This window comes from Pseudoxanthomonas sp. UTMC 1351, from assembly GCF_040948865.1.
Classification (GTDB): domain Bacteria; phylum Pseudomonadota; class Gammaproteobacteria; order Xanthomonadales; family Xanthomonadaceae; genus Pseudoxanthomonas_A.
The window spans coordinates 173,015-230,469 of the sequence record NZ_JAVGJT010000008.1; the positions used below are offsets into that span (position 1 = coordinate 173,015).

Annotated in this window: 49 protein-coding genes (2 of these 49 running past the window's edge); 24 read left to right on the forward strand and 25 right to left on the reverse strand. The window is 63.5% G+C overall.

Going from position 1 to position 57,455, the window contains the following annotated elements:
- The 6 genes from AB6O04_RS06655 to AB6O04_RS06680 all read left to right on the forward strand — a co-directional run.
- On the forward strand, positions 1-1,426 hold the 3' portion of the coding sequence (locus AB6O04_RS06655; RefSeq protein WP_368563167.1) for a phospholipase D family protein. 500 nt of this gene lie to the left of the window's left edge; 1,426 of the gene's 1,926 nt are visible here — the last part of the coding sequence; its start codon lies off the left edge, out of view; it ends in the stop codon at positions 1,424-1,426.
- A 246-nt stretch (positions 1,427-1,672) separates the two neighbouring features.
- Positions 1,673-2,122 carry a hotdog fold thioesterase gene (locus tag AB6O04_RS06660; RefSeq protein ID WP_368563051.1) on the forward strand — a complete coding sequence of 150 codons (450 nt, stop codon included), beginning with the start codon at positions 1,673-1,675 and terminating at the stop codon, positions 2,120-2,122.
- Between the two features lie 214 nt (positions 2,123-2,336).
- Positions 2,337-3,131: a lysophospholipid acyltransferase family protein gene (locus AB6O04_RS06665; RefSeq protein ID WP_368563052.1), complete on the forward strand. Its 795-nt coding sequence runs from the start codon at positions 2,337-2,339 to the stop codon at positions 3,129-3,131.
- Positions 3,132-3,254: 123 nt separating this feature from the next.
- On the forward strand, positions 3,255-4,244 hold the full coding sequence (locus tag AB6O04_RS06670) for a YheT family hydrolase (protein WP_368563168.1): 990 nt from the start codon (positions 3,255-3,257) through the stop codon (positions 4,242-4,244).
- Between the two features lie 176 nt (positions 4,245-4,420).
- Positions 4,421-6,490, forward strand: coding sequence for a tetratricopeptide repeat protein (locus AB6O04_RS06675; protein WP_368563053.1), 2,070 nt, complete (start codon positions 4,421-4,423; stop codon positions 6,488-6,490).
- Positions 6,491-6,941: 451 nt separating this feature from the next.
- Positions 6,942-7,556, forward strand: a complete 615-nt coding sequence (locus AB6O04_RS06680; protein WP_368563054.1) for a YbhB/YbcL family Raf kinase inhibitor-like protein — start codon at positions 6,942-6,944, stop codon at positions 7,554-7,556.
- A gap of 267 nt (positions 7,557-7,823) precedes the next feature.
- Here AB6O04_RS06680 and AB6O04_RS06685 read toward each other — a convergent pair whose 3' ends face one another.
- From AB6O04_RS06685 to AB6O04_RS06700, 4 genes are all read right to left on the reverse strand, one after another.
- Positions 7,824-8,654, reverse strand: a complete 831-nt coding sequence (locus tag AB6O04_RS06685; RefSeq protein WP_368563055.1) for an META domain-containing protein — start codon at positions 8,652-8,654, stop codon at positions 7,824-7,826.
- 370 nt (positions 8,655-9,024) lie between these two features.
- Positions 9,025-10,698, reverse strand: coding sequence for an MFS transporter (locus AB6O04_RS06690; RefSeq protein ID WP_368563056.1), 1,674 nt, complete (start codon positions 10,696-10,698; stop codon positions 9,025-9,027).
- A 12-nt stretch (positions 10,699-10,710) separates the two neighbouring features.
- Positions 10,711-12,096, reverse strand: a complete 1,386-nt coding sequence (locus AB6O04_RS06695) for a DcaP family trimeric outer membrane transporter (protein ID WP_368563057.1) — start codon at positions 12,094-12,096, stop codon at positions 10,711-10,713.
- Positions 12,097-12,279: 183 nt separating this feature from the next.
- On the reverse strand, positions 12,280-12,522 hold the full coding sequence (locus AB6O04_RS06700) for a hypothetical protein (protein WP_368563058.1): 243 nt from the start codon (positions 12,520-12,522) through the stop codon (positions 12,280-12,282).
- Between AB6O04_RS06700 and acs the strand changes: the two genes are divergently transcribed.
- The gene (gene acs, locus AB6O04_RS06705) at positions 12,521-14,464 is read left to right on the forward strand and encodes an acetate--CoA ligase (protein WP_368563059.1); all 1,944 of its coding nucleotides are present in this window, start codon (positions 12,521-12,523) and stop codon (positions 14,462-14,464) included. The genes AB6O04_RS06700 and acs overlap by 2 nt on opposite strands.
- Before the next feature lie 160 nt (positions 14,465-14,624).
- Positions 14,625-15,293 carry a response regulator gene (locus AB6O04_RS06710; protein ID WP_368563060.1) on the forward strand — a complete coding sequence of 223 codons (669 nt, stop codon included), beginning with the start codon at positions 14,625-14,627 and terminating at the stop codon, positions 15,291-15,293.
- Between the two features lie 21 nt (positions 15,294-15,314).
- Here the strand turns inward: AB6O04_RS06710 and AB6O04_RS06715 are convergent, their stop codons facing one another.
- Both AB6O04_RS06715 and AB6O04_RS06720 read right to left on the reverse strand, forming a co-directional pair.
- Positions 15,315-16,325: a PHB depolymerase family esterase gene (locus tag AB6O04_RS06715; RefSeq protein WP_368563061.1), complete on the reverse strand. Its 1,011-nt coding sequence runs from the start codon at positions 16,323-16,325 to the stop codon at positions 15,315-15,317.
- Positions 16,322-17,641 (reverse strand): tetratricopeptide repeat protein, encoded by a 1,320-nt coding sequence (locus AB6O04_RS06720; RefSeq protein ID WP_368563062.1) that lies wholly within the window; start codon positions 17,639-17,641, stop codon positions 16,322-16,324. Before AB6O04_RS06720 ends, AB6O04_RS06715 begins: the two co-directional genes overlap by 4 nt.
- A gap of 121 nt (positions 17,642-17,762) precedes the next feature.
- Here AB6O04_RS06720 and AB6O04_RS06725 point away from each other — a divergent pair, with 121 nt between their 5' ends.
- Positions 17,763-19,433 (forward strand): alpha/beta fold hydrolase, encoded by a 1,671-nt coding sequence (locus AB6O04_RS06725; protein ID WP_368563063.1) that lies wholly within the window; start codon positions 17,763-17,765, stop codon positions 19,431-19,433.
- 726 nt (positions 19,434-20,159) lie between these two features.
- Here AB6O04_RS06725 and AB6O04_RS06730 read toward each other — a convergent pair.
- Positions 20,160-23,615 carry a NahK/ErcS family hybrid sensor histidine kinase/response regulator gene (locus AB6O04_RS06730; protein WP_368563169.1) on the reverse strand — a complete coding sequence of 1,152 codons (3,456 nt, stop codon included), beginning with the start codon at positions 23,613-23,615 and terminating at the stop codon, positions 20,160-20,162.
- Positions 23,616-23,864: 249 nt separating this feature from the next.
- On the opposite strand from AB6O04_RS06730, the gene AB6O04_RS06735 reads away from it, so the two are divergent.
- From AB6O04_RS06735 to AB6O04_RS06745, 3 genes are read left to right on the forward strand one after another with little or no spacing between them, the layout of a single operon-like run.
- The gene (locus AB6O04_RS06735; protein ID WP_368563170.1) at positions 23,865-25,160 is read left to right on the forward strand and encodes an MFS transporter; all 1,296 of its coding nucleotides are present in this window, start codon (positions 23,865-23,867) and stop codon (positions 25,158-25,160) included.
- A complete protein-coding gene (locus tag AB6O04_RS06740) occupies positions 25,157-27,583 on the forward strand; it encodes an NdvB protein (RefSeq protein WP_368563064.1) in 2,427 nt (808 codons plus the stop codon). The genes AB6O04_RS06735 and AB6O04_RS06740 overlap by 4 nt, the downstream gene beginning before the upstream one ends.
- Positions 27,580-28,158 carry a gluconokinase gene (locus tag AB6O04_RS06745; RefSeq protein WP_368563065.1) on the forward strand — a complete coding sequence of 193 codons (579 nt, stop codon included), beginning with the start codon at positions 27,580-27,582 and terminating at the stop codon, positions 28,156-28,158. Before AB6O04_RS06740 ends, AB6O04_RS06745 begins: the two co-directional genes overlap by 4 nt.
- Here AB6O04_RS06745 and AB6O04_RS06750 read toward each other — a convergent pair.
- The 10 genes from AB6O04_RS06750 to AB6O04_RS06795 all read right to left on the reverse strand — a co-directional run bounded on the left by AB6O04_RS06750 (position 28,104) and on the right by AB6O04_RS06795 (position 37,935).
- On the reverse strand, positions 28,104-29,519 hold the full coding sequence (locus AB6O04_RS06750; RefSeq protein ID WP_368563066.1) for an FAD/NAD(P)-binding protein: 1,416 nt from the start codon (positions 29,517-29,519) through the stop codon (positions 28,104-28,106). The genes AB6O04_RS06745 and AB6O04_RS06750 overlap by 55 nt on opposite strands.
- A 532-nt stretch (positions 29,520-30,051) precedes the next feature.
- On the reverse strand, positions 30,052-30,216 hold the full coding sequence (gene rpmG / locus AB6O04_RS06755; RefSeq protein ID WP_027070918.1) for a 50S ribosomal protein L33: 165 nt from the start codon (positions 30,214-30,216) through the stop codon (positions 30,052-30,054).
- A gap of 13 nt (positions 30,217-30,229) precedes the next feature.
- Positions 30,230-30,466: a 50S ribosomal protein L28 gene (gene rpmB / locus AB6O04_RS06760; protein ID WP_145704052.1), complete on the reverse strand. Its 237-nt coding sequence runs from the start codon at positions 30,464-30,466 to the stop codon at positions 30,230-30,232.
- A 487-nt stretch (positions 30,467-30,953) separates the two neighbouring features.
- The gene (locus AB6O04_RS06765; RefSeq protein WP_368563171.1) at positions 30,954-32,705 is read right to left on the reverse strand and encodes a DUF885 family protein; all 1,752 of its coding nucleotides are present in this window, start codon (positions 32,703-32,705) and stop codon (positions 30,954-30,956) included.
- Between the two features lie 370 nt (positions 32,706-33,075).
- On the reverse strand, positions 33,076-33,417 hold the full coding sequence (locus AB6O04_RS06770; protein ID WP_368563067.1) for a lipid-A-disaccharide synthase N-terminal domain-containing protein: 342 nt from the start codon (positions 33,415-33,417) through the stop codon (positions 33,076-33,078).
- 1 nt (position 33,418) lies between these two features.
- Complete coding sequence (locus tag AB6O04_RS06775; RefSeq protein ID WP_368563068.1) at positions 33,419-34,144, reverse strand: glycosyltransferase family 2 protein; 726 nt, start codon at positions 34,142-34,144, stop codon at positions 33,419-33,421.
- 207 nt (positions 34,145-34,351) lie between these two features.
- Positions 34,352-35,251, reverse strand: coding sequence for a ParB/RepB/Spo0J family partition protein (locus tag AB6O04_RS06780; RefSeq protein WP_368563069.1), 900 nt, complete (start codon positions 35,249-35,251; stop codon positions 34,352-34,354).
- Entirely contained in the window at positions 35,251-36,048 is a 798-nt protein-coding gene (locus tag AB6O04_RS06785; RefSeq protein ID WP_368563070.1) for a ParA family protein, read from the reverse strand. Before AB6O04_RS06785 ends, AB6O04_RS06780 begins: the two co-directional genes overlap by 1 nt.
- Positions 36,049-36,242: 194 nt before the next feature.
- Entirely contained in the window at positions 36,243-36,890 is a 648-nt protein-coding gene (gene rsmG, locus AB6O04_RS06790) for a 16S rRNA (guanine(527)-N(7))-methyltransferase RsmG (protein WP_368563071.1), read from the reverse strand.
- Positions 36,891-37,338: 448 nt separating this feature from the next.
- The gene (locus AB6O04_RS06795) at positions 37,339-37,935 is read right to left on the reverse strand and encodes a 4'-phosphopantetheinyl transferase superfamily protein (RefSeq protein ID WP_368563072.1); all 597 of its coding nucleotides are present in this window, start codon (positions 37,933-37,935) and stop codon (positions 37,339-37,341) included.
- 201 nt (positions 37,936-38,136) lie between these two features.
- On the opposite strand from AB6O04_RS06795, the gene AB6O04_RS06800 reads away from it, so the two are divergent.
- The gene (locus tag AB6O04_RS06800; protein WP_368563073.1) at positions 38,137-38,394 is read left to right on the forward strand and encodes a GlsB/YeaQ/YmgE family stress response membrane protein; all 258 of its coding nucleotides are present in this window, start codon (positions 38,137-38,139) and stop codon (positions 38,392-38,394) included.
- A 291-nt stretch (positions 38,395-38,685) separates the two neighbouring features.
- Here the strand turns inward: AB6O04_RS06800 and xth are convergent, their stop codons facing one another.
- On the reverse strand, positions 38,686-39,453 hold the full coding sequence (gene xth / locus AB6O04_RS06805; RefSeq protein ID WP_368563074.1) for an exodeoxyribonuclease III: 768 nt from the start codon (positions 39,451-39,453) through the stop codon (positions 38,686-38,688).
- A 78-nt stretch (positions 39,454-39,531) separates the two neighbouring features.
- Positions 39,532-40,935 (reverse strand): coniferyl aldehyde dehydrogenase, encoded by a 1,404-nt coding sequence (locus tag AB6O04_RS06810; RefSeq protein ID WP_368563075.1) that lies wholly within the window; start codon positions 40,933-40,935, stop codon positions 39,532-39,534.
- A 56-nt stretch (positions 40,936-40,991) separates the two neighbouring features.
- Here AB6O04_RS06810 and AB6O04_RS06815 point away from each other — a divergent pair, with 56 nt between their 5' ends.
- A complete protein-coding gene (locus AB6O04_RS06815) occupies positions 40,992-41,531 on the forward strand; it encodes a gamma carbonic anhydrase family protein (protein WP_368563076.1) in 540 nt (179 codons plus the stop codon).
- A gap of 120 nt (positions 41,532-41,651) precedes the next feature.
- Here AB6O04_RS06815 and AB6O04_RS06820 read toward each other — a convergent pair whose 3' ends face one another.
- Positions 41,652-41,921, reverse strand: coding sequence for a YkgJ family cysteine cluster protein (locus tag AB6O04_RS06820; RefSeq protein WP_368563077.1), 270 nt, complete (start codon positions 41,919-41,921; stop codon positions 41,652-41,654).
- On the opposite strand from AB6O04_RS06820, the gene AB6O04_RS06825 reads away from it, so the two are divergent.
- From AB6O04_RS06825 to AB6O04_RS06860, 8 genes are all read left to right on the forward strand, one after another.
- On the forward strand, positions 41,839-42,192 hold the full coding sequence (locus AB6O04_RS06825) for a hypothetical protein (RefSeq protein ID WP_368563178.1): 354 nt from the start codon (positions 41,839-41,841) through the stop codon (positions 42,190-42,192). The genes AB6O04_RS06820 and AB6O04_RS06825 overlap by 83 nt on opposite strands.
- On the forward strand, positions 42,192-42,872 hold the full coding sequence (locus tag AB6O04_RS06830) for an RDD family protein (RefSeq protein ID WP_368563172.1): 681 nt from the start codon (positions 42,192-42,194) through the stop codon (positions 42,870-42,872). The genes AB6O04_RS06825 and AB6O04_RS06830 overlap by 1 nt, the downstream gene beginning before the upstream one ends.
- Complete coding sequence (locus tag AB6O04_RS06835) at positions 42,869-43,870, forward strand: stage II sporulation protein M (protein WP_368563078.1); 1,002 nt, start codon at positions 42,869-42,871, stop codon at positions 43,868-43,870. The genes AB6O04_RS06830 and AB6O04_RS06835 overlap by 4 nt, the downstream gene beginning before the upstream one ends.
- Positions 43,860-45,422 (forward strand): DUF4129 domain-containing protein, encoded by a 1,563-nt coding sequence (locus tag AB6O04_RS06840; RefSeq protein ID WP_368563079.1) that lies wholly within the window; start codon positions 43,860-43,862, stop codon positions 45,420-45,422. Before AB6O04_RS06835 ends, AB6O04_RS06840 begins: the two co-directional genes overlap by 11 nt.
- A complete protein-coding gene (locus tag AB6O04_RS06845) occupies positions 45,419-46,591 on the forward strand; it encodes a DUF4350 domain-containing protein (RefSeq protein WP_368563080.1) in 1,173 nt (390 codons plus the stop codon). Before AB6O04_RS06840 ends, AB6O04_RS06845 begins: the two co-directional genes overlap by 4 nt.
- Entirely contained in the window at positions 46,588-47,571 is a 984-nt protein-coding gene (locus AB6O04_RS06850) for an AAA family ATPase (RefSeq protein ID WP_368563081.1), read from the forward strand. Before AB6O04_RS06845 ends, AB6O04_RS06850 begins: the two co-directional genes overlap by 4 nt.
- A 136-nt stretch (positions 47,572-47,707) precedes the next feature.
- Positions 47,708-49,006: a DUF58 domain-containing protein gene (locus AB6O04_RS06855; protein WP_368563082.1), complete on the forward strand. Its 1,299-nt coding sequence runs from the start codon at positions 47,708-47,710 to the stop codon at positions 49,004-49,006.
- A gap of 236 nt (positions 49,007-49,242) precedes the next feature.
- The gene (locus tag AB6O04_RS06860; RefSeq protein WP_368563083.1) at positions 49,243-50,289 is read left to right on the forward strand and encodes a DUF4380 domain-containing protein; all 1,047 of its coding nucleotides are present in this window, start codon (positions 49,243-49,245) and stop codon (positions 50,287-50,289) included.
- Between the two features lie 278 nt (positions 50,290-50,567).
- Here AB6O04_RS06860 and AB6O04_RS06865 read toward each other — a convergent pair whose 3' ends face one another.
- From AB6O04_RS06865 to aroE, 3 genes are all read right to left on the reverse strand, one after another.
- Positions 50,568-51,293, reverse strand: coding sequence for a ThuA domain-containing protein (locus AB6O04_RS06865; RefSeq protein ID WP_368563173.1), 726 nt, complete (start codon positions 51,291-51,293; stop codon positions 50,568-50,570).
- Positions 51,294-51,446: 153 nt separating this feature from the next.
- Entirely contained in the window at positions 51,447-51,785 is a 339-nt protein-coding gene (locus AB6O04_RS06870; RefSeq protein ID WP_368563084.1) for a hypothetical protein, read from the reverse strand.
- Between the two features lie 28 nt (positions 51,786-51,813).
- A complete protein-coding gene (aroE, locus tag AB6O04_RS06875) occupies positions 51,814-52,662 on the reverse strand; it encodes a shikimate dehydrogenase (RefSeq protein WP_368563085.1) in 849 nt (282 codons plus the stop codon).
- Between the two features lie 68 nt (positions 52,663-52,730).
- On the opposite strand from aroE, the gene AB6O04_RS06880 reads away from it, so the two are divergent.
- Complete coding sequence (locus AB6O04_RS06880) at positions 52,731-53,624, forward strand: TolB family protein (RefSeq protein WP_368563086.1); 894 nt, start codon at positions 52,731-52,733, stop codon at positions 53,622-53,624.
- A gap of 396 nt (positions 53,625-54,020) precedes the next feature.
- Positions 54,021-54,746, forward strand: a complete 726-nt coding sequence (locus AB6O04_RS06885) for an outer membrane beta-barrel protein (protein ID WP_368563087.1) — start codon at positions 54,021-54,023, stop codon at positions 54,744-54,746.
- Between the two features lie 109 nt (positions 54,747-54,855).
- Here AB6O04_RS06885 and hemB read toward each other — a convergent pair whose 3' ends face one another.
- Positions 54,856-55,845 carry a porphobilinogen synthase gene (hemB, locus tag AB6O04_RS06890; RefSeq protein WP_368563088.1) on the reverse strand — a complete coding sequence of 330 codons (990 nt, stop codon included), beginning with the start codon at positions 55,843-55,845 and terminating at the stop codon, positions 54,856-54,858.
- Between the two features lie 146 nt (positions 55,846-55,991).
- Positions 55,992-57,455, reverse strand: partial view of a PA domain-containing protein gene (locus AB6O04_RS06895; RefSeq protein WP_368563089.1) — the 3' portion only. The gene runs 153 nt beyond the window's last position; 1,464 of the gene's 1,617 nt are visible here — the last part of the coding sequence; its start codon lies off the right edge, out of view; its stop codon occupies positions 55,992-55,994.

Here is a 57,455-nt window from a genome sequence, read left to right on the forward strand (position 1 = left end):
GTTGAATTATTTCGACTACGCCGGCAGCGTGCTGTGCTGTTTTCGCCGCTTCAACCAGCGCATGCATACCAAGTTATTGCTGGTAGATGAGCGGTTGGGCTTCAGCGGCGGACGCAACTATCAGGACGACTATTACGACTGGGATGCCGAGTACAACTTCCGTGACCGTGATGTGTTGGTGGCCGGGCCCGAGGCGCGCGAAATGGCGACCAACTTCGAGGCATTCTGGAACGCACGCCGCAGTGTGCCGGTCGAACGCCTCAACGATGTCGGCCGCATCCTTTTGCGCGAGGGCGTACCGGCGTTGCCGCCTGCGCGCTATCTGCGGCCGGAACGTGTCGAGGCGCTGTCGCAGGCCGCCAACGATCCGGACATCATCGAGCAGAAATTCGTGCGGTCCGCGTTCGCCGTGGGCCGGGTTGAATACATGGCCGATCTGCCGCGCAAGCATCGGCGCGAGCCAGGCAACGAACCAGGCCACGTCCACAACGGCACGTCGGCGATTCCACCGCTGGAGCAGCTGATGGCCCAGGCCCAATCGGAAATATTGCTGCAGACACCCTATCTGGTGATGTCCAAGCAGGCGCAGAACCTGTTCCGCGAAATGCGCCAGCGGAAGCCGCCGCCCAGCGTGGTGGTATCCACCAACAGCCTGGCGGCGACCGACAACCCTGTCGTGTACTCGATGTCGTTCAAGTACAAACGCCGGTACCTGCGAGAGTTCGGCTTTCAGATATTCGAATACAAGCCATTTCCACTGGATGCACCGGTGGACTATGCGGCACTGATGCCGGAAGGGCCGCCCATCGCGCCGCCGGTTGTAGCGGGGGCCTCTTCTTCCGGCTCCGGCGATAAGGCCGGCGAAACCACCCGCCGGCTGCAGCGCACCGAGGCGCGGCCGTCCTTCCTCAGCAGTGGCGCGGCCACCGAGCCGCTGCCGCTCAAGCGCGCTGGCGTGCGCATCGGCTTGCATGCCAAGTCGATGGTGATCGACAACCGCATCGGGGTGATCGGCACGCACAACTTCGATCCGCGCTCGGAAAACTACAACACCGAAGCGGCCGTGGTGATCGAAGACGAAGCCTTCGCGCAGGCGCTTGCGGCCAGCATTCGCCGCGATATGCGCCCCGAGAACTCCTGGGTGATCGCTCCTCGCGCCAAACCGCCGGTGTTCTCTGGATTGGACTACAGCCTGGGCAAGGTCTCCGAAGCACTGCCACTGTTCGACGTCTGGCCCTGGCGCTACGCCACCAGCTACGAGTTCAGGCCCGGGCCGGAATGCGCCTTTCCCGTTTCCGCCAAGGACCCGCAGTTCCATAAATGCTATGTCGCCGTCGGCGACTTCCCCGAAGTGAACGTTGGCCCGAAGTGGTTGTATACCCGGGTGCTGACAGCGTTTGGGGCGGGATTGGTGCCGATTCTTTGAGAGCTGGGAACCGGAAATAGGGAGCGGAAAAGAAAGTTCTTTTCCTTCTCCCTCCGGGAGAAGAGCCTGCCCTCGCGAAGGCGGGGGTGGCGCGCAGCGACGGATGAGGGAATGGAGTGTCCGCTTGTAGCAAAAGCATTTGACGAGTCATTGCCGTTCCCTCATCCGCCCTCCGGGCACCTTCTCCCGGAGGGAGAAGGAAAAAAACATTCCCTTTTCTTGTTCCGCCAGCCCAAGGACACCACCATGACCTTCCGCGCCCCCATCGACCTCGCCGCCGTCAACGCTTACGCCAAGGACTCGCTAGTCGGCCATCTGGGTATCGTCATCACCGAGGCCGGGGACGACTGGCTGCGCGGCACCATGCCGGTGGACGCGCGTACCCGGCAGCCGTTCGGCCTGCTGCACGGCGGTGCCTCGGTTGCGCTGGCTGAAACCCTGGGCAGCATGGCCGGGGGTTTGTGCGTGGATAGCGCCAAGGAACAGGTGGTGGGCCTGGAAATCAACGCCAACCACCTGCGCGCGGTTCGCGAAGGCGTGGTGACCGGCACCGCGCGTGCGCTGCACATCGGTCGCAGCACCCAGGTCTGGGAGATTCGTATCGAGAATGAAGCCGGCAAGCCGGTGTGCATTTCGCGGCTTACCTTGGCGGTGGTGCAGAAGAGCCGGGAACCGGGAACGGGGAACCGGGAATGAGGCACCCCGGTGCCTGATGGTTCGCCGTCTTACCGGTGGCATTGAACTTTCACTCCCCGTTTCCCCAACCCCTGCAAAGCGGTAGGTTCAGCCAGCACCGTAGTCCGTCAGGCATTGAGATTCTTCATTCCCTGTTCCCCGTTCCCTGTTCCCGCTCTAGCTCTTGACCCCCAGCCATTCCGCTGGCACGGCCCATCCGGTATCGTGGGCGAATATGAGTAATCTCTCCACACCTGCCGCTGGTAGCGGCGGTTTGGCGCGTGCGTTTCGCTATCTGTACCGCGTGCCGCTGCTGCTGATCCATCTGTTGTTCTTCCTGCCTTTGACCCTGTTATGCATGGTGCCGGTGCTGGCAGGCATTCGCGTGGATGGGGAACGGCTGGAGCATTTCGCTGTACGGGCCTGGTCCGCGGGGCTGATGCGGATCTTTGGTTTTCGCCTGCGCCGCGTGGGCAGACCGTTTCCCGGTCCGGCGCTGTTCGTGGCCAATCACGTCAGCTGGATCGATATCGAAGCCCTGCACAGCCAGCGCATGATGGGGTTCGTGGCCAAGCACGAAATCCGCAACTGGCCGGTGGTCGGCTGGTTGGCGGCGCGTGGGGAAACCATCTTCCATCATCGCGGCAGTCAGGAATCGCTGGGCGGCGTATTGCATGAAATGCTGAAGCGGTTGCGGTCGGGCCGCTCGGTGGGCGTGTTTCCGGAAGGCCGCACCCGTGACGGCCACGCAGTGGGTCCGTTCCATGCGCGCATCTTCCTGGCCGCGGTGGAAGCCGATGTGCCGGTGCAACCGGTCGCGCTGCGTTACGGACCGCACGGCAGCGCGCAACCGGTGGTGGCGTTCGGGCCGAAGGAAAGCTTTTTCGCCAATTTCGTACGTTTGCTGGGTGAACCCGCGCGCTCCGCCGACATCTGTTTTCTGGAACCTATCCGCGTCACCGACCTGGATGGTCGCCGCCGGATCGCCGAGCTGTCGCGTGAGCGCATCGTGAAGGCAATGGGTGAATAAGACCTGCTTCGTCATTACCGTTCCGTCGCGGTTCGCTGTGGAAAATGGAACTCGGCGATCGGGCGCATACTCGAAGCCAATGCACCGACTTGACCCGCAATGACACCTCGCTCCTCCACGCCCATGGTGACCGCCGCCGACTATCGTCCGCCCCGCTGGTTGCGCAACCCGCATATGCAATCGATGCTGGGATCCAGTCCGTTGCGCCTGCGGCGTGGCATGCGCGCGCTGGCCAATACCGGCGCCATGACCACGGAACATATCGTCGATGGCGGCGACGGCGTCCGCCTGCAGGGCTGGCATAGCGCGATACCGGGTATGCGATCGCGGGGGCTGGCGTTGCTGCTGCACGGATGGGAAGGCAGCGCGGAGTCCAGCTATATGCGGTTGACCGCCGCGCAGATGCTGAGCCGCGGTTTCGAAGTGTTCCGGCTGAATTTCCGCGACCACGGCAACACCCATCACCTCAACGAAGATCTGTTCCACTCCAACCGCCTGGATGAAGTGGTGCACGCCGCCGCCGATATTTCCGCGCGCTTTGATGCGCGTCCGATGGTGGTGGCGGGTTATTCGCTGGGCGGCAATTTCGCATTGCGCCTGGCATTGCGCGCGCCAATGGCGGGACTGGCGCTGGCGCGGGTGGCGGCGGTCTGCCCGGTGCTGGATCCGGCAAGCACCATGGACAGCATCGAACAGGGGCCGGCGTTGTACGACTGGTACTTCACCCGCAAATGGCGCAGTTCGCTGATCCGCAAGCGCGAGCTGTTCCCGCACCGGCACGATTTCGACAACGCCACGCTGGCGCTGGATATCCGTGCGCTCACCGACTGGTTGGTGCGCCGGCATACCACCTTCGAATCGCTGGAAGCCTATTTCGAAGGCTATTCCATCGGCGGCGCACGGCTGGCCGGGCTGCAGGTGCCGGCCGACATCCTGATGGCCGAGGACGATCCAGTCATCCCGTTCTCCACCTTCCGCGACTGGCAGCTGCCGGAAAGCGCGAAGCTGGAGATCGCGCCATGGGGCGGGCATTGCTGCTTCATCGAGAACGCGGCCTGTGATGGCTTCGCCGAGCGCTGGGTGGCCGAACGGTTGGCCTCGGCTGCGGGTTAGGGGCGGAGGTCAGAGGTCAGAGGTCAGAGGTCAGAGGCCAGAGGCCAGAGGCCAGAGGCCAGAGGCCAGAGGCCAGAGGCCAGAGGCCAAAGCCAAAAGCGACGCACGCTCTGGCTTTTCCCTGGCCCCTGATCCCTGACAGATACAATAGGCGTTTGCCCAGTACCGGTAGCGCCATGTACGACAAGATCATCGATGCCCTGCGCCGCGGCGCCAATACCGAAGCGCTGACCGCGGCGGAGACGCTGGTGGCCGAGCACCCGGACGACGCCCAGGCGCACCGCTGGTTGGCAGCGGCGTTGCAGCAGAGTGGCCAGAACGAAGCCGCGCTGGCCAGCATCGACCAAGCCATCGCACTTGCACCGCAGGAAGCCGATTTGCACCTGGCCCGCGCCGGCGTGTTGATCGGCACCCGCCGCACCGATGAAGCGCAGGTTGCGCTGAACACCGCCAGCGGGCTGGACCCCAATCAGTTCAGCGCCTACCTGATGCAGGCGCAGTTGGCGTTGGGCCGCGGCGACCTGGAAGAAGCCGAACGCCTGAACCGCTTGGCCGGGCGCGTGTCGCCGGACCATCCGCAACTGGCCGCCATCGATGGCATGGTCGCGCTGCGCCGCGGCGATGCGGATCGCGCGTTGCGCCTGGTATCCGCGGCGATCCAGCAAGCACCGGAAGACGCGCAGCTGCGTTACGCGCTGGGCTTCATCCACATGGAAATGGGTCACTGGGCTTTCGCCGAGCAAGCGTTCCGCGGCATCGTCGAGAAGAACCCGGCCGCCAAGAACCTGCACAGCCTGATCGCCGACCTTGTCCGCCGCCAAGGCCGTCCCGGCGATGCTGCCGACGAACTGGCCCCGCTGCTGTCCGGGCCCACCGCTCATCCGGCAATACACCGCTATGCCGGACATCTGCGCCTGGCTGCCGGGCAGAACGAAGCCGCCTTGGAGTCGCTGCGCACCTCGCTGGCGGGACAACCGCGCAACCGCGACACGCTGCTGGCCATCATCGAAGCCTGGCGTCGCCTGGGCGCGCAGGATGATGCCCGCGCCACATTGGATGCTGCGCTGGCGACCACGTCCGACTCGCACGAATTGTGGCTGGCGCGGCTGCTGTTCGAAGCGGTCGGCAGCGTGGAAGCGCGCGCGGTGGTGGAGCGTTGGGTCTCCGCCATGCCGGCGCATATTCCGGCGCTGGAAGCGCAGATGGCGGTACTGGATTTCGCCGGCGAAACCGACGCGGCCGAAGTCATCGCGCGCCAGATCGTTGAACTGGAGCCAGGCCGCAGCAGCGGCGAGCAGCGCTTGGTCGATAGCTTGTTGCAGCGTGATCCGGCCGCGGCAATTTCGCGCGTGGAAGATCTGATGGAGCGGGCGCAGGATCCGCAAGTCAAGCAAAGCCTGCGCGGCTGGCTGGGTTTCGTGCAGGACCGCGCAGGCCGGTATGCCGATGCCGCCGCCACCTGGTCGGCGGTGGCGCAAGAACTGGCGCCTTCACGATTGCCTTTATGGCCGTTGACAGCTGCGCCTCGCGAATGGCCGCCGCTCGCGCCGGTGCCGGAAACGCCGGGGCCGCGTCCTTTGTTCCTGTGGGGCGCGCCAGGTTCGGTGGTGGAATCGGTCGCCGGCGTGCTGAGTGCTGTCGGTGGCAAGCTGCGCGCTGATCGCTTCAGCCCCAGTCCGCCGCAGGACCGCCTCCAGAGCTACTACACGCCCGCGGCGCTGGCGTCCGGCGAACTCCACGGCGAGACGTTGATCGCTGACTGGCGTGCGGGCCTGCCGGCGCGCGACGCGGCCGATGGCACGCTCATCGATTGGCTGCTGTGGTGGGACAACGCGTTGCTGCATGCGCTACGACCGCATCTGCCGGAGGCTCTGCTGCTGATCGCCGTACGCGATCCGCGCGACGCCTTTCTGGACTGGCTGGCGTTCGGTTCGCCCGCGCCGCTGGCGCTGACCGACCAGCAAGCCGCGGCTGAATGGCTTGCGAAGTTATTCATCCAGATTGCCGACCTGCACGCACAAGACCTATACCCGCACCGGCTGATCCGGATGGACGCCATCAAGGACGATGCCGCGGCCGTATCCGCCGCCATCGGCGAGGCCCTGGGCATGCAGCTGCCGGCACCGCCGTCGTCCGGCAACAAGCGATTCGTGGAAGGACATTGGCGTCACTATGCGGACGCGCTGGCCAGTCCTTTCGCCGCGTTGACTCCGGTAGCCGTACGGTTGGGCTACCCGGAAAACTAGGGCCCGCTGTTAGGCCTTTGTAGGAGCGGCGTCCCGCCGCGAGCTCTTCCGTCAGATCGCGATAGAGCTAAGAGCAGTTGAAGCCCGAGCGTTCGCCATCCGGACGCGCTGCGGCGCGCTTTTGATCGCGCACGCCGAGGGGTTGTCGGGGCGCGGAGCGGCGTCCCGCCGCGAGCTCTTTCCGTCAGATCGCGATAGAGCCAAGAGCAGTTGAAGCCCGAGCGTCTGCTATCCGGTCGCGCTGCGGCGCGCTTTTGATCGCGCACGCCGAGGGGTTGCCGGGGCGCGGAGCGCGTCCTCGGCGCGAACTTTCGCTTGTATCGCGATCTGACGGAAAGAGCTCGCGGCGGGACGCCGCTCCTACAAGAGCGAGCCCTTGGCAAGACTGAGAAGCAACGTGGCCTATCCTAGTAGCGCGAACAAGCCATAATTCCACTCAACAGGAACGATCATGCGTATCTGGAGCGATAGTTTCGAAAACACCCAGCGTATTCCTGCCGAATTCGCTATGGGCCAGCCAGACGGTTTCGCGCCGAACCGCAACCCGCACCTGGCCTGGGATGACGTGCCGGAAGGCACCCGATCGCTCGCGTTGTTGTGCATCGATCCGGACGCGCCGACGGTGCCGGAAACCGTCGGCCGCGATGACCTGGAAATTCCGGTCGATCAGCCGCGCACCGAGTTCGTTCATTGGGTCGTGATCGACATCGTCCCCGACGTGCGCGGGATTGCAGCGGGCTCATGCAGCGACGCCATCACCGCCAAAGGCAAGCAGAATCCGCCGGGGCCGGCCGGTTCGCGACAAGGTTTGAACGACTACACCGGCTGGTTCGCCGGCAATGCCGACATGGGTGGTGATTATTTCGGCTACGACGGCCCGTATCCGCCGTTCAATGACCTGCGGGTTCATCGCTATTTCTTCCGCCTGTTCGCGCTGGACGTGGAAAATCTGCCGTTGCCGGAACGCTTCACCGCCGCGGACGTTTTCCGCGCCATGCACCAGCATGTGCTGGCCGAAGCGACCATGCATGGCACGTATGCGTTGAATCCGAAAGCGATTGGTTGAGTGTTCTGGATATTGTAGGAGTGGTGCCGGCATGCCCGGCACCGGTGACTCGCGACTAAAATCTAAAAAGCTTTAGACACGGATCAACGCGAATAAGCGCGGATAAAAGCGTTTTCTTTGATCGGGCATATCCGCGGTAGGCGAGGGCAATGTCTGGTTGTGTCCACGGTCGCGACTCACCGGTGCCGGCATGCCGGCACCACTCCCACAAGGTAGCTGCCTGCGATCTGTGGGAGCGACGTGAGTCGCGACCGTAATCTGACAGCCTTACGGCTGCACCACTTCCGATTCAACCACCATGTCCAGCACGTAGACTTCGGAGGAGGCGTCGGCGGGCACTGGATTGCGTTTGAAGCGCTTCGTGCGCAATACGTTGCGTATGCCGGATTCGTGGGAATAGCCCTCGATGCTTTCGTAGAAATTCCGCCATTCGCCCGTTGTGGTTTTCAGGCCTTGCGCGTCGTACTGAAGCTCACGCACTTGCAGGCAGCGCTTGTCAGGGATCAGTGGATGGTTGCAGGGCTTCGTCTCTGCCGCGACTTCCAGGAAGATCGTTTCGCCTGTGCCGCCATAACGCGTCTGGGCAGTAGGTTTGCCGGTGAACGTCAGCACTTGGCTGTCGCCTCCCGCGGTGCGCAGCGTCAATGTCGGCGTCGAGCCATTCTCGATGCTGATGTCCGGCGCTGCACTTAGTGCGGTGCTGATGGCTTGGTCGGCCTGCATCAGCTTCGGCTCGCAGGCCATCTGAGTCTGCGCCAATGTACCGACGTTCAGCGTTCCCTTCTCGATGGTGTAGGTGCCGCTCATGCCATTGCAACCACCGGACGCGCTGAGCCTGCCGTCGGCGAAGTCCAACTGCAGCGCCTTGCCGGGGCTGGGGAACAGCGCTTCGACGCGCTGCTCACCGCGGGCAGTGACCGCATCAGTGAGCTGCCAATGATGGCCGACAAGCACCGTCGCATCGATATTCGTTGCGCTCGCGGAACGTGTCGGTGTGGTGGCGCTGGCTTGTGCAGTCGATGGGGAAGAGGACTCCGGTGTCGGGTGCGTGCAGGCGGCCAGGGCGAGCGGAAGCATCAGCAGTAGGGCACGGGTCATGGAGATTTCCTTATGAAGTTGAATGATTCCAACGCGCGGCAGGGTAGCGCGGGGTGAACACGCGTGCCAGCGGTTCAGGGAATGGTTGGCGGGAACGGGATTCCGGTGAGTGGAAAGCATGTCGTATCTACATAAGCCCAAAAAAATGATCATTCGTCATCCCGGCGCAGGCCGGGACCCAGTGCCTTGCACTCCAGATGGTGGAACAGTCGCTGGGTCCCGGCCTACGCCGGGATGACGATTCCTTTCCTTCTTTCCGATACACGACAAGGTTCTAGCGCAGCACCAACAGACCCCCACCCAATAAAAAACGCCGGCCACAAGGGCCGGCGCTAAAGATGCCAGTGTTAGCCGGCAACAGAGGAGAGTCCTATTTGGTGATATCGACGTCCTTCGTCTCGCGTAGGAAGAACGTACCGATGACGAACGTGATCAGCGCTACGATGATCGGATACCACAACCCGTAGTAAATATTGCCGGTCAGCAACACCAGCGCGAACGCAGTGGTGGGCAGGAAGCCGCCGAACCACCCGTTGCCGATGTGATAGGGCAGCGACATCGAGGTGTAACGGATGCGGGTGGGGAACAGCTCCACCAACCAGGCGGCAATCGGGCCGTACACCATGGTCACGTACAGCACCAGGATGACCAGCAGCAACAGCACCATCGGCTTGTTCATCTCGTCATTGTTGGCCTTGGCCGGATAGCCGGCGGCGTCGATGGCCGCGGTGACCGCGGCGGCAAGCTTCTCTTGCTCCGCCTTGGCCACTTCCGGCGCCAACGTGGATACATCCACGCTCTCGATGACGGTATCGCCGATGCGCACGCTGGCCAGCGAGCCGGCTGCGGCGGGCTCGTTGGTGTAGGGCACGCTGCGTGCGTTGAGCAGATTCTTCACCACGTCGCAGGAAGTGTTGAACTTCACGTGGCTCTTCAACTCACCCGGCACAAACTGGAACGAGCAGTTCTCGGGATCGGCCACCACCATGGCGGGCGAGTTCGCCGCGGCGGCTTCCAACGCGGGGTTGGCGTAGTGCGTCAGACCCTTGAAGATCGGGAAGTAGGTGAGCGCCGCCAACAGACAACCGGCCATGATGATGGGCTTGCGGCCGATCTTGTCCGACAGCCAGCCGAAGAAGATGAAGCCGCCGGTGGCGATCGCCAGCGCTGCCGCGATGTACAGGTTGGCGGTGACGGCATCGACCTTCAGCGTCTGGGTCAGGAAGAACAACGCGTAGAACTGACCGGCGTACCACACCACGGCCTGGCCGGCGGTGGCACCCAACAGGGCCAGCAGCACGATCTTGCCGTTGCTCCAATTGCCGAAGCTTTCCGTCAGCGGCGCTTTGGAATGCTTGCCTTCAGCCTTCATCTGCTGGAACACCGGCGACTCGTTCAACTTCATCCGGATCCATACCGACACCAGCAACAGCACGAACGAAATCAGGAACGGAATGCGCCAGCCCCACTCCTTGAACGCCTCTTCGCCTAGCAGCGTGCGGCAGCCCAGGATTACCAGCAACGACAAGAACAGGCCCACCGTTGCGGTGGTCTGGATGAAGCTGGTGTACAGGCCGCGTTTGCCCATCGGCGCATGCTCGGCGACATAGGTGGCCGCGCCACCGTATTCACCGCCCAAGGCCAGGCCCTGCAAGCATCGCAACACCACCAGCAGGATGGGCGCGGCAATGCCGATCGACGTGTAGGTAGGCAGTATGCCGACCAGGAACGTCGAAATACCCATGATGACGATCGTGACCAGGAACGTGTACTTGCGCCCGATCATGTCGCCAAGGCGTCCGAACACGAGTGCACCGAACGGGCGCACCGCGAAACCGGCGGCGAAGGTGAGCAACGCCATGATGAAGGCGCTGCCCGCGGGAAGCGCGGAGAAGAAGTGCACGGCGATGATCGCCGCGAGTGAACCATACAGATAGAAGTCGTACCACTCGAAGATGGTGCCCAGACTGGAGGCGATGATGACCTTCCGGTGGCTCTGGCTCAGGGCGCCCGGTGCGGGCGCGGCGGCGGTTGTGGTGGACATGGTGTTCTCCCCTCAGAAGGTGTACTTGACGTGAGTGTGCAGGCGCTTCAGGTCGCCTTCGCGATCATCCTCAAGCGAACGCTGGCCATAGATCAGTTCCGCGCCGACATCGAGCTTCGGGAACGGTGAATAGATCACGTTGGCGTGCATGGATTGCGTGCGTTCGGTTACTCCAAAACCAGTCATCGCCGCGTCGTTGTCGAAGTGCGAAGCCGAATACATCAGGTTGGTGCGCACTTTCGGGCTGAACACATGGCGCCAGGCCACGAACCCGCCATAGCCATCCAGCGCATTGATGTCGCCGTTGGCGTCGGTGACGACATCGCTGCCCACACCGAAGGCGAGATAGCGGCCGATGCCCTGGCCGGCGTTGACCGCGTAGCGGATATCGTCGCTCTTGCCCAGATTGAACTTGCCCGACACGCTGACTGCCGCGCCGGTGTCCGTTTCATCCGCCACTTTGAACTGGCGCAACAGGCCGGCCACGCTGAAGTGGCCCCAATCGCCCTTGCTCTGCCAGCGCGCGGTGACATCGGGCGCGACGTTGTCGCCGCTGTTGAAGCGGGTGCCGGTCAGGTACGGCGTGACCGTCGTTTGCGGGTTTTCCACGGAGAACGACCAGGGCCCGTTCGTGTAGCGAACCTGCGCCTGGCGCACGAAGATAGTGCCGTCGGTGGGACCGACGAAGTCCACGGCATCCGGCAGCGCCGCCACATCCATGAAGTTGGACCACGCCTGGCCGGCCAACCAATTGTTCCAGGTCACATAGGCCTGGCGCAGACTGACCGCATAGGTATTGGTCGACGTCTCGTTGCCAACCAGTGTGTTGTTGCCGCCGCCGAAGAAGTCAGCCTCGATGTAGGCCTTGAACTTGTCGCCGCCCTCGGTCACGTGATCGGCGCTCAGCCAGAAGCGCGAGAACTGGGCGTGGAAATCGGCATACGGGTCGCCGCCATCCGCACCGGCGCCGCCGACGGGAATGGTGCTGGGCACATAGAACAGGCGGCCGGACGAACCATCGGCGATACGACCGTCGCTGGTGTCGGTCACCATGGCGTCCATCTTGATGAAGCCGCCGTAGGAGAACACCGTCCCCGGGTTGGCCGTGGCCATGATGGTGGTGTTCTGGATCGGCTGTTTTCCGGCCGGCAACGCCGCTGGCTGCGCGGCCTGTGTGGCTTGGACCTGAGTGACCTGCTGCTGCGTAGTGGCGATCTGCGACTGCTGCTGTTGCTGCGCCGATACCAGCACTTGCACCTGCCGCTCAAGTTCGGCGACACGTGCTTCCAACGCCTTCTCCTTGGCGGTCTGAGCAAAGGCCATGCCTGGCGCAATAAGGGCGACGAATAGCGCGGCCGCCAACGGCCGTCGCGTCATCGATGCGAATCGTGTGGTCATAACCCCTCCCGGAAATGGACGCAGGCCGCCAGCGGGGCGGCCGCCAGGCAGACTTGCGCCTGAGCGCGTCCCTCGCCTATTCGCCATTAGTCGTATACGTGGGCGATGCGCGCCAAATCCCTGTGAATCAGGCCCTGTAACGGTTGGGACGTAACGGTGGATACGGGTTTTTACGACCAAGGTCTAAGCATCTTGCTGCAATGCCGCACGATGGAATGCGGCAAACTCAACCATCGCATCGGCAGGCATCGGCTCCGCATTCGCAGCGAACCGCGTGTTCCTGTCAAAATCGACCAGTTCACGTTGGTCCGGCTTGAATCGGTATTGCTTGAACGTACTACTTGGGCGCATTACTTGAAGCGGGTCCTGTACCGAGCAGAGCCAGTCCAACCGATAAAAATTTTGGCGGTCTTTGGGAGGCCACATGACAGACATCTATCCGGTCGATTCGGCATTCGCCGCCAAGGCGAGCATTCGCCAGGACGACTATCAGCGCGATTACCAGGCCTCGGTGGAGAATCCGGAGAAGTTCTGGGGGCAGGTGGCCGAACGGCTGCAATGGTTCAAGAAGCCGAGCAAGATCAAGGATGTCAGCTTCGGCCTGGACGACTTCCACATCCGCTGGTTCGAAGACGGCGAACTCAACGCCAGCGTCAATTGCCTGGACCGCCAACTGGCCACCCGTGGCGACAAGACCGCGCTGCTGTTCGAGCCGGATAGCCCGGACGCACCGTCCTACCACGTCACTTATCGCGAACTCTATGAGCGCACCTGCAAGCTGGCCAATGCACTGCGCAACCTGGGCGTGCAGAAAGGCGATCGCGTCACGCTGTATATGCCGATGATTCCAGACGCGGCCGTGGCGATGCTGGCCTGCGCGCGCATCGGAGCCATCCACTCAGTGGTGTTCGGCGGCTTCGCACCCAATTCCATCGCCGACCGCGTGGCCGACTGCGGTAGCAAGCTGATCATCACCGCCGATGAGGGCCTGCGCGGCGGCAAGAAAGTGCCGTTGAAGGCGAATGTCGACGCCGCCCTGAAGCTGCCCGGCACGAACTCTGTCGAAACCGTGCTGGTCGTACGCCATACCGGCGGCGCGGTGGACATGCAGATGCCGCGCGACCGCTGGTTCGATGCGGTGGTGGACGCGCAACCGGCCGAGTGCGAACCGGAACGCATGAATGCGGAAGATCCGCTTTTCATCCTGTACACCTCCGGCTCCACCGGCAAACCCAAGGGCGTGCTGCACACCACCGGCGGCTATCTGCTCTACGCCAGCTATACCCACGAAGCGGTGTTCGATCTAAAAGAGGACGACATCTACTGGTGCACCGCCGACGTCGGCTGGGTCACCGGCCACAGCTACATCGTCTATGGACCGCTGGCCAATGGCGCCACTGCGCTGATGTTCGAAGGCGTGCCCAACTATCCGACGGTGTCGCGCTTCTGGGAGGTGATCGACAAGCACCAGGTCACCATCTTCTACACCGCGCCCACCGCCATCCGCGCACTGATGCGCGAAGGCGAAGCACCGGTGAAGAAGACTTCGCGCAGTTCGCTGCGGTTGCTGGGCAGTGTGGGCGAGCCGATCAACCCGGAAGCCTGGCGCTGGTACTACGAAGTGGTGGGCGATTCTCGCTGTCCGATTGTCGACACCTGGTGGCAGACCGAAACCGGCGGCGTCCTGATCACGCCGCTGGCCGGTGCGATAGATCTGAAGCCCGGTTCGGCCACGCTGCCGTTCTTCGGCGTGCGCCCGGCGTTGGTGGATGCCAACGGTGAAACACTGGAAGGCGTAGCCGAAGGCAATCTGGTGTTGCTCGACTCCTGGCCGGGCCAGATGCGCACCGTGTATGGCGATCACCAACGCTTTATCGACACCTACTTCCGCACCTACCCCGGTACGTATTTCACCGGCGACGGTTGCCGCCGCGATGAGGACGGTTACTACTGGATCACCGGGCGCGTGGACGATGTCATCAACGTCAGCGGCCATCGCATCGGCACCGCCGAAGTGGAAAGCGCACTGGTGTCGCACCCGAAAGTCGCCGAAGCCGCGGTGGTCGGTTTCCCGCACGACATCAAGGGCCAGGGCATCTATGCCTACGTCACGTTGATCGCTGGCGAGACGCCCAGCGACGAATTGCAGAAAGAACTGGTGCTGTGGGTCCGCAAGGAAATCGGCCCGATCGCCGCCCCCGATCATCTGCAATGGGCGCCCGCCCTACCCAAGACCCGCTCCGGCAAGATCATGCGCCGCATCCTGCGCAAGATTGCGGAGAACGCACCGGACCAGCTGGGCGATACCTCCACGCTGGCCGATCCGTCCGTGGTCGAATCGCTGGTAGCGGAGCGGAAGGTGAAGTGATGGAGAGCCGGGAACGGGGAACGGGGAACGGGGAATGCGGCAGCGCGAGCGGTCACAGTCTCTCTTCCGCCCGCAGTTTCCTGAAGGGGCGACTCACCGTCCATGGCGCGAGCCTCTTTCATTCCCCGTTCCCCGTTCCCCGTTCTCGGCTCCTCTAGCCATGCCAACCCTACTAATCGCCGACGACCACCCGCTGTTCCGCGAAGCCTTGCGCGGTGCGGTCAAGCGTGTGCTGCCGGGCGTGCTGTTGCATGAAGCCGATAGCGTCGATGCGCTGTACGTACTGGCCGATGCGCACCCGGATGCCGATCTGCTGCTGATGGATCTCAATATGCCAGGCGCGCACGGTTTCAACGCACTGGTGCATCTGCGCTCCTTGCATCCGCAATTGCCGGTGGTCATCGTCTCCGCGCGTGAGGAACCTGCGGTGATGCGGCGCGCGCTGGATCATGGCGCGCTGGGTTTCATTCCCAAGTCCGCCGATTCGGACACCATCGGCGAAGCCATCGGCCTGGTATTGGATGGCGAGCGTTGGGCGCCGCCGGAAGCGCACAACGCCCCTGCCATCGGCAGCGACGAGCGTGAAGTGGCGCAGCGCGTGCGCGACCTGACGCCGCAGCAATTCAAGGTCCTGCAGATGCTCGGTGCAGGCCGGTTGAACAAGCAGATCGCCTACGACCTCAATGTGTCGGAAGCTACCATCAAGGCCCACGTCACCGCGATCCTGCGCAAACTGGGCGTCACCAATCGCACGCAGGCTGTGCTGATGGCTGGTCGCCTGGCGGTGGATCCGGACGGCATCGTGTTGCCGCCGGAAGACGACTGCTGACCCTCGCCGCTACGAGCTAGATCAGCATTGCAGACACCCTGTCGTGTTCGGTGGCTGTCTTGGCGCATTGTGGGACAGCAGGAAATTCCCGATGACGGCGATGCCATCGAACCCGTCGTGCGTGTGGCCCAGCCGGCGCGGATAGCGCACATACGGCTGGGGTAACGTATGGCCGCCGCCATGCACGGTATATAGCGCGACCTGGCGATTTCCGTTGCGCCAGCGCGCGTGTTCCACTCGGCAACCGTCTTCGGCTTGCGCAGACGGGGGCGTTGCTTCTTGCAACGCGCCCGCACCTGCCAACCAAGCCGCCGTGTCGATGGCCGGCATCACCTTGATCGCCGAACCGGACGCCATTTCCGCAACGCCACCGCGATAAGGATTGAGCCGGTCATGCGTGCCGTTGATCATCAACACCGGTGGTGCGTTGCGCGGCAATGGGCCGCACAGCGAACGGCCCGGCGAGGGCATGCTGGCCCCGATGATCGACAGCGAGGCAACCATCTTGGGTTTCTGCAGCGCCAAGCGCAGGCCCATCTGGCCGCCGTCGGAAAATCCAACGACATGCACGCGCGCGGCGTCGATGCCATGGCGCATCGTCAGATCATCGCGCAAGGCCTGCAGGAACCCGATGTCGTCCGGCGCACCGTGCTCGCGTTGGTCCTTGCCATCGCCAGCGCGACGGCAGTCGCTCCACTGGCGCTGCTCGCCTTCGGGGTAAACCACCGCCATGCCATATCGATCCGCCAGATGATCCAGCCGATGACCGGTGAGCAGGCGCATGCCGGTGCCATCGCTCTTTGCACCATGCAGGGCCATCACCAGCGGTGCGCCGCTTGCCAGGTTCGCAGGCAGATACAGTGCGTAACGACGCAGTCGCCCGTCGTGCTGCAGGCTCTGGTAGACCAGCGTGCCGCTCAGCGCCGGGGCGTGTAGCCGCCCCGGTTTCATCAGATAGAAGTCGATGAAAGATGCCACTGCCAGCAATGTCATCGATCCTGCGATGACCACTCCCTTGAGCGATACTTTCATGACACGCGCTGAGTCCAGTGCTGGGTGAGCGGTGAGCTGGCTTTGGTGAACAGGCGCTCGTTCAACAGGTGCCTTGCCAATGGCTTGCGTCCCGCACGTACCGCGGCGTCCAGCAGTGTCTGCTCAATGATGTCGCGTTGCGCGTGGCTGCCGCCGAAGCGGAAGCTCCGTTCGCGTACCGCCAGCAAGCCCTCGGTGGCATTGGCGTAGTCCGCGCTTGCGTACTGCAACAGCGCACGCAGCAAGGGCACGCCCACTTCGCCGGCCATGTGCCCGGGGCTGCTGTCATCTCTGGCGCGCGCTTCCACCGCGCGGAGCACACGTTGAGCTTCCTCCAGCTGTCCGTCACCCACGTACGCCATCACGGCATGGAAATCGTTGAAGGGATAGTGACCGGCATCGGGCGTCTGCTGCGGCCAGCAAGCGGCCGCGTGCCGCCAGCGGTCGCCGACGTCGACGCCCAACAGTCGCAACCGCCACAACATGGCGCAGATATCCACGCTCTGCAGGGCCATTTCGGGATTGGGCGAGATGTGTTCGTCGAACAAGGCGAGTGCGCGGTTGTGGTCCAACTGCTCAAGATGGAACAACGCCAAATGCCACCAGTTGTGGAACGCGAAGCCGTTGTCCGGTACCCAATCTTCACGACGCGACTCCAACCATTCGGCGCCTTGTTCGTACTCGCCACGCATTTCATGGACATGCGCTACCGCGTGGATGGCCCAGGGGTCGCGGCGGTCCAGCGACAACGCGGCCATGCCGGCTTCTTGTGCCTGCGCGTAGTGATTGCTTTCCTCCAGACCGAAGGCATGCATGCCCAGCACATGGCTGTACAGCGGCAACTCCGGCGACCATGCAGGCAGTACGCGGGCCGCGCGGCGGTGCAGATTGCGGCTGTCGCCGCGATAGAAGTCGAACAAGTGCGCGGCCAGCAGCGCCGCCACATCGCGCGGATGCTCCACCAGGATGCCTTCCCATAGATCGCACGCCTGTTTCCATTGGCCGGACGCGCAGGCTCGGCTCGCGGCGATATGCGCGCGTTCACGGTCATTGGCGCCGCCACGCGCGGCCCGCTCGCCGGCGGCTTCCAGCAGTGCCAGCGCTTGTTGGGTATAGGCGTGTTCGGCGGCTGAAAGCAGTGTGTTGGCTTTCAGTACGAACGGCATCGTCCACTCCGGATCTTCCGCCAGGGCGGCGTCCAGGTCGTCAAAAGGGGTGCCGAAATAAGTCAGCATGCGCCACAGCGCCTGCTCGGCATGGGCTACAGCGGTTGTCGATCCGGTGCTAACCGGACAGCCGCGAGAATCGAAATGCATGTTGTTCACCTGCGATCATCTGTCAGAACGGGCGGGGGCCCGGCCTTGAGGCGCGGAGTGCGCGATTGGGGTAATGTGGGCGAACCGTGTCTTCAGGCTTGTCCACTTCGGAAGTCTGCCCATGGACCGTCCTTTCGCCGTCCCTCAACGGGTAGCCCTGTCTCTTCACACCTGGCCGCAGGTGTCCGTGGAGGACATGGGCGTCACCTTGGGACTGAAGTACGGGCTGGCGCTGCTGGCATATCTGGCGTTGGTTAGGCGGCGGTCATCGCGCCTGCATCTGGCCACGCTGCTATGGCCGGATGTGGCCGAATCCGTGGCGCGTACCCGGCTACGGCGGCTGGTGTACGCCGTCAACGAAACCTGCGGCGCAGAAGTGATCGCCGGCGAAACCGACACGCTTTGGATCGATGAGAAACGGGTGCAACTGGATTGCGATGTGCTGAAGGTCCAGACATCGGCCGGGCAGTGGACCGGATCATCGGAAGCCGCGCCAGCCGACATGAGCCCAGATGCGTTGTTCGGCCCTGATGCTCATCGGCTGCTGGAAGGATTTTGGCTGGAGTCCTGCGGCTATCAGGACTGGGTAGCGCAGCAGCGGATGCATCATGAGCGGCTATTGGCGCAAGGTCTGCAACGTTGCGCCGAACGCAGTATCGCGGGGGGCGACATCGCGACGGCGCAAGCCGCAGCCGAGCGCTTGATCGCATTGGATCCGTTGGCCGAAAGCGGCTATGCGCAGCTGATGGTGGCCTTGGGCCATCGTGGGGACGCCTCTGCCATTGAGGCTGCTTACTTCCGTTGCGCCGGGTTGCTGCGTAATGAATACGGCACCACGCCTTCCAGCATGGTCGAAACCGCCTACGCCAGTGCGTGTGCGATGGCGCGGCAGGCGCCAGCGGCGGAAGTGCTCGATGCGTTGCCCGATAGTGCTGAAGTACAAGACGACCACGCCGTCGCCTTCGCACATGCGCCTGACGGCGTGCGCCTGGCTTACGCGGTGTCCGGCGCGGGCATGCCCGTGATCAAGGCCGCCACATGGCTGTCGCACCTGGAATACGACCGCGACAGCCCCGTCTGGGGCCATCTGGTGCGCGAGCTCTCCCGCCAGTTCACTTACATCCGTTATGACGAACGCGGATGTGGACTGTCCGACTGGGAGGTAGCGGACCTGTCTTTCGATAGCTGGCTCAGCGATCTGGAAACCGTGGCCGATGCGTTGGCATTGCCCCGATTCGCGTTGCTGGGCATCTCCCAAGGCGCGTCGATCGCTATTGCTTATGCCGTCCGCCATCCAGAGCGCGTGAGTCATCTGGTACTGCATGGCGGCTATGCGCGCGGGCGCCTGGTCCGCAGCGATACGCCACAACAGCGCGAGGAAGCCGAGATGATGGCCAAGCTGGCGGAGCTGGGTTGGGGCAAATCGGAGCCGTCTTTCCGCCAGTTCTTCACCAGCCAGTTCATCCCCGACGGCACCACCGAACAGCACGAGTGGTTCAACGAACTGGAGCGCATTTCCACTTCGCCCGTCAACGCTGCGCGCTTCATGCGCGAGTTCGCTCAGATTGATGTCGTTGCGTTGTTGCCGCAGGTACGTTGTCCCACGCTGGTGTTGCATAGTCTGGACGATGTGCGGGTGCCGGCGCAGGAAAGTCAGCTGATTGCCGATGCGATTCCGGGTGCGCGCTTCGTGCCCATTCACAGCCGCAATCATTTGTTGTTGCAGCGTGAGGCGGGGTGGCCGCATTGGTTGGAGGAGGTGCGGGGGTTTCTTTCTGATGTGGGTGGTTGATCCTGCTGTGGGGTCAGGTCAGAAGCCCCAATACTGCTTAGAAAAATACCCCAGATAGCGTTCTCGGCGCTGCGCGGAGTGGTTATCAGAACCGAAGCTCTACGCGCTTGCAGCGGGCGTCACTTGTTCTTTGCTCGTGCAAAGAAAAGTAACCAAAAGAAACACGCCCCAGGCGGCGCGCCCCTTCGGGGTTCGCAATCGGGCCGGGAATTTTCGGAAGGCACATCCATGTGCCTGCCGAAAACGACGCACATCCTGTGCGCCGCCCCTACGGGGTTGTACCCGTCCCGCTTGCCGCACCTAAACGGGGCCCCGAGAGGCAAGAGCGGGCAAAGCCAAGGCAACGGCAGAAGAAAAGCTCAAAGGCAAAAGCAAAAATCTTGCTTCAGCTGAAAGCCGATGTACTTGCTTAGCTGTCGCTCTTGCTCTTGCCTTTACTGTTGCCTTTGCTGTTGCCCTTAGCTTTTGGGGTCCCCTTTAAGGCGCGGTGGCGCCGGTAGGTACAACCCCTTGGGGCGCCGCGCACGATGCGCGGCGTTTTCGGCAGGCACATGGATGTGCCTGCCGAAAATTCCCACCGGCGACACGTACCCGAAGGGCGCGTTGCCAGGGGTGGCCTTCTTTTGGTTACTTTTCTTGGCCACACAAGAAAAGTGACGCCCGCTGCAAGCGCGTAGATCATCCGTTCTGATGAGTTATCCGCGCCAGCGCCGAAGAGCCAAAAAGCTAAAGCGGCGTAGCCGCCTGCGCCGTCGCATGAGCCGCCAGGAACGCGCGCAGCGATGCCGGCTTGACCGGTTTGGTCAGCACGCGATAACCCCGTTCGCGAGATAGTTGTTTCAGCTCATCGCGACCATCCGCCGTCAACAACGCACCAGCGATCGGACCAGGACACGCCTCACGCAACGCGTCCAGCGTATCCAACCCATCCAGCCGATCATGCAAGTGATAGTCCACCAGCATGACCGTAGGTGCCGCCGCGATCTTTTCCAGCGCTTCATCCACGGTGGTCGCGGTAAGCGCCTCGACCTGCCAGCGCCCGAGCAGCGCGCGCATGCCATCGACGATTTCCTGGTCGTTGTCGACGCACAGCACGCGCAGGCCTGCCAGCGAACCGGAAGGCGGTGCGGTCCGTTGCGAAGGCGCGTGGTGTTCGACGATGGAAGCGGCGCGTGGCACCGTGATGGAGAACATGCTGCCGCGATTGACCGCACTACGCGCATCCAGCTCATGGTTGAGCAAGCGGGAAATTCTCTGGCAGATGGACAGGCCCAAACCCAGGCCGCGTTCGCCCCAGTCGAAGGGCTGTTGGAAACGATGGAATTCTTCGTAGATCTGCCGCATATGGTTTTGCGGAATGCCGGGCCCGGTATCCCAGACTTGCAGCACCACTTCGCCACCGCGCGCGCGCATGCCCAGCACAATGCGGCCTTCGCGCGTGTAGCGCAGCGCGTTGGCCAGGAAGTTCTGCAGTACCCGCCGCAACAAGCGGCGGTCGCTGCGCACCGGCATCCGGCGGGCGTGCGCGCGCAGGTCCAGCCCACGGCCGGCGGCGACCGGCGCATATTGCTGGGCCAACTCGCGCAGCAGTTCGCCGGCATCGAAATCGCTGATCTCGGTACGCAATCCGCCGGCGTCCAGGCGAGAGACGTCGAGCAAGCCATCCAGCAACTCCTCTGCCGCCCGCAACGAGGCGTCCACGCGTTCGGCCAGATGCTCCTGTTCGACACCTTGCTCGCTGTCGCGCAAGGCAGACACGAACAGACGCGCGGCATTGAGTGGTTGCAGCACATCGTGGCTGATGGCCGCCAGGAAGCGCGTCTTCGATTGCTGCGCGATCTCGGCGGCATGGCTGCGCTCGGCCACGCGTTCCTCCAATGTTTCGTTGGCCTCCAGCAACAGGGTTTCAGCGCGCTTGAAATCGGTGATGTCGTTGTAGCTGGTCACGTAGCCGCCGCCCGGCAGCGGCTGGCCGCGCATCTCGATCACCTGGCCATCGGGCCGCACGCGTTCGAACACGTGCGGCGAACCGGCGCGCATGTAGCGGATACGTTTATTGATTTGTCCTTCGATGTCGCCTCCACCCAGCTCGCCGCGCTCGGCGTTGTAGCGGATCAGGTCGGCCACCGGCCGGCCAACGTAGAGCATGCCGTCGGGATAACCGAACATCTGCTGGTATCGCCGGTTCCACGCGACCAGCCGCATGTCCGGATCCACCACGCTGACCCCGGCGCTGATGTTCTCCAACGTGGTGGACAGGATTTCGCGGTTGAAGCGCAGCTCCTGTCCGGCCTGGTCCAGCACCGCCACCACTTCGCCCAGTTCCATGCCGGAGCCGCGCAGTACGCTGGTCAGCACGATGCGCGCCGACGCGGCGCCAATGGCGGCGGCCAGCAGCCGTTCGGTGAACTGCACCCACACGCGGTCGGCCGGCGCATTGATTTGCAGTTCGCGCTCGGCGCTTTGGGCTTGTTCGGCGAAAGCGCGCCGCGCGTGACGCTCGCCGACCACGCGTTCGGCCAAGGTGCGCAGGTCGCCGACACGCACGTTGCCGGGCCACTCGCCGGCGACCAGGGCAGGACGCTGCGCGTAAGGATCCAGGAACGGCGCGGCACGCAAACGCTCGTCGACGCCAGGGCGCCAACGCGCCGACACGATCATCATCGCGCCGGTATTCAGCAGCAAGGACCAGAAGCTGCCATGCGTCAGCGGATCCCATCCGGTGAGGCCGAACAACTGCTGCGGCCGCAGCCAGGCGATATCGAAAGGTCCGCTTTGCAACCAGCCGGATCCGATCCAGCCGGCCTGCGTCATCGTCGGCAGCAACAGCGTATAGATCCAGGTCAGGAAGCCCAGCACCATCCCGACTTCCACGCCGCGGCGACTGGCGCCGCGCCAGTACAGCCCGCCGATCAGCCCGGGCGCGAACTGCGCGACCGCGGCGAACGCCATCAAGCCATACGAGGCCAAGGTGCTGTCGTTGCTGCTGCTGCGATAGTAGGTATACGCGGTGAGCGCCAGCAGCAAAATGGCCACGCGGCGAATCCACAACACGCGTGAAGCGACGTCTGCTTCGGCGTGATGCTCGGCCCAGCCGCGCCGCAGCAATACCGGCATGACCAGATCGTTGCTGACCATCGTCGCCAGCGCGATGCTCGCGACGATGACCATGCCCGTCGCTGCTGAAAAGCCGCCCACGTAGGCAACCAGCGCCAGTGCGTTGCGGCCTTCGGCCAGCGGCAGCGCCAGGATGAAACTGTCGTTGGCCACGCTGCTGCCATTGCCGAACAGCGCCATGCCCGCTGCCGCGACCGGCACCACCATGACCGAGATCAGCGCCAGGTAGATGCCGAACAGCCAGCGCGCGCGGCGGATATCGCTGACGTCGCCGCATTCCACCACCGCGACATGGAACTGGCGGGGCAGGCAGACGATGGCCAGGAACGCCAGCAACGTCTGAGTAATGAAACCGACCGGCGGCGAGTTCTCGAACAGCGTACGCGCCGAGTCGGCGACGTGGATCGAGTGCCCTTCCAGCCAGAAATAGGCGAAAACGCCGATGGCGATCATCGCCACCAGCTTCACCACCGATTCCAACGCGATCGCCAGCATCATGCCGTGGTGATGCTCGGTGGCATCCACCTGGCGTGTACCGAACAACGCGGCGAACAACGCCATCAGCAAAGCAACGTACAACGCTGGATCGGAGAAGAAACCCTGAGGGCTTTCACCTGACTGGCCGGTCAGCACGTTCAGGCTCATCGCCACGGCTTTGTACTGCAGCGCCAGATAAGGCACCACGCCGATCAGCGCGATCACCGTCACCAGGGCGGCCAGCCGCCGCGAGCGGCCGTAGCGCGAGGAAATGAAGTCGGCGATGGAAACCGTGTTCTCGCTGCGCGCGATCAGTGCCAGCCGCTCGATGATGCGCCAGCCGAACAGCAGCAATAGCAGGGGTCCCAGATAGATCGGCAGGTAGCCGATGCCGTTGCGTACGGCGCTGCCTACCGCACCGTAGAACGTCCATGAGGAACAGTAAACCGCCAGGGCCAGGCTGTAGACCACCGGCCGCAGCCATGGCCGGTCCGGATACATCGGGCGACGGTCGCCCCACCACGCCACGCCGAACAGCAGCGCGGCATAGCCCACCGATACCAGCAACAGGAGCCAGCTCGAAACCAAGGTTGTCCTCCCCATTGCTCTGCGCCGCCAGTGTACTGCGGGGCCAGGCGGCGCGCGGAAGTGGGCGCGGGCGGCTTGCCGCTGGGGGCAGGATCGGGGAAGCTCGCATACCCATACGGCACCGCGACGCTCCGCAATGAGGGTCTGCCATCCGCCGGAACCCAGGAGCATCCAGCAGTGACCCCCACAACAGCATCCCCGAACGCGCCGCTGCGCCTTCGCGAGAAAGTCGGCTACGGCATCGGTGACATGGGATTCAACTTCTACTGGGCCAACATTTCCTCGTTCCTGCTGATTTTCTATACCGACGTGATGGGCCTGGCCGCCGGCGCGGTCGGGACGATGATCCTGGTCACCAAGATCATCGACGCCATCACCGATCCGATGATGGGCGCCTTCGCCGACCGTACCCGCACCCGTTTCGGCAAGTTCCGGCCCTATCTGCTGTATGCCGCGCTGCCGATGGCGGTCACCGGCGTACTGACCTATACCGTACCGCCCGTGGATGGCGGCGCGCGGCTGCTGTGGGCGTATGCGACGTTCTCGCTGATGATGCTGGCGTATACCGTGCTGAGCACACCGTACTCGGCGCTGTCCGGGGTCATCACCGGCGACAGCCAGCAGCGCACCACGCTGATCAGTTTCCGCTTCATCGCCGCATTCGCCGGTACCGCCATCGTCAACTACTGCACGCTGGACATGGTCGAATGGCTGGGCCGCGGCGACGAGCCGCTCGGCTGGCAACTGACGATGGCCGTCTACGGCGTAGCCGCGGCGGCGCTGTTCATCACCGTGTTTCTGACTACCCGTGAACGCATAACACCGCCGCCCCAGCAGAACAGCGCAGTGCGGCAGGACGTGAAGGATTTGCTGAACAACAAGGCCTGGCTGGTGCTGTTCGCCCTGGCACTGATCATCATGGTGACGATCGTCATGCGCGGCGGCACTTCGGTGTACTACATGAAGTACTTCGTGCAGCGTCCGGACTTGACCGGAAAGTTCCTCGGCGTCTATTCGGTCGCATTGGCGGTCGGCGCGGCCATCACGCCGTTACTGACACGGTACGTCGACAAGAAGCGGCTTATGGTGGGCCTGATGGCCACGGTTGGCGTACTCAGCTGCGCGATGTTCTTTGTTCCCGCGGACGCAATAGGCGTGATGTTCGTACTCAACACGTTGATAGGGTTGGCGCTGGGGCCGAAATCGCCGTTGGCGTTCTCGATGTACGCCGATACGGCCGACTACACCGAGTGGAAGATGGGGCGGCGCGCGACCGCCATGACGTTCGCAGCCGCGACGTTTTCGCAAAAACTGGGTGGGGCGATTGCGTCGGCGATCATCGCGTGGATGCTGGCCGGAATGGGTTATGTCGCCAACCAGGCGCAATCGGATGCGTCGCAGATGGGCATTGTGTTGTTGTTGACGGTGATTCCGGGGGCGGTGGCGTTCATTGCCGCTTTCACCATGCGCTTCTATCCGCTGGATAACGCGCGGCTGGCGCAGATACAGAGCGAGCTGCTGGCGCGCAAGGCGGTGCAGCCATGAGCGTGCCGCTGATCGCCACCAGCGCGGATGGCGCACGCGTCAGCCTGTCCACACCTACGGCGATGCCGCTGGCGTCGGCGTTCCTATGGAACCGGCGGATGATGGTTCAGATCAACTGCCGCGGCTACGCCACCGCGCAGTTCATGCAGCCGGAACCCGCCAAGTACGCACATGCGCCAAACCTGGAAGCGCGCACCTTCATGCAGCCGGAGCAGCCGTACTACGCGCACCATCCCGGCCGCTTCTTCTACATCAAGGATGAAGACAGCGGTACGTTGTTCTCGGTACCGTACGAGCCGGTGCGCGCCGCGGCCGAGGTGTTCGAGTTCATTGCCGAACCGGGACGGATCGGCTGGCGTGTGCAGCAGGATGGGTTGTTGGTGGAGGCGTCGATGCAACTGGCGCCTGAGGATGTGGTCGAGCTGTGGTCGTTGCGGGTACGCAATGTGTCGGGACGCGTACGCCGGATCAGCGTCTATCCGTATTTCCCGGTCGGCTATATGTCATGGATGAACCAGTCGGCGAGCTATCGCGCCGCGCTGGGCGGCATCGTCTGCGCCAGCGTCACGCCGTATCAGCGCGTCGAAGACTACTTCAAGAACCGCGACTTCAAGGACCTGACCTTCCTGTTGCATGAGCGAGCCCCGGACAGCTGGGAAACCCGGCAGGCGGCGTTCGAAGGCGAAGGCGGCCTGCACGCACCCAGCGCCTTGCAGGCGCCGCTGCTGGCGGCCGGCGAAGCGCACTACGAAATGCCGACCACGGCGCTGCAGTATCGGCTGGAGATGGCCGAGGGCACCGACGAACACTTCCGTTTCCTGTTTGGGCCGGCCCACGATGAAGCCGAAATCGCCGCACTGCGCGCGCGTCATCTATCTGCCGACGGCTTCGCTGCGGCCGATGCCGCTTACGCACACTACCTGGCGCAAGGTCGCGGCTGCCTGCGGATTGAAACGCCGGAACCGGCGCTGGATGAGTTCATCAACCACTGGCTGCCGCGGCAGGTTTACTACCACGGCGATGCCAACCGTCTGACCACCGATCCGCAGACCCGCAACTATCTGCAGGATCACATGGGCATGGCGTACGTGCAGCCGCAGAGCACCCGCTATGCCATCTTGCGCGCGCTGTCGCAGCAGGAAGCCAGCGGCGCGATGCCCGACGGCATCCTGCTCGCCGAAGGCGCCGAGCTGAAGTACATCAACCAGATCCCGCACACCGATCACTGCGTATGGCTGCCCGTGTGTCTGCAGCCTTACCTGGACGAGACGGGTGACAGCGCACTGCTGGACGAGCCGGTGACCGGCAGCGATGGAACCACCGCGACCGTGTTCGAACGCATAAGTGCTGCCATGCGCTGGTTGCTGACGGCACGCGACGAACGCGGCCTGAGTTTCATCGCACAAGGCGACTGGTGCGATCCGATGAACATGGTCGGTTACCGCGGGCGCGGTGTGTCGGGCTGGCTGACACTGGCCACGGCGCATGCGTTGACGCTGTGGGCCGGCATCTGCGAACGCCATGGTCGCGCGGACGCGGCAGCCGAATTCCGCGCCGGCGCCACGCACGCCAACGCCGCGGTAAACACGCATCTGTGGGACGGCGATTGGTACGCGCGCGGCATCACCGACGATGACATCGTGTTCGGCGTCGCCCGCGATGCCGAAGGCCGTATTTATTTGAATCCGCAGAGTTGGGCGATGCTCAGCGGCGCCGCCGGTCCGGAGCGACAGACACGTCTGATCGCAGCGGTGGAAGCACAGCTGGAAACGCCATACGGCGTGACGATGCTGGCACCGGCCTACACTGGCATGCGTGAGGATGTCGGCCGGCTGACGCAGAAATTTCCCGGTTCGGCCGAGAACGGATCGGTCTACAACCACGCGGCTGCGTTCTATATCCACAGCCTGTACCACGTCGGCGACGGTGATCGCGCTTACCGGCTGTTACGGCAGATGCTGCCGGGCCCGGATCCGCAGGATTACCTGCGGCGCGGCCAGCTGCCGGTCTTCGTACCGAATTACTATCGCGGCGCGTGGTATCAGTACCCGGATAGCGCGGGCCGTTCCAGCCAGTTGTTCAACACCGGCACGGCAGCGTGGGTGTACCGCTGCGCGATCGAGGGCTTGTTCGGCCTGCGCGGTGATGGCGATGTCTTGCGCATCGCACCGCAGCTGCCGTCGCATTGGCCGCATGCGCGCGCGCAGCGTCGCTTCCGTGGTGCCGAATTCGACGTGGAGTTCCGTCGTGAAGCGGATTGCGAAGAAATCGCGGTGAGTGTCGATGGCGTCCTGATGGCAGAGGCCGCAATTGGTGCGATCGAAGCCGGACGCCACTACCGCGTGCAGGTCACGCTGCCGCTGAGCGTGCAGTCATCCACGCTCGTCGCAGCCTTCGCGACCGTATCGGGAGCTCGGCAATGAATACCGCAGGTGTGCTCGCACCCGTGCAGGCGATCGTGACGATGGGCGTATCCGGCAGCGGAAAATCGCTGCTGGCGCGTGCGCTGGCCGAACATTACGGCGCCCGCTACCTGGACGCGGACGATTTTCATAGTGCGCAGGCGCGCGCACGCATGGCCAGCGGCCAACCACTCACCGATGAAATGCGCGTGCCATGGGTAGCGGCATTGGCCGCCGCGCTGCGCGACCATGCCGACCGTCGCGAAACGGTAGTGCTGGCTTTTTCTGGTTTGCGCGCCGCGCATCGAACGCAGTTGCGTACAGGCAGTGGACTGCGTCTGCTGTTTCTGTTCCTGCAGGGCGAGCCAGAGCTCATTGCGCAAAGATTGAGCGCGCGCGCAGGTCACTTCATGCCGCCCTCGCTGCTGGAAAGCCAGTTCGAAACGCTGGAGAAGCCAGAAGCCGAACCGGACGTGCTGCCGATCGATATTGCGCCGCCGCCCGCGCAGATGGTTGCCGCAGCAGTCGCGACGATAGAGGCCTACCGTGCTGCTGCGGTACCTGCTGACAACACCAATGAGCGTGACAGCAACTGACGCGCGGCCGCTTCGGCCTGACCTCGCAGTTCCGGCACCGCGATGCTTTCCCACAGGCAGCCGATGCGCAGACTGCCGATAACCATAAGTCGCGGTTGCGGCTGGCCTTGTGCATTCAGCAATGCGCCATCGCGATCAGTGCGTAAGCCGATGCCGTGCGGTCCGGCTTGCGCGTGGCCGCTGCCCAGCAATTCCAGCAGCAGCGGATTGCGCATGGTCTGCGCCCGCATTTCCACGCCGGTGGCATTGATGATGCGATCCACATCGAGCGGTTGATCGCGGCCATCGTGCTGCCGCAGTACCAGCCGGACGCATGCGCCGATTGGCATGACGGCATCCAGTCGGCCGCGGTGTTGTTCCAGCTGACCGCTGATCTGCAGCTCTTTGATGCGGGCATGCACCTGTGGCGCGATACGGTGACGGTGCACGTCCCATAGGCGCACCACGTGGCGCAGGAAACGGCGCTGATCGGCGACCGACAACGACTGCCACAAGGTTTGCCCCAGCGGCCGGATGCGTTCCATTACCGCCTGCCATGGCAGTCCTTGCACTGCGGCATCGCGTGCGGCGGCACGAAGAAAGCGCATACGCTGACGCAGGTTCATCGCCAACAGCTGCTGTGTATCGAAATCGGCCACCGCATGTTTGCTGTGCGACAACGGCAGCAACGTGTGCCGGGACAGGACGTGAATATTTCCGCGGTGGCCGTTGTCGGCCAGGCTCAGCGCGCTGTCGACCATGCTCAGCCCGGAACCGACGATGCATACCGACGCGTTCACGGGTATGGCCTTTACCGCATCGAAATCCCAGGCCGGGATCACGGCGCCCGCCGGCAACGCGCCCGCGCCCCGTGCCGGCAGCGGTTTGGAGGCATTGCCCACCGCCAGTAGCACGGTTTGCGCGGATAAGCTTTCGCCGTCTTGCAGGTCCAGATGGAAGACATCGCCGGTTTCAACCAGCCCGATCATGCGTCCACGCAAGATCTGCAACGTCGCGCTGCTGGCGGCGCGTGCACGCTCAAGGCGATCGCGCAGATAGTGACCGTATTGCCGGCGTTCCGCGTACTGATGGGCCAGCGTCTGGCGGTCGGCGCCGTCATCCGAAACATCCATCATGTAATCGAGGAAATCCGCAGGCGCATCATCGAACGCACTCATGCGGCGGATGGGAACATTGAGCAGATGTTCGCGATAGCGTGTGGCGTAAGCCACGCCTTCGCCCAAGCGCTCCGCTGGTTCGATCAACACAATGCGGACCGCCGTCCGCGCAACACGCAGTGCATGGATGGTCGCCAGCACACCCGCCGCGCCGCCACCGATGATGGCGAGATCGAAAATGTCTTCGTTCTGAGTGCTCGTCATGCCGCTATCTTAAGCGATGCCGAATTCGTGCTTAAGTCACTGCGGCATGACTCGCTTGAGCGAAAGGGCAGGTGATGTTTTTCACTGCCTCATTGCCACGCTGAACGTAGAAAAATATCGCAGACCAAACTGAGATAAAAATTTGATCCCGATAACGATCAGCGTTTGCCTTTAGGTGGCTACGTCAGGCGGAGCTCGGGCTATTGTAGGAGCGGCGTCCCGCCGCGAGCTCTTCGCTTCTATTGCGCCCTGACAGAAAGAGCTCGCGGCGAGACGCCGCTCCTACGTGTTCACGACGCTCGTGCCGCTCGGGCGCTCATCGGCACGCGCACCGATGATTCGCAAGCATGCCTCTTCACCTACAGGGGGAGAAGGGAGTTGGGACTCGACGTCGGGTCCGCAAACAAAAAGCCCGCCTTGCGGCGGGCTTTTTGTAGAACTTTGGAAGGTGGATGAAGTCGCTGGACCCCGGCCTTCGCCGGGGTGACGATTCGGCAAAGCCGCTCGCGCTATGCGCGTGCGGGCCGAAGCGTCACTTGATCTTGCCTTCCTTGTAGATCACGTGCTTACGGACGACGGGATCGTACTTCTTGATCTCCATCTTGCCGGGCGTGTTCTTCTTGTTCTTGTCGGTGGTGTAGAAATGGCCGGTGTTGGCCGAGGAGATCAGACGGATTTTGTCGCGCTTGGAAGCCATGTTTGATTACTCCTCAGACCTTTTCGCCGCGGGCGCGCAGCTCGGCCAGGACGGCGTCGATGCCGTTCTTGTCGATGGTGCGCAGTGCATGCGCGGAAACTTTCAGTTTGACCCAGCGGTTTTCGCTGGCGACCCAGAAACGACGTTCATGCAGGTTGGGCAGGAAGCGACGGCGGGTTCGGTTGTTGGCGTGGGAGACGTTGTTACCCGTCTGCACACGCTTGCCGGATACTTGGCATACGCGGGACATTACGCACCTCGAAGGTAAATTTTGCCTCCCTTGGCCAGGAAGACGGCGGCCCCGGCGCGGCCTGGGACAGGACGAACGCCACGCGATACAGGCGGTAAATCGCTACAGACACAAGCCGGAATCGCGTTTCCGGCCGCAAATCCGGACGGGCCGGACGCAGCGAGCCGCGCATTATGCCCGTGTTTCCCTTGCGCCGCAAGCACTTAGGTCGGGCCCAGGCCCGACATTGCCATCCCGCCGCTCGTTAAGGCCTTCGAGTTGAGGGCATGCCATCAGGTCCGACGAGGACAGATGGATGCAAATGGTAAGCCCGGAGCCGATGAGAGCTGACGGATGGCGATGGTGGGCCTGGGCCCACCCTACGGCGCCGAAAGGCGCCCGTCGTAGAGCGGAGCTTGCTCCGCTGCTCTTCGTGAATGCGTTCACGGATTCATGGCTTGGAACAAAAAGCAGCGGAGCAAGCTCCGCTCTACGAAAAAAGCCCTCGTTACGGCGCAGCGGCTTTGGTCCCGCCGGCACCCGCCTGGCTGGCAGCAATGAACTCGCGGATCTGGGATTCCAGGACCGGTAGCGGGACGGAGCCCTGCTTCAGCACGGCGTCGTGGAACGCCTTGATGTCGAATCGGTCGCCCAACGCCCGCTCGGCCTCTTCGCGCAGGCGGACGATGGCGATTTCGCCCAGCTTGTAGCTCAGCGCCTGCGCCGGCCAGGAGATGTAGCGGTCGACTTCGGTAACCACCTCGTGTTCGCTGAGGGCGCTGTGGTCGCGCAAGTAGGCGATGGCCTGGTCGCGGGTCCAGCCCTTGTGGTGGACGCCGGTGTCGATGACCAGGCGGCAGGCGCGCCACATCTCGTAGGTCAGGCGGCCGAAATCTTCGTAGGGCGTCTCATAGATGCCCATCTCCTTGCCCAGCTTCTCCGTATACAGCGCCCAGCCTTCGCCGTAGGCGGAGATGTAGTTCTCGCGACGGAAGGCGGGTTGTTCGCCCTGTTCCTGCGCCAGTGCACCCTGAAGCGAGTGGCCGGGAGAGGATTCGTGCAGGGTCAGCGCGGGCAGGTTGTACAGCGGGCGCGAAGGCAGGTTGTAGGTATTCAGCCAATAGGTGCCCACGCCGCCGCGGCCGGCGGTCCAGAACGGCGCAATCTCCGGCGGCACCGGGATGATGGTGAAGCGGCCGCGCGGCAAGGTGCCGATGTACTTGCCGACTTCGCCGTCCACGCGCTTGGAAATCCAGGCGGCGCGGTCCAGCAATTCCTGCGGCGTTTTCGCGTAGAACTGAGGATCGGTACGCAGGAAGGTAAGGAAGTCGGCGAAGCTGCCCTTGAAACCTAGCTGCTGGATGATTTCCTGCTGTTGCGCCTGGATGCGGGCGACTTCCTTCAGCCCGATCTCGTGGATCTCGTCCGGCGACAACTCCAGCGTGGTGTACTCGCGGATCTGTTGACGGTAGAACGCCTCGCCATCCGGCATGGCCTCCGCGGCGAGCGTGGTGCGCGCCTGCGGGACGTATTCCTGGCGGAAGAAGGTCAGCAAGGTGCCGAACGCCGGGATCAACCGGTCGCGGATGGCGGCGCGTCCTTCGGCGCGTAGCTTTTCCTGCTCGGCGGCGGGAATGCTGGCGGGCATTTTCTTGTAGGGGGCGTAGAACGCCGAGGATTCCGGGTCTTTCAGCTCGGCCACGGTGGCAATCGAAACATCGCGCCCGTCCAGTACCGCGCGCGGCACCGAGAAGCCGCGTTTCAAGCCGGCGCGCATGTTGTCGATCTGTTGGCCGAAATAGCGCGGCACATCGGCCAGTCGCGCGGCATAGGCGCGATAGTCGTCGGCGGTCTTGAGCGGACGGCGCGCCATGAACGACAGGTTGGACCAGAAAGACGAGTCCGAATTGAATGGCATCTCGTACGTGCGCAGCCGCACTTCGGCAGCGAGGTTTTCCACCTGGGGACGGTAGATGGCCAGGTTGATGCGGTTATCCGGCGAAAGCGTCTGTGTATCGATGGCATCCAGATCGCGCAGCACCTGTTCCCAGACTTTCAGCCGCGCCGTTTGCGAAGCCGCATCCACATCGGGAAGACGGGTCTTGTTGCCGCTGCCATCGGCATCCTCATCGGCTTGGCCGGTCTGCTCTTGCCGCCATTTCCATTCCTTCTCGTAGACCGCCTGGAAGCGCTGATCCGCGGTGTTGGCGGAGGAGGGAAGAGTCTGGGCCTGGACCACTGGAGCCAGGACGAGCAGCAGGACAAGGCAGTAGCGCTTCAAGACGGCGATTCCGAAGTCGGCGGAGAGCGGATGGTATTACAACGGTGGGTGGGGGCTAGTGCCACCGGGTGGTTAGCGGCCGCGAGAGGTGGTCTTGCGCGGCAGGGACGGAGCTTAGCTCTGTGGTTGTCGAAGAGAGATTGCCTCAGATCACCGAATATTTCAGGCCGTCATCCCGGCGAAGGCCGGGACCCAGCGTCTCTGCTTTTGCATTAGCGCGGTCAGTGCAACGAGCAAAGTCGCTGGGTCCCGGCCTTCGCCGGGATGACGGCAATTGCGATTAGTTGTTCCTGTGCGGACCAGTATTCCTTCGGCGTCCGGCAAGCAACCCGGCTAACAAGCAACACAACTAATGCTCCGCTTTATCCCGCTTCCAACCGCGGTGGCGGATATCCAGATACAGGCTGTAGATCGCCGTGAATGCGGGAAACAGGTTCTGCAGTACGCCCACCGAATCCTGTTTGGCCGAGAACAGAAAGTAGCTCAGCGTCATCAGGCTGCCAACCACGCTCATGTACCAGAACAGTCGCGGGATCACTGGCTTGCGGGCGCGTTTGGAGGCGATGAACTGCACCAGCCAGCGTCCGCCGAACATCAATGCGCCGGTGTAGCCGATCAGCTTCCAGCCGGTGACATGCAGGCCGGTCCAACTCAGCCAGAGAATTTCCTGGTTCAGCAGACTAGGCTCCATCTCAAACTTCCCGCACAGCGGTGCGCTTGCTGCGCTTGATCAGCCAGGCGACGCCGCGCAGATCGCGCATGCCCACCAACGCACGATGGAGATTGTTGTATTTGGACACGCCGGTAGTGCGATGGCGGTGGTTGACCGGCACGCTGATGGTCTGCCAGCCGGCGCGCTGCATCAGTGCGGGCAGGTAGCGGTGCATGTGGTCGAAGTAGGGCAGGTCCAGAAAGGCCTCGCGTTCGAACAACTTGATGCCGCAGCCGGTGTCCGGAGTGGCATCGCGCAGCATGTTCGAGCGGATGGTGTTGGCCCATTTCGATGCCCAGCGCTTGCTGCCGCTGTCCTGGCGATTGACCCGCCAGCCCGTGTAGAGCTTGGTCCGGACATCGCCAGCATCGCGCGCGGCGATCAGCTTGGGAATGTCGGCCGGATCGTTCTGGCCGTCGCCGTCCAGGGTGGCGATCCAGGCGCCACGCGCGGCCTTCACGCCGGTGCGGATCGCGGTGCTTTGCCCGCTTTGCTGGACGTGATGCAACACGCGTAGTTCAGGCACGGTCGCTTTCAGTGACGTCAGTACCGTCAGCGTGTCGTCGCGTGAATGATCATCGACGTAGACGATCTCGAAACCGCACTTGCCGCGCAGCGCGGCGACGATCTCTTCGACAAGTGGTACGACGTTGTCGCGTTCGTTGAAGACGGGTACGACGACGGAGAGTGCGGGCGCTGGGTTCATCGGGACAATAGAAAAAAGAGTGGACGAAAGCGGACGCGGGACAGCATCGCGTGCTGTTCCCTCAGCGTGAGGCAATCCGTCCGGCGGCGCATTGTCCATGACGCCATGCCGGAATTCCGTTAAGCGTGTTGCCCTGACTAAATGTGAGACAGGTCGGCTACATGTGCATCGCAAAGATGCGCCGAGGAAAACGGTTCCGCGCGGTCGCTAGACCGCTTTCGGGCGCAGCTTCTCCAACACGCCATCCAAGGTGTCCAGGTCGCTGTACTGGATGATCAACTTGCCCTTGCCGCCACGGCCATGGGCAATGGTGACCTTGGTGCCCAGTGATTCTGAAAGTTCGGTTTCCAGCGAGGCGATGTCCGCCTGCGGAGTCGACTTGCCTGGTTTGGCTTTCTTGCTGTTGACCGGCACCTTGCCCGCGGCGAATTGCTGCGCGCGGTGCTCCACTTCGCGCACCGACCAGCCCTGATCGGCCGCGTCGGACGCCAGCTTGCTGGCCAGTTCCGGCGACAGCGTCAGCAGCGCGCGCGCGTGGCCCATTTCCAGGCGGCGCGCTTCCAGCAATGCACGGATGGCCGGCGGCAACTCCAGCAGGCGCAGCAGGTTGGACACCGCTGCGCGCGACCGGCCGACCGCTTCGGCGGCCTCGGCGTGGGTCAGCGAAAATTCGTTGATCAGGCGCTGCAGCGACTGTGCTTCTTCCAGCGGATTGAGGTCCTCGCGCTGGATGTTTTCGATCAGTGCCATCGCGATGACGGTGCGGTCGTCCAGGTCGCGCACTACCACCGGCACTTCGGTCAGTCCGGCTTCCTGCGAAGCGCGCCAACGGCGTTCGCCGGCAACGATCTCGAATTTATCCGGCGACAGCTCGCGCACCACGATGGGCTGGATGACACCCTGCGCCTTGATCGATTCGGCCAGTTCGCTCAGCTTGCCCGGGTCCATCGACGTGCGCGGTTGGTACTTGCCCGGCTGCAGGTGGCGGATGGGCAGGTTGCGCAGGGTCTCGCCCGGTTGTGCTTCCGGCGGGGGCGTCTCAGCGGCTTTGGGACCGAGCAGGGCTTCCAGGCCGCGGCCCAGGCCGCGCTTCTTGGGGGCGCTCATCAAGCGTGCTCCATTCTCATTTCTTGTTTCTTGCGGTCGGCCTGGCGGCGTAGTATTTCGCCGGCCAAGCCCAGATAGGCCACGCCGCCGCGGGAGGTGCGGTCGTAACCGACGATGCTCTGGCCATGGCTGGGCGCTTCGGCCACGCGCACGTTGCGCGGCACGATGGTGCGGAACACTTTGTCGCCGAAGTGCGTGGTCAGTTCGCCGGACACCGCGTTGGCCAGATTGTTGCGGATGTCGAACATGGTCCGCAGCACGCCTTCGATTTCAAGTTTGGGATTCAGGCGCGTGCGCATGGCTTCGATGGTTTCCATCAGTGCGCTGAGGCCTTCCAGTGCGTAGTACTCGCACTGCATCGGCACCAGCACCGAATCGGCTGCAGTCAACGCATTGAGCGTCAGCAGCGACAACGCGGGCGGGCAATCAATGATGATGAAATCGTAGTCTGGACGCAGCGGTTCCAGCGCGCTGCGGAGGCGCAGCTCGCGGCCGACGATATCCATCAGTTGGACTTCGGCGGCGGTCAGGTCGATGTTGCCAGGCAGCAGATCGAAGCCTTCCGGCGCAGTAACAATCGCAGCCTTGGCTTCGATCTCTTGCAGCAGTACGTCGCAGGTGGAAGCTTCCAGGTCGCGCTTTTCCACGCCGCTGCCCATGGTGGCGTTGCCCTGGGCATCCAGGTCCACCAGTAGGACGCGCTGCGGCGCACGCGCCAAGGCCGCGGCAAGATTGACCGCCGTGGTGGTCTTGCCGACGCCGCCTTTCTGGTTGGCGATCGCGATGATGCGGGCCATGCGTGGTGCGCCTCGTGGAAACCGTGGGTGGGTAGGGGATTATGCGGGGTCGGGGCCGGCTCTGCGAAATTGGGGATAGCCGACAGTATTCACGCGGCGCCTGCCCGGGCAGTGGCATTGCCAGGGAAGCGGGTCCACGCCAAGCATTTCAATCGCTTACCGGCTCGCAAGCACGGCAATACACGCCGCCGCGATCAGGCGGGATCGCGCCTGACCACCACCAGATGACGCTCGCCCACCAGCCCGGGGACGGTCAGCGGATGGATGGCTTCCACGGTCCATCCCGCCGGGAGCAAGGCGATTTCTTCCTCCGGCCGCACGCCTTTCATTGCCAACAGCCGGCCACCCGGCTTCAGCAGGTGGCCACCGACCTCGATGATGCCGGCCAGCACATCCAACGCGCGTGCCGTCAACGCATCGTAGGCCGCGGGTTCGTCCAGCGCCTCGGCGCGCGATTCCGCCACGCGTGCATTGCCCAGGCCCAGCGTGCGCACGGCCTCGCGCAGGAATCGCGCCTTCTTGCCATTGCTTTCCACCAGCGTTACCTGCAGTTGCGGCTTGGCGATGGCCAGAGGTATGCCGGGTAGCCCGGGGCCGGTGCCCAGATCGGCCAGCGTGCCCGATTCGACATGCCCATGCATGGCCAGCGAATCCAGCAAATGCCGGGTGACCATCTCGCGCGGGTCGCGGACGGCGGTGAGGTTGTAGGTGCGATTCCAGCGCGCCAACAAGGCCAGATAGTCGAGCAGGCGTGGTGCCAGCGCATCGGCATCCAGGCCCAGGGAAATCAGGCCGCGTTGCAACGTGTCGCGCAGGTCGGCAGGTAAAGTGGTTTCGTTCATCGTGCACAGTATCGCAGGGCGGCCGATGCTCGGCAGCGCCGGGCAGTTAAATGCCTCGGGTTGCGGTGCTCTTGTAGGAGCGGCGTCCCGCCGCGAGCTCTTTTCGTCAGATCGCGATAGAGGCAAAAAGCTCGCGCCGAGGACGGCGCTCCTACGGTCATGATTGTTCGATTTTTGTAGGAGCGGCGTCCCGCCGCGAGCTCTTCCTATCAGGTCGCCATAAAAGCCAAGAGCAATAGAAACCCGAGCGTTCGCCATCCGGACGCGCTGCGGCGCGCTTTTGATCGTGCGCGGCGAGGGCTACCGGGGCGCGGAGCGGCGTCCCGCCGCGAGCTCTTCCTGTCAGGTCGCCATAAAAGCCAAGAGCAATAGAAGCCCGAGCGTTCGCCATCCGGACGCGCTGCGGCGCGCTCCTGATTGTGCGTGGCGAGGGGCTATCGGGGCGCAATCAACGCCTGCGCCACGCAAGCGCGGCGTGATAGCCGGATTTGGGCGCCCAATCATCCAGCGTCCAGTCAGCTGCCTGCCCCAGCGCGGCGTCGCAACGGTCCAGCATCAGCTTGCCGGCGCGTTCGGCGAACACCAGCCGATGCATTCCAAATGAAACACCTTGTCCGTGCGCCTTCAATACGGCTTCCTTGGCGCACCAGAGCCGGAAGAACGCGAAATCCCGATCCGCCTCTTCGTGCGCCCGCAACCAGTCCGCTTCATCGGCGTGGAAGAACCGCTGCGCGATCTCCAGCGCGCGCGCGCGCGGACGAAGCTGTTCGACGTCCACGCCCAGTTCGACCGCGTCGCCGAGTGCGATCAGCAGAGCATCGCCGCTGTGGCTCCAGCCGATATCGTGGCTTTCGAACGCGCCGCGCAGGTGCGGACGGCCGCAGTCATTGCGCTCGACGGGCAATTCGGAAGGCGCCAATCCCAGCGCCGGTCCCAGCACCGTGCGCGCAGTCGGCTCACCGCGTTGCCTGGCGATATGGGGGCGTAGCCATAGCTGGATGCCGTGGCGCGTCCAGTCAGGTCGGGCGGGAGACCATTCGGACATGGGCGCCTTCAGTTGAGCGTTTTCGTGAACTGATGCATCACAGCGTGCAAATCTCCGCGAATCGCGCTATCTATCGCATCGACAGGATGTCGTCCCACCGTCATCAATGAGCGTCGTTTAACGAGCACTTCACGCAAGTAATGTTGACCCAAGTGCACCCCGTGGCAAGTGATATGTCCACATAAGGAAGGAGACGAGCGCATGAATTTCATTATTTACCTGATTGTCGGCGGCGTGGCAGGTTGGTTGGCGAGCATCGTCATGAAACGCGATTCTTCGCAAGGCCTGCTTTTGAACATCGTAGTAGGGATTATCGGCGGTTTCCTGGGCGGTTGGCTGTTGCCGACTTTAGGCCTGGGCCTTGGCGGTGGTTGGGTTGGTTTCCTGATCACGGCGTTCATCGGTGCAGTGGTACTGCTACTGATCGTCAACCTGTTCACCCGCGGACGAGCGAGGTAGATGGTTTAGCTGCGGCCGCGTGCGCGTTTTGAGACGCACCCAAGGTTCGTGGCAAACAAAGGCCCGGTTCGCCGGGCCTTTGTCTTAGTGGTTGGTTTGACGATCCCGAATGAAGTCCGTCGCTATCAAAAAAAAGAGGTTCGTCATTCCGGCGAAAGCCGGAACCCAGCGACTTTCGTTGGCCGAGGCAGAATTCCTAAGAGCTAAAGACACTGGGTTCCGGCTTTCGCCGGAATGACGACCTTGTTTTTCCCGAATACCGGCCGCATCTCCGAGACCGGGAACAGGCTCTTAGCGCAGCTCCACCCAGGCGGGCGTGTGATCGCTGGGGCGTTCCCAGGTGCGTGGCTCGCGATCGATACCCGCGGCGACAACTTGTTGACGCAAGGCATCCGACACCAGCGTCAGATCGATGCGCAGGCCCAGATTGCGGCGCAGGCCGCCCAGGCGGTAGTCCCACCAGCTGAAGACACCGGCTTCGTCGGTATGCAGGCGAAAAGCGTCATGCAAGCCCAGTGCGTAGAGCCGTTTCAACTGGTCGCGTTCGGCGGTGGACGTGAGGATGTGCGTATCGTTCCAGACTTTCGCGTCATAGACGTCGCGCTCGTCCGGAGCGATGTTGAAATCACCCAGCACCACCATGCGCGGGTACCGCTGCAGCTCATCTGCCAACCAATCGTGCACGGCATCGAGCCAGCGGAGCTTGTAGGCGTATTTTTCGGTGCCCACGGCCTGGCCATTGACGACATACAGGTTGACGATGCGCACGTCGCCGACCGTCGCCGCGATGACCCGCTTCTGCTCGTCGTCGAATCCGGGAATGCCGATCTGCACATCGGTGGCCGGCTCGCGCGAAACGATGGCGACGCCGTTATAAGTTTTCTGCCCGATGAATACGCTGCGGTAGCCCATGCCTGCCAGCACCGTGTCCGGAAAGCGTGCGTCTTCCAGCTTGGTTTCCTGCAAGCCGACGATGTCGGGCGCGAAGGACAATAGCCATTGCTCCAAGTGGGGCAGGCGTACGTTGAGCGAGTTGACGTTCCAGCTGGCGATTTTCATGCGGGGATTCTAAGCCAAGACATGACGTAGGAGCGGTCCTCCGCTGGGTAGGAGCGGCGGGGCGCCCCGCCGCTCCTACTAGCGGATGATGAAGTCGATGAAGCGTTGCACGCGGGAATACGGCGGCTTCAACAGATCGCTGCCGGCGCGGCGCGACTGCCACAGGATGGGCAGGGCTTTGCTGAAAGCATCGAAGCCGGCACGGCCGTGATAGGCACCCATGCCGCTGGGGCCAATGCCGCCAAACGGCAACGCATTGATGCCGAAATGCAGCACCGTGTCATTGACCGTGACGCCGCCGGCCAAGGTGCTACGGAGAATCTTTTCTACTTCTGCGCGATCGTGGCTGAAGGGATACAGCGCCAAGGGACGATCATGCGCATTGACGTAGTCGATGGCTTCGTCCACCGAGCGAACCGAGCGGATCGGCAGGATCGGCCCGAAGATTTCTTCCTGCATCACGCGAGCGTCATCGCCAGGTTCAAGCACCAACGTGGGCGGAAACAAACGCTGCTGTGGATCGCCGTTGCCGGCCAGCGGAATGATCTCCAGTCCGCGCGCGCGCGCATCGTCCAGATAGCCGCTCAGGCGCATGTACTGGCTGTCGTTGATGATGCGGGTGTAGTCGCGCGCGTCCTGCAGCCCTCCATAGCGTGCCTGGACTTGATCGCGCAGGGCCTGCACCAGCGCATCGCGCCGATCGGCATCGACCAGGATATAGTCCGGTGCGATACAGGTCTGGCCGCCATTGAACCATTTGCCGGTCGCCAGCCGCGCCGCTGCTTGCTCCACCGGGTAGTCGCGGCAGACGATGGCCGGCGATTTACCACCCAGCTCCAGCGTCACCGGCGTCAGGTTGGGCGCGGCCGCGGCCATCACCTTGCGGCCCACCGCGGTGGAGCCGGTAAACACCAGATGATCGAACGGCAAAGCGGCGAATGCCCCCGCCACCTCAGCGCCGCCCATCACCACGGCGACGCGGTCTGCGGGAAAGACTTCCGCCAGCAGGCTGCGCAAGAACTCGGCCGTGCGCGGCGTGTGTTCGGAAGGCTTCAGATAGACGTGATTGCCCGCCGCTATCGCGGTCGCCAGCGGAATCAGCGCCAGGTTGACCGGGTAGTTCCAAGGAGAGATCACACCCACCACCCCTACCGGCTCGGCACGTACCTCGGCGCGCGCCGGCCAGAACCGCCAGCCCACTCCCACCCGCTGCGGCTTCATCCAGCGGCGCAGGTGCCGGGCCAGGTGATCGATCTCGTTCAACACGGTCATGCCGTCGGCGATCAGCGTTTCATGCCGGGAGCGGTGGCCGAAGTCGGCGGCGACGGTGTCGGCCATTTCGTCCAGCCTGCGCTTCAGCGCGGTGCGCAATCGCTGCAGATCGTCCTTGCGCTGGGTGTAATCGGGCCGCCGCGCCTGCCATGCGGTGCGCAGGCGGGCCAATGTGGGCGCGAGTTCGGCGATGGCGGAATCGGTGGGCATGTCCATACGCCGGAGTGTAGTCGGGGCCGCGCGGCCGCGCTCGCTACAATGACCGGATGACCGCCATCCGCCCCTATCTTGACCGTTTTCCCGTCCTTGGCCCGCGCGTATACGTCGATCCGGCCGCTACCGTCATCGGCGATGTTGAGCTGGCCGAAGATGTTTCCGTATGGCCCGGCACGGTCATACGCGGCGACGTCAACCACATCCGCATCGGTGCGCGCACCAACGTGCAGGACGGCACCATCATCCACGTCAGCCATCACAGCCCGTATAACCAAGCCGGGTATCCGACCTTGATCGGCGCTGACGTCACCATCGGCCACGGCACCATCATCCATGCGTGCACCATCGAGGACTTGTGCCTGATCGGCATGGGCGCCTGCATCCTGGATGGCGCGACAATCAGGAAGTACGGCTTCGTCGGTGCCGGTGCGGTGATCGGTCCCGGGAAAACGATCGGCGAAGCGGAACTGTGGCTGGGCAACCCTGCCCGCTTCGCTCGTAAGCTTTCCGACAAGGAAATCGAGAGCCTGCACTATTCGTCCGGCCACTATGTGCGGTTGAAGGATCGCTATTTGACCGGCGAGCCGTAAGGCGCGGCGGAACAGCAGGGCCCGGTAGGAGTCGCCGTCCCGGCGCGAGCTGTTCGCTTTTATCGCCACCTGACAGAAAGAGCTCGCGCCGGGGACGGCGCTCCTACAAAAATTCCGTTGCTAAGGGCGCGTCAGTTGCTCCAGGCGGGAGAGAAACGCCATTGCTTCGCCGCGGCTGGCGCCGCACATTTCCGGGCCGGGTCGCAGGGAAGCGCAGAACGCGGGGCGCTCTGGCTTGCCGAACAGTTGGCATCGATAGGTATCGTCCAACTGCACGCATGCGACGCCGGCGGGTTTGCCCAGCGGCATGCCGGGAATCGGAGAGGCGATCGAGGGCGCCGTGCAGCAGGCGCCACAGCCGCTACGGCATGGAAAGGCGTCGGATTTCATTCGCCACTATAAGCCGGGCTGGGCAAACTCAGCGGCGACCGTTAAAGTCGGCGGCACAGGGGAAGCACGCATGGAAAGCGCAAAACACAAATCCAGATCTTTACGTTGCACTCGGCGCCGGCGTGCCTTTTCGCAGGTGAGCGGCGTCGTGCGCCCGGAGATTGGCAAGCTGCTCACGGTGCCCTTTGTCGTTCGTGACGATCCAATGACAAAAGCGTGGCTTACCGCATTCGCAATTCGATGGCCTTTTGCCGCCATGGCGATCGCCTGATGCTGGATACCTATCGCGAGGTCATCACGCCCGAAGGCGTGGCGCTGCATTTGCCGGCTGCCGGTCCGGTGCCGCGTGCGGTGGCGTGGTCGATCGATCTGGCTATCCGCATCGGCATCATCGTCATCCTGGGGACCATCCTGGCGTTGTTGGGCCGTGTGGGCCAGGGCATCTATCTGGTGGCGTTGTTCCTGGTGTACTGGGCGTATCCCATCGTGCTGGAGGCCGCCTGGAACGGCCAGACCGTCGGCAAAAAAGCGATGGGACTGCAGGTGGTATCGGCCGATGGTGCACCGCTGGGCTGGCTGGCGGCGATCACCCGCAATCTGCTGCGCACCGTGGACATGTTGCCGTTCGGCTACGCAGTGGGATTGATCGCCAGTCTTGCCGATGCGCATGGCCGGCGTCTTGGCGACATGGTGGCAGGAACGCTCGTGGTGCATGTACAGCAGGACCGCGACCACGCACCGGCACCGATCAATGCGGTCTATGCGCCACCCTTGATGCTGCAGCCGGACGAACAGGCAGCGGTGGTCGCGTTCGGCGAACGCGCGCCGTTGCTGACGCCCGCCCGGCAGGTGGAGTTGGCCGACATCGCGGGGCCACTCACCGAAACGCGCGGGCAACCCGGCGTGCTGCGGCTGTACGGCATGGCCAACTGGCTGTTGGGGCGCCGATGAGACAAGAGCAGTTCGTCGCACGGCATCAGCCCGAATGGAAAGCGTTTGAACACTGGCTGCAGACCCGTGGCGGCAGTGCGCGCGACGCTCGCGGCACACCGAATACCGGTGTGGCGACCGATGAAGACATCCCTGCACGCTATCGCCGCATCTGCCAGCAATTGGCGCTGGCGCGCAAGCGCGGCTACAGCCCGGCGGTAGTCGACCGTCTGCAAGGACTGATGCAGCGTGGCCATAACCTGCTGTATCGCACGCCGCCGCCGCGCTGGCGGCGGGCGGCGGAATTCCTGTTGGCGGATTTTCCGCGGCTGGTGCGTAGCGAACCTGGTTGCATGTGGGCCGCGGCGGTGTTGTTCGCGGGGCCATTGCTGCTGATGTTCGTGCTGCTGCAGTACTACCCGGAACTGGTCCATGGTGTGATGGCGCCGGAGGATATCGCCGGGTTGGAACGCATGTATGACCCCAGCGATCCCAACCACAAGCTCGGCCGCGAAAGCGGTACGGACTGGCAGATGTTCGGTGTCTATATCTGGAACAACATCAGCATCGGTTTGAAGACGTTCGCCGGCGGCCTGCTGGCCGGCGTGGGCGCGTTGCTAGTGCTGGTCGTCAACGGAGTGTCCATCGGCACGGCATTCGGCCATCTGCACCAGATCGGCTCCGGCGATCCGCTGTGGCGCTTTGTCGCCGGGCATGCGCCGTTCGAACTCACCGCCATCGTGCTGGCTGGCGGCGCGGGCCTGCGCCTGGGTCTCAACTTGATCGCGCCGGGCCGTCAACGGCGCATCGATGCGCTGGTCGCGGCAGGCGTGAAGGGCGCCAAGCTGTGCGTGGGCATTGCCACCATGCTGTTGATCGCCGCTTTCATCGAAGCGTTCTGGTCGTCCACGCAGTCGATCCCGGCGACCGTGAAGTACAGCGTGTCGGGCGTGCTGTGGACGCTGGTGCTGCTGTGGCTGTGGCGCGGCGGACGCGGAGGTGGCAGCGATGCGTCTTGAGCAACTGACCGTCCGCCTGCGTGCGCGTTCGGCCTGGGAAGCGGTGGAGCTTGGCATGGCGCTGGTACGGCGGCACGCCGCGGCCATCTGGAAGCCTTGGCTACTGGTGACGCTGCCAGTATTCGCTTTGTTGAACGCAGCGGCGTGGGCACTGGATCTGTTCTGGCTGGCCGCGTTGCTGATGTGGTGGCTGAAGCCGGTGTTCGACCGTATCCCGTTGTACGTGGTGTCGCGCGCGGTGTTCGGTTCCGTGCCTGGCGTGCGAGAGACGCTGCAGGCGCAACGCCGCTGGGGCTGGGCGCCGATGCCGCACTATCTCAGTTGGCGTCGCTTCAGCCCGGTTCGTTCGTTGTATCTGCCCGTCGATTTGCTGGAAGGCGTGGGTGGCGAACGCATGCGCCAGCGCCGAAGCGTGCTGGGCGGCATGGCATACGGCAATGCGGCGCTGCTGACGCTGGTGTGCCTGCATTTCGAGAGCGCCCTGGTGCTGGGCTGCGTGGTGGCGGTAATGATGTACCTGCCGGTGAGCTATCTGCCGGATAGTTTCCAGGCGGCCTGGGCGCTGATCGGCGAACAACCGGCGGCTTGGATGAAGCTCGCCTGGAACGCCTTCCTGTGGCTGGCGACCAGCATTGTCGAGCCCTTCTTCGTTGGCGCCGGCTTTGGTCTTTATCTCAATCGCCGCACGCAGATCGAAGCGTGGGATGTGGAGATCGCGTTCCGCAAGTTGCGCGCACGCCTCGCCGCCGCGGCATCACCGCTTCTGCTGCTGGTCCTGCTGGCGGGACCAACGAATACGGTTTGGGCGCAAGAGCGGGACGTGCCGCCGCCGTCGTCTTCTACCACCGAGAATTCCGAAGAGAACGAGCCTCCGATTGCGCCGACCTTGCCGCAGGTATTCGGCGAACAGCGCGTGGACGATCAACGCTTTCGCAAGGCCGCCGACAAGGCGTATCAGGATCCGTTGCTGAGGGGAAAACGCACTCAAACCACTTGGGAAAGAAAGGACGCCAAGAAGGAGGAGGAACCCAAGCGGAGTGATCTTCCCGAATGGCTGCAGGGCATCATTGGCTTCTTCGCCCTGCTGGGCGAATGGGCGCTATGGCTGGTGGCGCTGGTGCTGGTCGTGGTGCTGCTGGCGACGATGCGCTACTGGCTTCCATGGATGCGCGGCGGCTACAAGCGCCGGGCCGCGCGCCACGCCGACGTGGAAACCGAAGCGCTCCTTGTACCGGAACTGTTGCCTGACAACGTCCCGGCCGCCGCACGCAGGCTGTGGCGCGAGGGCAAGCCGCGTCATGCCCTGGCGCTGCTGTATCGCGCCAGCGTGGAAAGCATGAGCACGCGAATCAACGCCGTATTGCCGCCCGGCGCGACCGAAGCCGAGTGCCTGCGTGCATCGCGGCGGATGCCGGATGCCGACGACCGTAGCGCGTTCGCGCGTATCGTGCGGGTCTGGCAGTACGCCGCCTACGCGCAGCGATTGCCGGCCGAAGAAGAATTCGAAGCCTTGATTGCGCAGCTTCAGCAGCGTTACGGATGGGCGGCATGAACCGCTTCTGGCGTATCGCATTGATCGTGCTGCTGGTACTGGGGATAGCCGCTGCTGCTGTCGCTTGGTTCCTGCATACGCATCACCGCGTCGACAGGGTGCTCTATCTGCCGCCGCACGGCGAAGCCGGCTACAACCCGCTCTATGCGCTGAAGCAGACACTGTTGGCCGATGGCGTGAAAGTACAGGCGCGGCAACGGCTGAACCTGGCCGAGCACACGCTGGGTCCGCGCGACACGCTGCTGATCTATAACGATCCACGCACGCTGTCGCCACCGGAAGTGGATCGTTTGCTGGATTGGGTAGCTGGCGGAGGGCATCTGCTGTTGCGCACGCCGCCGTTCACGCGCGGCGGCGAGCCGTACGCGGACATGCTGGATGCGGTGGGCGTGGTACCGATGGCGGACGCGGCCGAATGCCAACCGTTCAAAGTGGAAGGCGAAGACCAGCACGTCGAGTTCTGCAGCGGTCGCCGGTTCGGTTTCGATGAGGTCGAACCCGAGTTGTCGTGGGGCGATTTCAGCGATGGCTTCGTGTACGCACGCATGGCTTACGAAGATGGCCATGTCGATGTGCTGGCCGACTTCGACTTCATGCTCAATGGCGGATCCAACGAAGGCCTCTTCGGTGGCGACCTGACCAAACCGCCCCAGGGCGGTCTGCGTGACGGTCCGCATCGCGCGTTGGCGCGGCAGGTGCTGGCGCCGAACTATGGCCACGGAACCGTGCATCTGGTGTATGCGGCGCAGATGCCGTCGCTGTTCCGCCGCGTGCTGTTCGAAGGCTGGATGGTCTGGTTGCCGTTGCTTATCGCGCTGCTGGGTTGGCTATGGACACGCATGCAGCGCTTCGGCCCTGAATGGCCGGCGCCGGTCGCTGAGCGTCGCTCGCTACTGGAACACGTGCGGGCCAGCGGTGAGCATCTGTTCCGCTATGGCCGCGGCGTGCTGCTGTATAGCGCGGTGCGCAACGCATTCTTCGCGAGGCTGCGCCGTCGCCATCCGGTGGCGGCTGCACTAAGTGGGGAACCACAGATTGCCGCTATCGCCGAACGCTTCGGATTGAGCGACAGCGTTGTACGCACCGCTTTGCAGACGCCTGCCGGGCACGACAAACAAGCCTTCCGCGACCGTATTTCCACTTTGATCCAGCTGAGAAACCGACTATGAACGATACCGCTGCCGCTCCAATGACCGGCGAAACGCTCGCCGAACGTGCCGCCGCCGTACGCGAGGAAGTAGCCAAGGCCTTCATTGGGCAACCGGAGGTACTGGATCAGATATTGATCGCGTTGCTGGCGGGTGGGCACGTACTGATCGAGGGTGTGCCGGGCCTGGGCAAGACGCTGCTGGTGCGTGCGCTGGCGCAAGCGCTGGAGCTCACCTACGCCCGCGTGCAGTTCACCCCCGACTTGATGCCCAGCGACGTCAGCGGCCATGCCGTGTACGACCCCAAAACCGAAAGCTTCAAGATCCGCCGCGGGCCGGTGTTTACCAATCTGCTGTTGGCCGACGAGATCAACCGCGCGCCAGCCAAGACTCAATCGGCATTGCTTGAGGTGATGCAGGAAGGCCAGGTGACCATCGAAGGAAAGTCTTTCATGTTGTCGCCACCGTTCCTGACCATGGCTACGCAGAATCCGGTGGAACAGGAAGGCACCTATCCATTGCCGGAAGCGCAGCTGGATCGCTTCCTCTTGAAGGTGCTGATCGACTACCCAGCGCTGGAAGACGAGAAGCGCATGGTCGATGCCATCACCACCGGCCGCACGGCGGGCGACTTCGACCTGTCGCAGGTGCGGCGGGTGCTGGGGCCGGACGATATCGCCGCCATGCAGCACGGTACCGCGCAGGTGGCGGTGGATCCGCAAGTGGTCGACTACGCGGTGCGCATTGTGGCCGCCACCCGTAAATGGCCGGGGATTTCCCTGGGCGCGGGCCCACGCGGCAGCATCGCGCTGATCCGTGCGGCGCGTGCGCAGGCAGTCCTGCAAGGGCGGGACTTCGTCACGCCTGATGACGTTCGCGATATCGCCAAGCCCGCCTTGCGTCACCGCATCATGCTGGCGCCGGAATTGCAGATCGAAGGCCAATCGCCGGACGATGTGCTTCATGCATTGCTCGCCAAAGTGGAAGCGCCGCGGAAATGATTTTTGGCCTATCCGCGATGGTCCATTTCTGTGGGAGCGATGTGAGTCGCGACCGTGAAATATCGACCTGCGGAAAGTTCACAGATGCCCGCGGGGCTGCGGTCGCGACTTACATCGCTCCCACAAGGAAGATTCCATGAGGCCCGCGCCGCTGCTGATCGCACTGTTGATCCTGTGGGGTCTGTCCGGCTTGGCGGTGCTGTTCTTCGGCGTGCCCGCAGTGGCATGGCAAATCACCGGCGCGGTATTGCTGCTTCTCTGTGCGGCCGATGCAATGCTGCTGCGGCGCCGCGCCACGCCGCAGGTGTTCCGGGAAATTCCGGAAGCACTGCCGCTGGGCATTGAGCGCGACGTGGTCCTGCGGGTGGAATCTCTGAGGCGGCAACGCGTCGATCTGTTCGATCTTCATCCCGGCGCCTGGCCGTCGCAAGGCCTGCCGCAGCGGTTGAAGCTGGCGCCCGCCACCGCAACGAGCTTCAGTTACCGCCTGCGTCCCAATATGCGTGGCGACGCGTGGTTCCAAGGCATACAGTTGCGCCTGCACTCGCCACTGCGCTTGTGGCGGCAATCGCGCGTGGCCGGCGCGCCGCAGCGCGTGCGCGTGTATCCCAATTTCGCACCGCTGACGAAATTCGCGCTGTTCAGTGCGGAGCAGGCGTCGCGTTTGGTCGGTGCCCACCTCAAGCGCCGGCGCGGCGAAGGCACCGACTTTCATCAGATGCGCGAATACCGTGTCGGCGACAGCATGCGTCAGATCGACTGGAAAGCCACGGCGCGTTCGCGCAAATTGATCTCACGCGAGTATCAGGACGAGAAGAACCAACAACTGGTCATGATGATCGACACCGGCCGCCGCATGCTGGCACGCGAAGACGAGCTGGGGCATTTCGACCATGTACTCAATGCGTCGCTGGTGGTCTCTTATCTGGCGCTCCGTCAGGGCGATGCCGTCGGGTTGCTCGCCAGCGGCGGCGATCGTCGCTGGGTAGCGCCGCAACGTGGCATGGCCGCCATCGACACCCTGTTGCGCGCCAGCTACGACCTGCAGCCGCAGGCGGTGGCGACCGACTATCTCGCCGCCGCCACCGAGCTGTCGTTGCGCCAGCGTCGGCGTTCGCTGGTGATGCTGGTGACCAACGTACGCGATGAAGATATCGAAGACCTGCTGGCCGCAGTGCGGCTGTTGCAGAAGCGTCACCTGGTTTGTGTCGCCAGCCTGCGCGAGCGCTCGCTGGACGAGGCGCTGGACCGGGACGTCAACGACTTGCACGGCGCCATCCATGCCGGCGCGGCGGCGCGCTATCTGGAGCAGCGTGCCGCCGCGCACGACGCATTGCGTAGCCACCGGGTAATGGTGCTGGACGTCTCCAGTGAAGAGCTGCCGGCTGCGTTGGTGGAGCGGTATCTGGCCGCGAAGCGGGCGGGGTTGTTGTAGAGCGGAGCTTGCTCCGCTGCTCTATGGCTTTACGCACGCGGGCGGGAGAGCAGCGGAGCAAGCTCCGCTCTACGAGAAGCGCGATACCGGTTATTCGCTATCACTCGCCGTTGCGACGGCCTGATTGATACTGACTCGGGGCTATCGTGGGGCGCAGCTCCGCTCTACATGATCCCGCGCTCTCGTAAGGCTGACCTTGCTAAAGTGAGCCCGGGCACCTGTGTGGAGAATTCTTGATGCGTTGGCTGGCAGGCGTTCTGATGTGGTTGCCACTGGCGGCATCCGCGGTGGAAACCGTGCGGCTGGACAACGGGATCGTAGTCCTGGAGGTCACCCCGCAACTGGGCGGCCGGGGACTGGGGTTCTCGCTGCAAGGCCGCAGCAATCTGCTCAAGGTGGGCGAAGCTCTCACCGCACAGCCCAATCCCGAGGTTTCCGCAACGGCCGGCGATATCGGTTATCTCGGCCACGATGTATGGCTGGGGCCGCAAAGCCAATGGTGGACACGGCAGCACGTCAACCCGGTGCGCCGCGACGCCAAAGCGAATTGGCCGCCGGATCCGTACCTGGCGTTCGCCAACACCCGCACTGTCGAGCGCACCAGCAAGCGTCTGGTGCTGGAAGGCGTACCCAGCCCGGTCTCGGGTGTGCAACTTCGCAAGACGTTCGCTTTGAGTCCGGATCGATCGGATACCGCGGTGTTGCACGTGCAGGCCCGCAATATCCGCGACACGCCGGTAGCGTGGGACCTGTGGTTCAACACGCGAGTATCGCCCACCACCCGGGTTTACGTACCGGTCGCCAGCAAGCAGGACGTGCGCGTGGAATCATCCGCCGGCGCGACAATCGGCGAGTTGCTGCCGCGCATCCAGGATGGCTTGTTCTCGTTCGAACGCCGGCCATTGCCGGACGGCATGAGTGGGCGCCGCGGCAAGGTATTCCTGCAACCGTCCGAGGGATGGATGGCGGGGTTTGCCGGCGATCAACTCTTCATTATCCGTTTCCCGCATCGTGCGCGCTCGTTGATTCATCCGGAGCAAGGACAAGTGGAGCTTTATCTCGACGAGACCTTGGATGCCAGCAAGGGACTATTGGAGATGGAAGTGCACGCGCCCTACCGCACGCTGCAGCCGGAGGAGACGATGGAAGCGGAAGAGTCGTGGACGGTACTGGCTTATGGCGGTGCGGATACTTACGAAGCGCAGGTCGCGTTCCTGTGCGGGGAGGCGGCCAAGCGGCTGGAGATGCCTGAGCTTTGTCGCGCGGATAAGCACGCGCAATGACGGGCTTTTTCGTAGAGCGGAGCTTGCTCCGCTGCTAGTGGAGCACCGGTCTCGGAGACTCCGAGAAGCGGTTTCTCAACGGCTATTCGCTATCGCCTGCCGTTGCGACGGCTCACTACCGCTGACTCGGCACCGTCGCGGGGCGCAGCTCGGCTCTACGAGAAGTGTGCATCGGATTGTAGAGCCGAGCTTGCTCGGCTGCTCTTCGACCTTCATGCCTAAAGCCCAAGAGCAGCGGAGCAAGCTCCGCTCTACGGAAAACAGCACCAGAGTTCGAGTCAATTCGGCTGGACACCACGCCCAGTGGCGACCCAATAGATACCGCCGTAGAGATGCGCCAAATACACCGAGTCGCCATACAGCTCTGGCGTATGCCCCAAAGCCGTAACGAAAACGCGCCCGCCACTGAAGTGGTGATACCACGCGACCGGATGCTGTTTGCCCATGCCTTCGGCTTTTTGCCCGGGCCAGATCAGCGTGGGGTCGTAGGTGGACTCGTCCACGGTCAGCACGACCTTCAGATCGGGCGAAGACGGTTCGCCGTATTCGTACCATTCGTCGGTCCACAGCCAGCGTTCCGGCAGCGAGAGGGTGGCGGGGAAATTGCGATCCACCACATCGATCGCGGCGGTCTGGATGTACGGATGCGTGCGGAAAGGGCGGCCGATCAGCCGCTCGAACCAGGGCCACTGGCCAGGCGTTGCGATCAAAGCGCGGTGCACCGCCATCACACCGCCGCCCCCACGCATATAGTTCTCCAGTCGCTGCCGTTGCTCGCCCTTCAATTCCTCGCCTGGCGTGTTGAGAAAGACAATGGCGGCATACGGCGACAAATCACCGTCGAAGGGTCGTGCATCCCAAGCCCAGACCAGTTCGAAATTATGCTGGCGCGCCATCTGCTCGAACGATGGCTTCGCCACCACGGCGTAATCGTGGTGGTACTTGTTGGGAATGGCCGCGACCAGCACTTTGAATTGCGGTTGCGCGCGGATTGGACCCGCCATCAGCGCGCATGCGAGCGCAAGCAGTAAGACGATCTTGTTCATGGGTCGATCGTAGCGTAACCACCACGCAAAGCCGTGCCGATTCCTATTCCAGATAACGCCGCCGCTATGTGGTTTTGTTCTACGTGCGCGACAGGAGGCGTCGCGCCAGGCTCAATGCGGGGCTTGCGGACCCGAACGCGTGGCTTGGCACAAACCCCATGCGGTCAGCACCAAGCCCGCGGCGAGCAGAAGGTTCAGCAGAATGCCGACCGCTCCCATGACGGCGAAGAACTGTTGCAGTTCCGTCGCAGTGTCTTTGCCGGAAAACATCCAAGCCTGAAGCACGCTCATCCCAAGACCGCAGATTGCAGCAAACAATGTCAAACCAACACCGATCAGTCCTTTGGTGCGGGCGGGGCCCGAACGTGCCGATGTCCACAGCATGGCCAGCGCCACCACGGCGGCGATCAGCCCCGGAAGCTGGTATCCCACCAGCGTCAGCACCTGCATCCCCATCCCATCCATGCTCGAATCCCCGTTAGTCTGCCGTCACTAGTACTGCATTTTGTTCGCGCAGGCTGGCATATACCGCGTCGGTATCAGGACGCACGTGGTGCCAGACTTCGAAGCTCTCGGCAGCTTGTTCAACCAGCATGCCCAGGCCGTCCACCACGGAGCGACAACCCGCCGCTCTGGCCCAGGACAGGAACGGGATGGCGGCTTCGCCATAGCTCAGGTCCACCGCGAGCGTGCGACTGTTGGTCAGCGTGAAAGACAGGTGCAGATCGTCTCCGCCAACTCTGCCGGCGGCGGTGGCGTTGATGATCAGTTCGAAATCGCCTTCGTCGCGCAGGCTTTCCCAATAGCGGGAATGCGCGCGTTCCGGCTCGCCCAGCGCATCGGCCAGCGCATCGGCGCGCTCCGGCGTACGGTTGACGATGATCAGTTCTTCCACGCCGGCATCCAGCAATGCGGTTGCCACGCCGCGGGCCGCGCCGCCGGCGCCCAGCAACAGCGTGCGCCGCGCGCGCAAATCCACGCCTTGGCGGCCTGTCAGGTCACGGACCAAGCCAACGCCGTCGGTGTTGTCGCCATGCCATTGTCCCTCTCGGCGCGTCAGCGTATTGGCAGCGCCCGCTCGCTTGGCACGCTCGGTGGTTCGCTGACACAGCGCAAACGCGGACTCCTTCAATGGCAGCGTGACGTTGGCGCCGGCGCCGCCTTGGGTCGCGAACGACTCAAGCGCCGTCGCGAAAGCTTCCGGCGCCGCATCGATGGCTACATAGGAAAGATCGATGCCGGCTTGCCGCGCGAACGCCGCATGGATGCGCGGCGACAACGAGTGCGCGACCGGATGACCAAAAACAGCATATCGGCGAGTAGTCATAGATTGGTATAAACGGGATTGGGAAAAGGTAACAGGCGCGGGAAACGATGAACGTGAAACGTAGGTTCATGGCAGCCGCAATCGCGGTCAGTCTACTCTGCGGCCCCGCAGCGGCGCAGCTGGCCGAAGCGCGTCTGGCTGAGTTTGGCATTGAAGGCATGGGTGTGGTGTCCACGCGTGGCAACGAAGTCCGCGCCAGCGTGAGCCCCGACGGCCAGCGCATCGTCTGGGGCAGCACCGACCGCGACGGCGGCCCCGGCGATTGGAATTTGTGGCAGGCGTGGCTGCGCGACAAACGCTGGACCGATCCGCAGCCGTTGCCGATCAACTCCTCCGCCAACGATTTCGACCCGGCATTCAGCGCCGATGGACGCTGGCTCTACTTCTTTTCCAATCGTGCCGGCGGCCGCGGCGGCGATGATCTGTACCGGGCCGCAGTGCACAGCGATGGCAGCTTCGGTACGCCTGAAAACCTTGGCAGCGGCGTCAACAGCGCCGGCAACGAATGGGCGCCGCTGTCCAGCGTGGATGGCCGTTGGCTAATGTTCGCCAGTGACGGCTTCGGCGGCGCCGGCCGGCACGATCTATTCGTCGCGCGCTGGGACGGCAAGGCGTTCGTCGATCCGCGACCAGTACCGGGCGTCAATACCGCGGCGGATGAATTCGACGCAGCCTGGTTGGATGGTGGCAATGCGCTGGTGTTTGCGCGCTCGCAGAATGTCGAAACACAACCGATCCGTCTGTTTGTGGCGGAGTGCGATGGCAAGGCTTACTCGAACATCGCGCCGTGGACGCTGTCGTTCAACACCGCCGAAGGTGCGACGCTCGGGCCAGTCGTCGATGTTTCCAAGCCCAGCGAGATCCTGGTCACCGGTTCCGCACGTTCACCGAAGGCGGGCAAGCTGGATATCTACCGCGCGTTGGCGCCTGCCAGTCGCGGCAAGGCAGGTTGTTTGCCGTGATCTACACCACCTGATGTAGGAGCGGCGTCCCGCCGCGAGCTCTTCGGTTGGATTGCCATGAAATCCGGTAAGAGCTCGCGGCGGGACGCCGCTCCTACAGATGCCGTGCCTGCAAAAGGGAAGTCTAGGGCATGTCGGGCGCGCACCGACTTGACAGCTTGCATGCCGCACTCCAATGTTTCCGCCGCCCAGGGGAGTGGGTGTTCCGTCGCATGAAGCTGGCGGCTTTGCGTTCTGACCTGCCTTTCATCGATTTCGTCGAAAGCACCTTCCATCGTTGGCGGTGCGGGCGGCGTGTGCACATTCCGGTTCGGCCACCCGGCACCTGCCTGGTATGGCCGTTCGATCACGCATGGACCTGGGAAACATTCCATATCGCCAAGGAGAGGATCATCCATGAAACACCCCGTTCGTTACCTACCGCTCGTGTTGGCTGCCTTCGCCCTGCACGCGAACGCACAGTCGTTCTCGCCCGCATGGGACGAGTATCGGAATAAAGAAAAGGCCACCGAGGCAGCGGCACAGGGCGATCAGCCTGCGCAGCCCCCGTCACCCGCTGCGCCTCAGGCCATTGCGGCGCCCCAGCCCCAGTCCTACGCTGCCCCTCCGGCATCCCGTGCTCCTGCCCGTGATGACCAGGGTGGCTTCTTCGTAGGTGTGCAGGGCGGGCGCGGCTGGATCTACGATGACATCGAGCAGCGCGCGACGGCCGTGAGCGCCGGCTACCGCTGGCAGACTGGCCCCTGGGCGCAGGTGGGCGTGGAGATCTCGGGCGGCCGGCTCGACGAAACCCGCGAAGACGGCTTTCTGATCCCGGAGGCCACTTTTGGCGCGATCGGCGCCAACGCTCGCTTCAACTTCGGCGGCAGCCGCTGGTTCGCCGTTGCGCGTGGCGGCTACTTCAGCGCCGATCAGGACACTTCCTACGGCGATTTCTCCACCGACGGCGGGTACGCCGGACTGGGCATCGGCGTGGACATCAACCGTCACCTCAACGTCACCCTGGTCTACACCGCCTACGTCTACGCCGACGAATACAACTACGACGACTGCGTCGATTACGATGATTGCGAGTTCAACCGTGCCGACACGGTGATGCTGGGCGTCGAAGCCCGCTTCTGAAAATCTGTTCTGAGCTGCAACGACAACGGGAGCCGAAGGGCTCCCGTTTTTTTTTGATCGCGACCAGAGTTCCAGCCTACAAAAGGTCGTCGTGAAGCGAAGTGAGATTTCAGCCTTCACGCAGCCAGCGCGCCGCATCCAGGGCGAAGTACGTGAGCACGCCGTCGGCACCCGCGCGTTTGAACGCGGTCAGTGCCTCCAGGGTGCAGGCTTTCTCGTCCAACCAGCCGTTGGCGTAGGCGGCCTTGAGCATCGCGTACTCGCCACTGACCTGATAGGCGAAAGTCGGTACGCCGAATTCGTCCTTCACCCGCCGCACCACGTCCAGATAGGGCATGCCCGGTTTCACCATCACCATGTCGGCGCCTTCGTCCAGATCCAGTGCCACTTCGTGCAGCGCTTCGTCGGTGTTGGCCGGATCCATCTGGTAGTTGTATTTGTTGCTCTTGCCCAGGTTGCCTGCGCTGCCCACCGCATCGCGGAACGGGCCATAGAACGCCGAGGCGTACTTGGCCGAGTACGCCATGATGCGGGTGTGGACGAAGCCTTCTTCTTCCAGCGCGGTGCGGATGGCGCCAATGCGGCCGTCCATCATGTCGCTCGGTGCGACGACATCGGCACCGGCACGCGCATGCGATAGCGCCTGTTTGACCAGCGCTTCCACGGTGATGTCGTTCATCACGTAGCCGCTGTCGTCGATGATGCCGTCTTGCCCGTGCGTGGTGAACGGATCCAACGCCACATCGGTGATCACGCCCAGCTCGGGGAAGCGCTGCTTCAGCGCGCGCACCGCGCGCTGCGCCAGACCTTCGTCGTCCCAAGCGGCTTCGGCTTGCAGCGATTTGGCTGCTGGCGCGGTGACCGGAAACAGGGCCAGCGCAGGTACGCGCAGCTCGACGGCCTGTTCGGCGACTTTCAGCAGTTCGTCGATCGACACGCGGTCCACGCCAGGCATCGAAGGCACGGCTTGGCGGCCCTCCAACTCGTGCACGAAAACCGGATAAATCAGGTCATTGGCCGTCAGCACGTGCTCGCGCATCAACCGGCGTGAGAATTCGTCGCGGCGCATGCGGCGCGGGCGGGTATAGGGGAAGGCCATTCGCAGCTCCTGGAAGGGTTGCATCCTTGGGGTTTGCGAATAATACGCCTGTGCCCGTGGCGCTTGAGTTGCGAGCACGCGCATGCAGCAACCGGCGCATAAAAAAGCCGGCGTCTCGCGACGCCGGCCAGATCGAACCTTGATGCTTATTTGGGTATCTTCGCGGCGCAGGACATCACCTTGCCGCCCTGATTGCCCGAGAGTATCCCCACGCTCAGCGCGTGCGTCTTGTAGCGGTCCATGCAGCTCTGATAAGCGCCCTTGCTGCTGTTGGTGCGCAGGCAGAGATTGCTCCAGGCCTGCACATTCGCGCCAGGAATCAGTCCGCCATCGCCCACCACGTCCACATTGGTGGTGCAATTGCCAATGCGCGCATTGCCCGGATTGACCTGCCAGCCGAGGTCCTGGAACAGTGCTGGCGTCAGATCGATGTTGTAGTTACCGCGCAGACTGGCGGTGATGGCGGGTTCCATCAGCGCATTGGGCACCAGTGCCGTGTCGTAGTGCGAGAACGACGAACCACCTTCATACGGATTGGGCGCGTACAGACGCACCCGGCCCTGATCGTCCGCGCCCTGCAGCAACGTGGGATCGATCATGAAGCTGGCTTGCGCCGGCAGGTTGTTCCGGATCAGTGCGCCATCCGCCTGCGACACGCTTACGCTGGGAATGGTGATGCTCGGATCCGAGCCACCCAGTGCCGGCGCACCCGTCGCATTGTTGGCCACCAACATGCCGGCGGCACCGGCGTTCTGCACGTTGGCGGCTTTGATCACGAAGGCACAACTGCCGCGATCGACCAAGGCGATATTGCCGGCAATGGCCGCCGCGTTGGCGATCGGTTCGCATGCATCCAACGTGCTGGTGCCGCCATCAAGCGCAGCCACGATCGTGCCGGCGAAATTGGCGCTAGTGGGCGCCGGCCCGAACCCGGCAAAGCCGATCTCGTAGCTGCCGGCGATGGCTCCCGGCGAACTGATGCTCAGCACGCTGCGGTTGTCCAGCACCAACGCGGCTTGCTCATTGACGGTTTCGCCCGACCAGACCAGGTGCCCGGTGTTGCGCAGCGCGGCACTTCGTTCGGCAACGCTCATCTCCGGGAAGTGCTTGGCCAGCACGTTGTCGTAGGCGTACGTCGAGTAGATGTCCTGGCGACCATTGAAGAACCCGCCGGCCGAATTGGTGAAGCCCTGGAAGCCCAGGCCGTGGCCGATTTCGTGCATCACCACATTGAGGAAGTTGATCTTTCCGGCGGGCGTATTGCCGTCCAGTCCGTAGTACCAGTCCGATCCGGTAAGACAATTGGGATTGACGCCGATATCGCCATTGAAGCGCGAGTTGATGTCGATAAAACCCGGATTCAGATCGCTACCGGCCAGGGAGTCCGCAAGCGCCGACGAATACCATGTGTCAGGCACAACGCCTGGTGCGAAGTCCGTGAAAACGAAAGTGGTGCCGGCCGAACCCAGAGTGCCGCTGGTAGGCGTACAGGCGAGGGGTTGGAAGCTGGCGCCGACGTAGACGGTAGCGTCGCTTTCCAGCACCGCGCCCCATAAGTCGGTGGCGAACAGATAAGCCAGGGTGCGTTGCTCGCCCAGCGTCGTGCCGGG

Bases quoted from the DNA above. Each gene is read 5' to 3' on its own strand.
- AB6O04_RS06660 (WP_368563051.1), top strand. From the start codon at position 1,673: ATGACCTTCCGCGCCCCCATCGACCTCGCCGCCGTCAACGCTTACGCC.
- AB6O04_RS06665 (WP_368563052.1), top strand. From the start codon at position 2,337: ATGAGTAATCTCTCCACACCTGCCGCTGGTAGCGGCGGTTTGGCGCGT.
- AB6O04_RS06670 (WP_368563168.1), top strand. From the start codon at position 3,255: ATGGTGACCGCCGCCGACTATCGTCCGCCCCGCTGGTTGCGCAACCCG.
- AB6O04_RS06675 (WP_368563053.1), top strand. From the start codon at position 4,421: ATGTACGACAAGATCATCGATGCCCTGCGCCGCGGCGCCAATACCGAA.
- AB6O04_RS06680 (WP_368563054.1), top strand. From the start codon at position 6,942: ATGCGTATCTGGAGCGATAGTTTCGAAAACACCCAGCGTATTCCTGCC.
- AB6O04_RS06685 (WP_368563055.1), bottom strand. From the start codon at position 8,654: ATGACCCGTGCCCTACTGCTGATGCTTCCGCTCGCCCTGGCCGCCTGC.
- AB6O04_RS06690 (WP_368563056.1), bottom strand. From the start codon at position 10,698: ATGTCCACCACAACCGCCGCCGCGCCCGCACCGGGCGCCCTGAGCCAG.
- AB6O04_RS06695 (WP_368563057.1), bottom strand. From the start codon at position 12,096: ATGACCACACGATTCGCATCGATGACGCGACGGCCGTTGGCGGCCGCG.
- acs (WP_368563059.1), top strand. From the start codon at position 12,521: ATGACAGACATCTATCCGGTCGATTCGGCATTCGCCGCCAAGGCGAGC.
- AB6O04_RS06700 (WP_368563058.1), bottom strand. From the start codon at position 12,522: ATGTGGCCTCCCAAAGACCGCCAAAATTTTTATCGGTTGGACTGGCTC.
- AB6O04_RS06710 (WP_368563060.1), top strand. From the start codon at position 14,625: ATGCCAACCCTACTAATCGCCGACGACCACCCGCTGTTCCGCGAAGCC.
- AB6O04_RS06715 (WP_368563061.1), bottom strand. From the start codon at position 16,325: ATGAAAGTATCGCTCAAGGGAGTGGTCATCGCAGGATCGATGACATTG.
- AB6O04_RS06720 (WP_368563062.1), bottom strand. From the start codon at position 17,641: ATGCATTTCGATTCTCGCGGCTGTCCGGTTAGCACCGGATCGACAACC.
- AB6O04_RS06725 (WP_368563063.1), top strand. From the start codon at position 17,763: ATGGACCGTCCTTTCGCCGTCCCTCAACGGGTAGCCCTGTCTCTTCAC.
- AB6O04_RS06735 (WP_368563170.1), top strand. From the start codon at position 23,865: ATGGGATTCAACTTCTACTGGGCCAACATTTCCTCGTTCCTGCTGATT.
- AB6O04_RS06740 (WP_368563064.1), top strand. From the start codon at position 25,157: ATGAGCGTGCCGCTGATCGCCACCAGCGCGGATGGCGCACGCGTCAGC.
- AB6O04_RS06745 (WP_368563065.1), top strand. From the start codon at position 27,580: ATGAATACCGCAGGTGTGCTCGCACCCGTGCAGGCGATCGTGACGATG.
- AB6O04_RS06750 (WP_368563066.1), bottom strand. From the start codon at position 29,519: ATGACGAGCACTCAGAACGAAGACATTTTCGATCTCGCCATCATCGGT.
- rpmG (WP_027070918.1), bottom strand. From the start codon at position 30,216: ATGGCTTCCAAGCGCGACAAAATCCGTCTGATCTCCTCGGCCAACACC.
- rpmB (WP_145704052.1), bottom strand. From the start codon at position 30,466: ATGTCCCGCGTATGCCAAGTATCCGGCAAGCGTGTGCAGACGGGTAAC.
- AB6O04_RS06770 (WP_368563067.1), bottom strand. From the start codon at position 33,417: ATGGAGCCTAGTCTGCTGAACCAGGAAATTCTCTGGCTGAGTTGGACC.
- AB6O04_RS06775 (WP_368563068.1), bottom strand. From the start codon at position 34,144: ATGAACCCAGCGCCCGCACTCTCCGTCGTCGTACCCGTCTTCAACGAA.
- AB6O04_RS06780 (WP_368563069.1), bottom strand. From the start codon at position 35,251: ATGAGCGCCCCCAAGAAGCGCGGCCTGGGCCGCGGCCTGGAAGCCCTG.
- AB6O04_RS06785 (WP_368563070.1), bottom strand. From the start codon at position 36,048: ATGGCCCGCATCATCGCGATCGCCAACCAGAAAGGCGGCGTCGGCAAG.
- rsmG (WP_368563071.1), bottom strand. From the start codon at position 36,890: ATGAACGAAACCACTTTACCTGCCGACCTGCGCGACACGTTGCAACGC.
- AB6O04_RS06795 (WP_368563072.1), bottom strand. From the start codon at position 37,935: ATGTCCGAATGGTCTCCCGCCCGACCTGACTGGACGCGCCACGGCATC.
- AB6O04_RS06800 (WP_368563073.1), top strand. From the start codon at position 38,137: ATGAATTTCATTATTTACCTGATTGTCGGCGGCGTGGCAGGTTGGTTG.
- xth (WP_368563074.1), bottom strand. From the start codon at position 39,453: ATGAAAATCGCCAGCTGGAACGTCAACTCGCTCAACGTACGCCTGCCC.
- AB6O04_RS06810 (WP_368563075.1), bottom strand. From the start codon at position 40,935: ATGCCCACCGATTCCGCCATCGCCGAACTCGCGCCCACATTGGCCCGC.
- AB6O04_RS06815 (WP_368563076.1), top strand. From the start codon at position 40,992: ATGACCGCCATCCGCCCCTATCTTGACCGTTTTCCCGTCCTTGGCCCG.
- AB6O04_RS06825 (WP_368563178.1), top strand. From the start codon at position 41,839: ATGCCGGGAATCGGAGAGGCGATCGAGGGCGCCGTGCAGCAGGCGCCA.
- AB6O04_RS06820 (WP_368563077.1), bottom strand. From the start codon at position 41,921: ATGAAATCCGACGCCTTTCCATGCCGTAGCGGCTGTGGCGCCTGCTGC.
- AB6O04_RS06830 (WP_368563172.1), top strand. From the start codon at position 42,192: ATGCTGGATACCTATCGCGAGGTCATCACGCCCGAAGGCGTGGCGCTG.
- AB6O04_RS06835 (WP_368563078.1), top strand. From the start codon at position 42,869: ATGAGACAAGAGCAGTTCGTCGCACGGCATCAGCCCGAATGGAAAGCG.
- AB6O04_RS06840 (WP_368563079.1), top strand. From the start codon at position 43,860: ATGCGTCTTGAGCAACTGACCGTCCGCCTGCGTGCGCGTTCGGCCTGG.
- AB6O04_RS06845 (WP_368563080.1), top strand. From the start codon at position 45,419: ATGAACCGCTTCTGGCGTATCGCATTGATCGTGCTGCTGGTACTGGGG.
- AB6O04_RS06850 (WP_368563081.1), top strand. From the start codon at position 46,588: ATGAACGATACCGCTGCCGCTCCAATGACCGGCGAAACGCTCGCCGAA.
- AB6O04_RS06855 (WP_368563082.1), top strand. From the start codon at position 47,708: ATGAGGCCCGCGCCGCTGCTGATCGCACTGTTGATCCTGTGGGGTCTG.
- AB6O04_RS06860 (WP_368563083.1), top strand. From the start codon at position 49,243: ATGCGTTGGCTGGCAGGCGTTCTGATGTGGTTGCCACTGGCGGCATCC.
- AB6O04_RS06865 (WP_368563173.1), bottom strand. From the start codon at position 51,293: ATGGCGGGTCCAATCCGCGCGCAACCGCAATTCAAAGTGCTGGTCGCG.
- AB6O04_RS06870 (WP_368563084.1), bottom strand. From the start codon at position 51,785: ATGCAGGTGCTGACGCTGGTGGGATACCAGCTTCCGGGGCTGATCGCC.
- aroE (WP_368563085.1), bottom strand. From the start codon at position 52,662: ATGACTACTCGCCGATATGCTGTTTTTGGTCATCCGGTCGCGCACTCG.
- AB6O04_RS06880 (WP_368563086.1), top strand. From the start codon at position 52,731: ATGGCAGCCGCAATCGCGGTCAGTCTACTCTGCGGCCCCGCAGCGGCG.
- AB6O04_RS06885 (WP_368563087.1), top strand. From the start codon at position 54,021: ATGAAACACCCCGTTCGTTACCTACCGCTCGTGTTGGCTGCCTTCGCC.
- hemB (WP_368563088.1), bottom strand. From the start codon at position 55,845: ATGGCCTTCCCCTATACCCGCCCGCGCCGCATGCGCCGCGACGAATTC.